The organism is Rhizobium esperanzae (genome assembly GCF_014197615.1).
Lineage (GTDB): Bacteria > Pseudomonadota > Alphaproteobacteria > Rhizobiales > Rhizobiaceae > Rhizobium > Rhizobium esperanzae_A.
The window spans coordinates 1-55,285 of sequence record NZ_JACIFY010000024.1; the positions used below are offsets into that span (position 1 = coordinate 1).

The 55,285-nt window shown below is 61.7% G+C and carries 57 protein-coding genes, 1 tRNA gene and 2 pseudogenes (1 of these 60 cut by a window edge); 41 read left to right on the top strand and 19 right to left on the bottom strand.

Annotated elements, in window-relative coordinates:
- Window positions 1–220: 220 nt before the first annotated feature.
- The gene (locus GGD57_RS25695; protein WP_348646000.1) at window positions 221–1,546 is read right to left on the bottom strand and encodes a TCR/Tet family MFS transporter; all 1,326 of its coding nucleotides are present in this window, start codon (window positions 1,544–1,546) and stop codon (window positions 221–223) included.
- A gap of 376 nt (window positions 1,547–1,922) precedes the next feature.
- Window positions 1,923–2,330 (bottom strand): hypothetical protein, encoded by a 408-nt coding sequence (locus GGD57_RS25700; protein ID WP_085736509.1) that lies wholly within the window; start codon window positions 2,328–2,330, stop codon window positions 1,923–1,925.
- A gap of 262 nt (window positions 2,331–2,592) precedes the next feature.
- Here GGD57_RS25700 and GGD57_RS25705 point away from each other — a divergent pair.
- Window positions 2,593–2,669 (top strand) — tRNA-Pro (locus tag GGD57_RS25705).
- Window positions 2,670–3,176: 507 nt separating this feature from the next.
- Window positions 3,177–3,548, top strand: coding sequence for a COG4315 family predicted lipoprotein (locus GGD57_RS25710; protein WP_184473020.1), 372 nt, complete (start codon window positions 3,177–3,179; stop codon window positions 3,546–3,548).
- A 99-nt stretch (window positions 3,549–3,647) separates the two neighbouring features.
- On the opposite strand, the gene GGD57_RS25715 is transcribed toward GGD57_RS25710, so the two are convergent.
- A complete protein-coding gene (locus GGD57_RS25715) occupies window positions 3,648–5,231 on the bottom strand; it encodes a hypothetical protein (protein ID WP_184473021.1) in 1,584 nt (527 codons plus the stop codon).
- Between the two features lie 946 nt (window positions 5,232–6,177).
- Here GGD57_RS25715 and GGD57_RS25720 point away from each other — a divergent pair.
- Entirely contained in the window at window positions 6,178–6,417 is a 240-nt protein-coding gene (locus tag GGD57_RS25720) for a DUF982 domain-containing protein (protein WP_020048866.1), read from the top strand.
- A 23-nt stretch (window positions 6,418–6,440) separates the two neighbouring features.
- Here the strand turns inward: GGD57_RS25720 and GGD57_RS25725 are convergent, their stop codons facing one another.
- The 3 genes from GGD57_RS25725 to GGD57_RS25735 all read right to left on the bottom strand — a co-directional run bounded on the left by GGD57_RS25725 (window position 6,441) and on the right by GGD57_RS25735 (window position 8,390).
- On the bottom strand, window positions 6,441–6,668 hold the full coding sequence (locus tag GGD57_RS25725; RefSeq protein WP_184473022.1) for a hypothetical protein: 228 nt from the start codon (window positions 6,666–6,668) through the stop codon (window positions 6,441–6,443).
- A gap of 11 nt (window positions 6,669–6,679) precedes the next feature.
- Window positions 6,680–6,943 carry a hypothetical protein gene (locus GGD57_RS25730; protein ID WP_184473023.1) on the bottom strand — a complete coding sequence of 88 codons (264 nt, stop codon included), beginning with the start codon at window positions 6,941–6,943 and terminating at the stop codon, window positions 6,680–6,682.
- 799 nt (window positions 6,944–7,742) lie between these two features.
- Entirely contained in the window at window positions 7,743–8,390 is a 648-nt protein-coding gene (locus tag GGD57_RS25735; RefSeq protein WP_126909018.1) for a S24 family peptidase, read from the bottom strand.
- Between the two features lie 83 nt (window positions 8,391–8,473).
- On the opposite strand from GGD57_RS25735, the gene GGD57_RS25740 reads away from it, so the two are divergent.
- The 7 genes from GGD57_RS25740 (at window position 8,474) to GGD57_RS25770 (ending at window position 10,987) form a co-directional block, all read left to right on the top strand.
- Complete coding sequence (locus GGD57_RS25740) at window positions 8,474–8,701, top strand: hypothetical protein (RefSeq protein ID WP_184473024.1); 228 nt, start codon at window positions 8,474–8,476, stop codon at window positions 8,699–8,701.
- A 128-nt stretch (window positions 8,702–8,829) separates the two neighbouring features.
- Entirely contained in the window at window positions 8,830–9,105 is a 276-nt protein-coding gene (locus tag GGD57_RS25745) for a sigma-70 family RNA polymerase sigma factor (protein WP_184473025.1), read from the top strand.
- Window positions 9,106–9,151: 46 nt separating this feature from the next.
- Window positions 9,152–9,517: a hypothetical protein gene (locus GGD57_RS25750; protein WP_184473091.1), complete on the top strand. Its 366-nt coding sequence runs from the start codon at window positions 9,152–9,154 to the stop codon at window positions 9,515–9,517.
- A complete protein-coding gene (locus GGD57_RS25755; RefSeq protein ID WP_184473026.1) occupies window positions 9,483–9,878 on the top strand; it encodes a hypothetical protein in 396 nt (131 codons plus the stop codon). The genes GGD57_RS25750 and GGD57_RS25755 overlap by 35 nt, the downstream gene beginning before the upstream one ends.
- Window positions 9,875–10,171, top strand: a complete 297-nt coding sequence (locus GGD57_RS25760) for a GcrA cell cycle regulator (protein WP_184473027.1) — start codon at window positions 9,875–9,877, stop codon at window positions 10,169–10,171. The genes GGD57_RS25755 and GGD57_RS25760 overlap by 4 nt, the downstream gene beginning before the upstream one ends.
- Window positions 10,168–10,380, top strand: coding sequence for a response regulator transcription factor (locus GGD57_RS25765; protein WP_184473028.1), 213 nt, complete (start codon window positions 10,168–10,170; stop codon window positions 10,378–10,380). The genes GGD57_RS25760 and GGD57_RS25765 overlap by 4 nt, the downstream gene beginning before the upstream one ends.
- Before the next feature lie 13 nt (window positions 10,381–10,393).
- The gene (locus GGD57_RS25770; RefSeq protein WP_184473029.1) at window positions 10,394–10,987 is read left to right on the top strand and encodes a hypothetical protein; all 594 of its coding nucleotides are present in this window, start codon (window positions 10,394–10,396) and stop codon (window positions 10,985–10,987) included.
- 198 nt (window positions 10,988–11,185) lie between these two features.
- Here GGD57_RS25770 and GGD57_RS25775 read toward each other — a convergent pair whose 3' ends face one another.
- Entirely contained in the window at window positions 11,186–12,517 is a 1,332-nt protein-coding gene (locus tag GGD57_RS25775; RefSeq protein ID WP_184473030.1) for an alkyl/aryl-sulfatase, read from the bottom strand.
- 639 nt (window positions 12,518–13,156) lie between these two features.
- On the opposite strand from GGD57_RS25775, the gene GGD57_RS25780 reads away from it, so the two are divergent.
- Window positions 13,157–14,290, top strand: a complete 1,134-nt coding sequence (locus tag GGD57_RS25780; protein WP_184473092.1) for a hypothetical protein — start codon at window positions 13,157–13,159, stop codon at window positions 14,288–14,290.
- Window positions 14,291–14,462: 172 nt separating this feature from the next.
- Here the strand turns inward: GGD57_RS25780 and GGD57_RS25785 are convergent.
- Window positions 14,463–14,932: pseudogene (locus tag GGD57_RS25785) on the bottom strand (nucleoside deaminase).
- A gap of 137 nt (window positions 14,933–15,069) precedes the next feature.
- Here GGD57_RS25785 and GGD57_RS25790 point away from each other — a divergent pair.
- Window positions 15,070–15,540: a hypothetical protein gene (locus tag GGD57_RS25790; RefSeq protein WP_184473031.1), complete on the top strand. Its 471-nt coding sequence runs from the start codon at window positions 15,070–15,072 to the stop codon at window positions 15,538–15,540.
- Between the two features lie 150 nt (window positions 15,541–15,690).
- Here the strand turns inward: GGD57_RS25790 and GGD57_RS25795 are convergent, their stop codons facing one another.
- Entirely contained in the window at window positions 15,691–16,389 is a 699-nt protein-coding gene (locus GGD57_RS25795) for a TetR/AcrR family transcriptional regulator (RefSeq protein ID WP_184473032.1), read from the bottom strand.
- Window positions 16,390–16,624: 235 nt separating this feature from the next.
- On the opposite strand from GGD57_RS25795, the gene GGD57_RS25800 reads away from it, so the two are divergent.
- Together GGD57_RS25800 and GGD57_RS25805 are read left to right on the top strand one after the other, a co-directional pair.
- Window positions 16,625–17,113: a RidA family protein gene (locus GGD57_RS25800; protein WP_184473033.1), complete on the top strand. Its 489-nt coding sequence runs from the start codon at window positions 16,625–16,627 to the stop codon at window positions 17,111–17,113.
- Between the two features lie 137 nt (window positions 17,114–17,250).
- Window positions 17,251–18,081 carry a glycosyltransferase family 25 protein gene (locus GGD57_RS25805; protein WP_184473034.1) on the top strand — a complete coding sequence of 277 codons (831 nt, stop codon included), beginning with the start codon at window positions 17,251–17,253 and terminating at the stop codon, window positions 18,079–18,081.
- Here GGD57_RS25805 and GGD57_RS25810 read toward each other — a convergent pair.
- The 3 genes from GGD57_RS25810 to GGD57_RS25820 all read right to left on the bottom strand — a co-directional run bounded on the left by GGD57_RS25810 (window position 18,078) and on the right by GGD57_RS25820 (window position 21,602).
- On the bottom strand, window positions 18,078–19,472 hold the full coding sequence (locus GGD57_RS25810; protein WP_184473035.1) for a sensor histidine kinase: 1,395 nt from the start codon (window positions 19,470–19,472) through the stop codon (window positions 18,078–18,080). The two genes, GGD57_RS25805 and GGD57_RS25810, sit on opposite strands and share 4 nt — an antisense overlap.
- 5 nt (window positions 19,473–19,477) lie before the next feature.
- A complete protein-coding gene (locus tag GGD57_RS25815) occupies window positions 19,478–20,155 on the bottom strand; it encodes a winged helix-turn-helix domain-containing protein (protein WP_184473036.1) in 678 nt (225 codons plus the stop codon).
- A gap of 109 nt (window positions 20,156–20,264) precedes the next feature.
- Window positions 20,265–21,602, bottom strand: coding sequence for a TadE/TadG family type IV pilus assembly protein (locus GGD57_RS25820; RefSeq protein WP_184473037.1), 1,338 nt, complete (start codon window positions 21,600–21,602; stop codon window positions 20,265–20,267).
- A gap of 354 nt (window positions 21,603–21,956) precedes the next feature.
- On the opposite strand from GGD57_RS25820, the gene GGD57_RS25825 reads away from it, so the two are divergent.
- Complete coding sequence (locus tag GGD57_RS25825) at window positions 21,957–22,397, top strand: hypothetical protein (RefSeq protein ID WP_184473038.1); 441 nt, start codon at window positions 21,957–21,959, stop codon at window positions 22,395–22,397.
- Window positions 22,398–22,570: 173 nt separating this feature from the next.
- Here the strand turns inward: GGD57_RS25825 and GGD57_RS25830 are convergent.
- Together GGD57_RS25830 and GGD57_RS25835 are read right to left on the bottom strand one after the other, a co-directional pair.
- Window positions 22,571–23,260: pseudogene (locus GGD57_RS25830) on the bottom strand (GSU2403 family nucleotidyltransferase fold protein); the annotation flags it as partial.
- Between the two features lie 351 nt (window positions 23,261–23,611).
- A complete protein-coding gene (locus GGD57_RS25835) occupies window positions 23,612–23,956 on the bottom strand; it encodes an ArsR/SmtB family transcription factor (RefSeq protein WP_184473039.1) in 345 nt (114 codons plus the stop codon).
- A gap of 107 nt (window positions 23,957–24,063) precedes the next feature.
- Between GGD57_RS25835 and GGD57_RS25840 the strand changes: the two genes are divergently transcribed.
- A complete protein-coding gene (locus GGD57_RS25840; protein ID WP_085858562.1) occupies window positions 24,064–24,810 on the top strand; it encodes a glucose 1-dehydrogenase in 747 nt (248 codons plus the stop codon).
- Window positions 24,811–25,084: 274 nt separating this feature from the next.
- Here the strand turns inward: GGD57_RS25840 and GGD57_RS25845 are convergent, their stop codons facing one another.
- On the bottom strand, window positions 25,085–26,791 hold the full coding sequence (locus tag GGD57_RS25845; protein ID WP_184473040.1) for an adenylate/guanylate cyclase domain-containing protein: 1,707 nt from the start codon (window positions 26,789–26,791) through the stop codon (window positions 25,085–25,087).
- Window positions 26,792–27,184: 393 nt separating this feature from the next.
- Between GGD57_RS25845 and GGD57_RS25850 the strand changes: the two genes are divergently transcribed.
- On the top strand, window positions 27,185–29,146 hold the full coding sequence (locus GGD57_RS25850) for an elongation factor G (RefSeq protein ID WP_184473041.1): 1,962 nt from the start codon (window positions 27,185–27,187) through the stop codon (window positions 29,144–29,146).
- A 40-nt stretch (window positions 29,147–29,186) separates the two neighbouring features.
- Here GGD57_RS25850 and GGD57_RS25855 read toward each other — a convergent pair whose 3' ends face one another.
- The gene (locus GGD57_RS25855; RefSeq protein WP_184473042.1) at window positions 29,187–30,125 is read right to left on the bottom strand and encodes a sialate O-acetylesterase; all 939 of its coding nucleotides are present in this window, start codon (window positions 30,123–30,125) and stop codon (window positions 29,187–29,189) included.
- Window positions 30,126–30,411: 286 nt separating this feature from the next.
- Window positions 30,412–31,224 (bottom strand): serine aminopeptidase domain-containing protein, encoded by an 813-nt coding sequence (locus GGD57_RS25860; protein WP_184473043.1) that lies wholly within the window; start codon window positions 31,222–31,224, stop codon window positions 30,412–30,414.
- Window positions 31,225–31,535: 311 nt separating this feature from the next.
- Here GGD57_RS25860 and GGD57_RS25865 point away from each other — a divergent pair, with 311 nt between their 5' ends.
- Both GGD57_RS25865 and GGD57_RS25870 read left to right on the top strand, forming a co-directional pair.
- Complete coding sequence (locus GGD57_RS25865) at window positions 31,536–31,877, top strand: hypothetical protein (protein WP_184473093.1); 342 nt, start codon at window positions 31,536–31,538, stop codon at window positions 31,875–31,877.
- A gap of 136 nt (window positions 31,878–32,013) precedes the next feature.
- Entirely contained in the window at window positions 32,014–32,553 is a 540-nt protein-coding gene (locus GGD57_RS25870; protein WP_184473044.1) for a YidB family protein, read from the top strand.
- A 139-nt stretch (window positions 32,554–32,692) separates the two neighbouring features.
- Here the strand turns inward: GGD57_RS25870 and GGD57_RS25875 are convergent, their stop codons facing one another.
- Window positions 32,693–33,538 carry a dienelactone hydrolase family protein gene (locus GGD57_RS25875; protein ID WP_184473094.1) on the bottom strand — a complete coding sequence of 282 codons (846 nt, stop codon included), beginning with the start codon at window positions 33,536–33,538 and terminating at the stop codon, window positions 32,693–32,695.
- 1,042 nt (window positions 33,539–34,580) lie between these two features.
- On the opposite strand from GGD57_RS25875, the gene GGD57_RS25880 reads away from it, so the two are divergent.
- From GGD57_RS25880 to GGD57_RS25960, 17 genes are all read left to right on the top strand, one after another.
- Window positions 34,581–34,817, top strand: a complete 237-nt coding sequence (locus tag GGD57_RS25880) for a spike base protein, RCAP_Rcc01079 family (protein ID WP_184473045.1) — start codon at window positions 34,581–34,583, stop codon at window positions 34,815–34,817.
- 18 nt (window positions 34,818–34,835) lie between these two features.
- The gene (locus GGD57_RS25885) at window positions 34,836–35,306 is read left to right on the top strand and encodes a terminase small subunit protein (RefSeq protein WP_184473046.1); all 471 of its coding nucleotides are present in this window, start codon (window positions 34,836–34,838) and stop codon (window positions 35,304–35,306) included.
- Complete coding sequence (locus GGD57_RS25890; protein WP_184473047.1) at window positions 35,272–36,843, top strand: terminase; 1,572 nt, start codon at window positions 35,272–35,274, stop codon at window positions 36,841–36,843. Before GGD57_RS25885 ends, GGD57_RS25890 begins: the two co-directional genes overlap by 35 nt.
- Window positions 36,843–38,963: a hypothetical protein gene (locus GGD57_RS25895; RefSeq protein WP_184473048.1), complete on the top strand. Its 2,121-nt coding sequence runs from the start codon at window positions 36,843–36,845 to the stop codon at window positions 38,961–38,963. The genes GGD57_RS25890 and GGD57_RS25895 overlap by 1 nt, the downstream gene beginning before the upstream one ends.
- An 18-nt stretch (window positions 38,964–38,981) precedes the next feature.
- The gene (locus GGD57_RS25900) at window positions 38,982–39,293 is read left to right on the top strand and encodes a hypothetical protein (protein ID WP_184473049.1); all 312 of its coding nucleotides are present in this window, start codon (window positions 38,982–38,984) and stop codon (window positions 39,291–39,293) included.
- 71 nt (window positions 39,294–39,364) lie between these two features.
- Window positions 39,365–40,381 (top strand): hypothetical protein, encoded by a 1,017-nt coding sequence (locus tag GGD57_RS25905; protein WP_184473050.1) that lies wholly within the window; start codon window positions 39,365–39,367, stop codon window positions 40,379–40,381.
- Between the two features lie 32 nt (window positions 40,382–40,413).
- A complete protein-coding gene (locus tag GGD57_RS25910; RefSeq protein WP_003587937.1) occupies window positions 40,414–41,388 on the top strand; it encodes a phage major capsid protein in 975 nt (324 codons plus the stop codon).
- Between the two features lie 21 nt (window positions 41,389–41,409).
- A complete protein-coding gene (locus tag GGD57_RS25915; RefSeq protein WP_184473051.1) occupies window positions 41,410–42,195 on the top strand; it encodes a hypothetical protein in 786 nt (261 codons plus the stop codon).
- Between the two features lie 250 nt (window positions 42,196–42,445).
- A complete protein-coding gene (locus GGD57_RS25920; protein ID WP_184473052.1) occupies window positions 42,446–43,009 on the top strand; it encodes a hypothetical protein in 564 nt (187 codons plus the stop codon).
- A gap of 44 nt (window positions 43,010–43,053) precedes the next feature.
- Window positions 43,054–43,761 carry a hypothetical protein gene (locus GGD57_RS25925; protein ID WP_184473053.1) on the top strand — a complete coding sequence of 236 codons (708 nt, stop codon included), beginning with the start codon at window positions 43,054–43,056 and terminating at the stop codon, window positions 43,759–43,761.
- Window positions 43,758–45,581, top strand: coding sequence for a hypothetical protein (locus GGD57_RS25930; RefSeq protein ID WP_184473054.1), 1,824 nt, complete (start codon window positions 43,758–43,760; stop codon window positions 45,579–45,581). The genes GGD57_RS25925 and GGD57_RS25930 overlap by 4 nt, the downstream gene beginning before the upstream one ends.
- Window positions 45,578–45,994 (top strand): GNAT family N-acetyltransferase, encoded by a 417-nt coding sequence (locus GGD57_RS25935; protein ID WP_184473055.1) that lies wholly within the window; start codon window positions 45,578–45,580, stop codon window positions 45,992–45,994. Before GGD57_RS25930 ends, GGD57_RS25935 begins: the two co-directional genes overlap by 4 nt.
- On the top strand, window positions 45,960–46,967 hold the full coding sequence (locus GGD57_RS25940) for a tail fiber domain-containing protein (protein WP_184473056.1): 1,008 nt from the start codon (window positions 45,960–45,962) through the stop codon (window positions 46,965–46,967). Before GGD57_RS25935 ends, GGD57_RS25940 begins: the two co-directional genes overlap by 35 nt.
- Complete coding sequence (locus GGD57_RS25945; protein WP_246713740.1) at window positions 46,964–47,287, top strand: hypothetical protein; 324 nt, start codon at window positions 46,964–46,966, stop codon at window positions 47,285–47,287. Before GGD57_RS25940 ends, GGD57_RS25945 begins: the two co-directional genes overlap by 4 nt.
- A gap of 159 nt (window positions 47,288–47,446) precedes the next feature.
- Complete coding sequence (locus GGD57_RS25950; RefSeq protein ID WP_184473057.1) at window positions 47,447–49,555, top strand: phage tail tip lysozyme; 2,109 nt, start codon at window positions 47,447–47,449, stop codon at window positions 49,553–49,555.
- 138 nt (window positions 49,556–49,693) lie between these two features.
- Window positions 49,694–51,049: a hypothetical protein gene (locus GGD57_RS25955; RefSeq protein ID WP_184473095.1), complete on the top strand. Its 1,356-nt coding sequence runs from the start codon at window positions 49,694–49,696 to the stop codon at window positions 51,047–51,049.
- Window positions 51,050–51,176: 127 nt separating this feature from the next.
- Window positions 51,177–51,734 carry an acyltransferase gene (locus GGD57_RS25960; protein ID WP_184473058.1) on the top strand — a complete coding sequence of 186 codons (558 nt, stop codon included), beginning with the start codon at window positions 51,177–51,179 and terminating at the stop codon, window positions 51,732–51,734.
- Window positions 51,735–51,861: 127 nt separating this feature from the next.
- On the opposite strand, the gene GGD57_RS25965 is transcribed toward GGD57_RS25960, so the two are convergent.
- Complete coding sequence (locus tag GGD57_RS25965) at window positions 51,862–52,860, bottom strand: acyltransferase family protein (RefSeq protein WP_184473059.1); 999 nt, start codon at window positions 52,858–52,860, stop codon at window positions 51,862–51,864.
- A 99-nt stretch (window positions 52,861–52,959) separates the two neighbouring features.
- Here GGD57_RS25965 and GGD57_RS25970 point away from each other — a divergent pair, with 99 nt between their 5' ends.
- The 5 genes in view from GGD57_RS25970 to GGD57_RS25990 are tightly spaced (at most 22 nt apart) and all read left to right on the top strand, a layout consistent with a single transcriptional unit that may run on beyond the window.
- On the top strand, window positions 52,960–53,160 hold the full coding sequence (locus tag GGD57_RS25970) for a hypothetical protein (protein ID WP_184473060.1): 201 nt from the start codon (window positions 52,960–52,962) through the stop codon (window positions 53,158–53,160).
- Window positions 53,153–53,614, top strand: a complete 462-nt coding sequence (locus GGD57_RS25975) for a lysozyme (protein ID WP_184473061.1) — start codon at window positions 53,153–53,155, stop codon at window positions 53,612–53,614. Before GGD57_RS25970 ends, GGD57_RS25975 begins: the two co-directional genes overlap by 8 nt.
- Window positions 53,614–53,976 (top strand): hypothetical protein, encoded by a 363-nt coding sequence (locus GGD57_RS25980; RefSeq protein ID WP_184473062.1) that lies wholly within the window; start codon window positions 53,614–53,616, stop codon window positions 53,974–53,976. The genes GGD57_RS25975 and GGD57_RS25980 overlap by 1 nt, the downstream gene beginning before the upstream one ends.
- A gap of 22 nt (window positions 53,977–53,998) precedes the next feature.
- On the top strand, window positions 53,999–54,208 hold the full coding sequence (locus GGD57_RS25985; RefSeq protein ID WP_184473063.1) for a hypothetical protein: 210 nt from the start codon (window positions 53,999–54,001) through the stop codon (window positions 54,206–54,208).
- A protein-coding gene (locus GGD57_RS25990; protein WP_184473064.1) for a hypothetical protein crosses the window boundary here: on the top strand, window positions 54,205–55,285 show its 5' portion. 515 nt of this gene lie beyond the right edge of the window; the window shows 1,081 of its 1,596 coding nt (coding positions 1–1,081); the start codon lies at window positions 54,205–54,207; the stop codon falls past the right edge of the window. The genes GGD57_RS25985 and GGD57_RS25990 overlap by 4 nt, the downstream gene beginning before the upstream one ends.

Here is a 55,285-nt window from a genome sequence, read left to right on the forward strand (position 1 = left end):
CCAGATAAGGCCTCTATTCGTCGCAAGATCAAGAAGGCTGGGTGGGATGATCAGTTCCTCATCTCTATCATCGCTCATATGCGATAGCCCTGCCTTGTGGGGGAGATGTCCGGCAGGACAGAGGGGGGTTCTCCGTGCCGCCAGGCAGACTAAGAGGCGTCACCCTCAACCTCTCGCATTCCTGTCTTCGGGCTTCGACCCGGACGGGCGATAACCATGCTTAGCCCGCCGGCTCCGGCGCCGGCCTCGTCAGCCGGAGGTCGAGAACGAGCGGCACGGTGAGCGCATAAACTGCGATGACCGACAGCCAGATCGCGCCCGGCCATTGCTGCCGGACGAGGAAATAGACGCTGGAGAAGCCGAGCGGTGCGATGATCGAGGCGAGGCTGACGGCCGACGCCAGCACGCCCTGGAATTGGCCCTGGCTGTTTTCATCGACCTGCCGGCTGGCGAGCGACTGCAGCGCCGGCACGCCGATGCCGCCGAGCGTGAAGACCGGCATGATCGCGAAGATCATCCAGCTCTTATCGGCAAAGGCCATGACGGCAAGCGCGGTCGAGACGCCGGCGACGCCCGTCAGGATCGCGCCGCGTTCGCCGAGCAGCCTGACCGCCGGCCCCGGCAGGAAGGCCTGGGCCAGTGCCTGGCAGAGGCCGAAGGCGCCGAGCGACAGGCCGATCGACAGCCCGTCCCAGTGGAAAGCGTCGCTGCCCCAGAGCGCCCAGCAGGTGCCGTAGGCCTCGCCGGTGGCGCTGAAGATGAAGAAGATGAGGATGACCGGCAGCAGGCTTTTGACCTCCAGCACCGAGCGCAGCGGCCTGAGCGGATTGAGGGCGGCGAGATCGATCTTCTCACGGCTGCCGGCGCGCGATTCCGGCAGGACGAAGAAGGCAAGCAGCAGGTTGGCGCCATTGAGCACGGCCGCCGCGATGAAGGGCAGCCGCAGCCCGTAATCGCCGAGCACGCCGCCGGCGACCGGCCCGACGATGAAGCCGAGCCCGAACATGGCGTTGAAAAGGCCGAAGCGGCGGGCCCGCGTCTCCTCCGGGGAAATGTCGGTGATATAGGCAGTCGCCACCGACATGTTGGCGCTGGTCAGCCCGGCGATGGCGCGGCCGAGAAACAGCGTCGCGAGATTGGGCGCGAAGGCGAGGAAGAGATAGTTGACGGCGGCGCCGGCGAGCGAAATCAGCAGCACCGGCCGGCGGCCGAGCCGATCGCTCAGCGCCCCGAGCACCGGTGCGAAGAGGAACTGCATGACCGCGTAAAGAGCGGTCAGCGCGCCGATGGAGGGGGCGACGTTTTCGGCATGGGTGACATCGCGCAACAGCGACGGCAGGATCGGGAAAATCAGGCCGATGCCGACGGCATCGAGAATGATGGCGGTGAAAATGACGATAAGGGATCTGGTCATGGTGCGTTCCGGGGTCGACGCAAGCCTGCAGCGCCCGGCGGAACGGTTCCCGCCTTCATCAAAGCGCGAAACGATTCCAGCCTTTGTGACGGCGCTATTCCCCCGGAAACACCAGGAGAATGGCTCGGGCACGCCGATGGCTCACGATGACGCCTGACACTGTCAGGACTTTGGTTTCTGGGAGGTGCTGGCCGAACCATGGCTGAAGCGCATGGATGGCGTGTACTCGACCGCCTGGACGACCATTCGTCCACCTGTTTACTCCGCCACTGAGCGGATCAAGGGAGGCAGCCGCTTTTCGCGACGGGCAATTCATACGCCGGATGGCCGCAGGCGGCAAGCCCCTTTTGCGGGAGCGAGGAGGCAGCCTCGACATGGCATGGGCAGAGGGGGGCGCGTCCCGCCACAACCTAAAAAAGCACCGTTCACCGGCCTCTCGCGAGGGCTGACCAAAACAAAACAGGCGGCACATCGGCCGCCTGTCTTCGCATCTCGGACAAACTGCCCGTTATTTCTGTTCGGGCGCCAGGAACTCGGCGCAATAGGACGGGCCGTCGACGCCCGGAATGTCGGCGACGGTGCGGATGTCGCGGATCGTGTAATCGGAGCTGGTGGTGATTTCGGCCTGGCAGCGCAGATAGGCGGTGCGGGCGGCGGAAATCTGCTTGCCGCGCTTGCCGTCGGCGCCTTCGGCGTATTTTGCCGGAATGCGCACGGTCTTGTAGCCGCCGCGCCAGGTATAGACGGTGGTGGCGCCTTGCTCGCTGTCGCTGATCGGCGGCCCGTAGGCGGCAAAGAAGATGCCGGCCGATTTGCCGACCCAGCGGGCCTCGATCGGATTGCCGGCGGAAGGAATGGTCGTGCATCCGGCAAGCCCAATTGCAAGCCCGGCCGCGGTCATCGTGCGGAATTTCATCGTGTCGTCCCTGATCTCTAGCGCATTGGCTGCGACGCCGCTTCTGCCGCGGTTTCGCCTGTCCCGTCGAGCCCTTTAGCGCGGAACCCGGCAAAAGAAAATTGCCCCTGTGGCACTTCCGGACGATTTGCTCCGGGTGTGTCTTTTTGCTGCAGCAGCCCATCGCCGGCCCTGTCATCAACCCGTCAAAAATTCCGCCGATTTTTTGGAATTTGGTGCTTGTGCAACCAGATAGGCTGTTCTATAGAAGCGCCGCTGGTCACGGAGTGTAGCGCAGTCTGGTAGCGCACCACGTTCGGGACGTGGGGGTCGAGTGTTCGAATCACTCCACTCCGACCAGCCGTAACCATCGGTAATTATTGCCGAAAATCATGGTTGCCGATGTTTCCCGAAATTTTCCATCCAATGAAATACCTGACGATACGTCTCGGCTGGTAACGATCCTGTCGTTCATGCGTAGTCGTGAAAAGCTGGTACGCAAACGAGCCTTGCGCAGCTTTCGTGAGGCTGTGAATAATTTCGTCCCACATCTTCGCCGCCTCTGAGATCGATTCGTCCATGCGCCACAGAGCTGGCTCGGATTGTCTGAACAATTTCGGGCACTTTGCTTAGTGGTTTCCGGCGCCATTTATGCCGCGAGTGGGATTGCTTGCACCTTTTGCCCCGCCAGGGAAAAAACATAGAGCTGCCAATAACCGTCATTGGCGCTTCGCGGGACGTTATAACCATTGCTGGCCTGTCGCGTTCGTCCCCGCGTGGACGGAACTGCTTTCATAGTTGGGCGTTTTTGTCAGTTAGTCGGGTACTGCTGGCATTCCGCCGGCACTGCCGAATGGGAGAAAAATCATGAGAACGATATTGATCGCGATAGGTGCGTTAACTGCTTTAGCCGGGTCTGCTTTTGCGGCCGAGCCTGCCAAGATGGTGGACACGAAAATGGGCAAGGTCCTGGCTACTGAAAAGGGCATGGTCCTTTACACCTTCGACAAAGATACAAACGGCAAATCCAACTGCGATAAGGATTGCCTGAAGAAGTGGCCGGCGTTCCACGCCGGAGCCAAGGCCAAGGCAGAAGGCGAATGGACTCTCGTCAAAGCTGCGGATGGCAAAGAGATGTGGGCCTACGAGGGCAAGCCGCTCTACACCTATGTCGAGGATAAGAAGGCCGGAGAAGCCAACGGCGATGGCGTTGGGGGTGTTTGGCACGCGGCCAAATAGCTGAACCGGCGACCGTTTGAACGGGCGGTCGTCGGATCGCCTTGAACGGCAAGCCCCAGAAGCCGCGGCCGATGCAACCTGCGGCGCTGTGCTGCGATCTCAGCCGCCGACCGTGATTTCACCATCGGCAACACGTTTGACAAATATCTTCAAACCTTCATGCCTGAGTTTCTTCCAGCCGCCGTCGGAGACCATTGATTTAGCCAGATCGGCAAACCCCTCGGTAAGGTAGGGAACCTGCGATGCCGGTCGTTTGCCGAGCGCTTGAACCAAGCAGTCGGTTCTTGGCGGGGACGAGAACGTGCTTCCGGAACGTTGCATGACGATCTCCAAATGATCTGTGCCGTCTGGAAATCGGATCGTCCCATAGCCGCACTTGGCCGCGGCATTCACTTCGGCCTTGGAGAGATTGTCTTGCAGAAGAAATGACAGCTGGCTGAAACTGTTCTCAGTGTAGTCGAACTGCCCCAGGATGATGAAGTCCAGTTCGTTCTGCCCCTTCTTGGCGCCTTTGATCTTGCCAAAGAAGTTGGAATTCACCCTGGTGTCTTTGCCTGTCTTCATGGCAAGCATTTCGCCCAGCTTGATATAGGTCCTCGGTTTTGACGAACCGTTTTCGGTGCCAGCCGCGGCGTTGCCTGAAGGCAGACTTGCGGTCTCCGGCCTGGCATAGGCGTCAGCGAAGGCTTGCAGCGTCGTCAGATTGAGCGCCTCAGGAAGCCCGCTCTCAAACTTGCGGCAAGAGAGTGCGGCCTGCCGTGTTGCCTTGTCAGGCTTGCCCTCGACATTCCCTGGCTTGCAGCCCAAAAGAACCAGTTGCTGTTGCAACGTCTTGAGCAAAACTGCTTGTTCGGCGGAATAGTCGCTGACACCGCGGGTCACACTGACATTGCGGACATCGATGCCGATACCATCCGGCTGCACCACGTCAAACTGGGACGTATGATGGTCATAGGTCTTCCATTCATTGCCCCAACCCATCATCACCGGGCCGAGAATGAAGTTGAATGATTTTGGGTCGCGGTTTGATTGCGGCTCGCACTCGTTCGATTCCCAGCAATGCGGAGCCTGGTTGGTTGCTTCACCTTCGGCGGCGTAGATCACCTTGTTGTCGCAGCTGGCCGTAACCCATCCGCTCTCATCGTTTGCCCATCGGATTTTCAGCGAGAATGTCGCCCATTTGCCGAAATCTCCCGGTTTTTGGCACTGGCGGGCGAGAAAGTTCACGCCGTTGCGCGTATCGGCTTTCAGCATGTAGATGAAATTGTGGATTGCCGGTCCTTCCCAGGACGCGAGGCGCAAATGGCTGTCCCAGCCATCGGGATAAAAGCCATTTGCGGAGTTGTTGTGCCAGCCCTTGTAGGCAAAAGTCGGATCGAGCCGGAAATCAGACTTGTATTCGACGCTTTCGCCAACCCTCATGTCTCGCATATAGCGAATCGTTGAGCGGACGTTGCCATTGCGGCAATCATTTTCGCCGCGTCCATCTCCATAGTCGACATTGGAACACTGGCGGTCGAATATCTCGAACCGGGTCACACCGTCCTTGACCTCCGGTCTGACCGATCCGTTGAATTTGTGGCGCTCGAAACCTTTGGGGAGCGGGTCGGCAGTCGCATCCGCGTGGGGCGCAAAAACCATAAGCGCGCCAACCGCCAGTCCAACTATGGGATTTTTCAGCATAACTCCCTCTCAGATTGTCTGATCGAGCGAGGCCAAAAGCGTTACGATCATAAGCGCGAGAAAAATCGGTTGGGTTCTCCGCTGTCCGTGCCCGTCTATCGTCCGGTCCGATGTCCTCCAACGATCGGCCACTCTCATGACGAGTGATCCTTCTTCGATCGGCTGACCGCAGTCATATTAGCTCTTTAGATCGCGAGTCCGGCCAGACGCCCGCAATTCATCGAGGGTCTTGTCAAGGCAATTTCCGCCTTCTGGGCTGCCTATTGCTTTGGCGTGCCCGTGCAAAGTGATGGTGCCCGCAATTCTCGCCGACCCGGCGTACGTCGCAACGCCATCCTGCGTTACGCGGGACAGTTGGAAGACGTGATAGGTGTCCTTAGTTTTGCAAACAATGACGAGTGGGAAATCTGCAAGCGGGTCCTGCGCGAAAGTTATTCCAGCGGAGGCGAACGCGACGAGAAAGCCAAAGATCAACGAGGGGATTGCGAAGGCTGGGTTCAATGGCGCGAATTTTCGATCTGACCTGGAAGTCATGGCTGATCCTTTTTAGCAAATTGAACGTCTCGGTTCTGGACCTATGCCGACGCCGCCTTCGCGTGTTCGAACGCCGGTCGTCAGCGACGATGTTGCTTCTGCCTACATCTTGAATGGCAATGAACAAGGATCATGACCGAAGCTTTGACTGAAAGGAAGTATGTTACGGTAAACACCCACCCCCATTAGTACTTAGAAAAATCTATCAAAGTGAAGCATCTTAGTATTTTTACATAGGTCTGCAGTCGGTTGAGAAGCGGGTAGATGTGCTTCTGGTCGAAAGCTTGAGAAACGGCCAGTGGGACTCCCTAAAGGGTAGTCGCCTGAACCAGATTCGCTACCCGCTTCCGAATCAACCGGAACGAGTCCCAAAGTGATTCGTTGAGTCGCGTTCCGTGTGAGATACTGGGCCATGAGCAAGCGACGACGCTTCAAACCGGTGAAGATCACCATCAATGGCAAGGTGCGGACGGTCTATAATGTCGTCCAGGCCGGCAACACTTTGCTGAACGATTGGCCCGAGCAGACGCCGGCGGCCAAGGTTGCCGAGCGGCTGGTGCTCGATGTCTTCAACGATGCCGCCGAGCCCGAGCAGGTGCGGCGAGCCTTCATCACTGCGGCCAAGGCGAGCGACATCAAGTTCAGCTCCTGAGCGGCGTTGGCAAACACCCCGGCTCACTTCCATGACACCTGCTCCTGGCGGCTGAGATCCTGATCCCTGAAGCGCGTCTCTATCCAGGCGGCCGAGATGAGGGCGGCGAGGAAGCCGAAGGCTAGGCAGGTGATCGCCTGCCTGCGCCATGACAGGAAGGTCACCGGCGCCGGGGTGAGAGGCTTTTCCGCGCATTCACCGGGTGGGCAGGCGCAGCCGGAAAAGGCCTTGATGATGCAATCGGCAGACATCGGCGTTTTCCTCAGGCGTAAAGCTGATCGTGATCGCTCATGCCCATGATCTCCCGGGCATAGCGGTAATGCGCCTCGACGGAGGCGCTCGCACCGCGCAGCCAGGACGGGCCGCGGACCGAATGTTCGGGACGGCGCAGGAAGGCGAAGCCGAGGGCGCCCATGCGCTGGGCCTCGATCGCCATATAGGCGCTGCATTCGCTGATCCCGCGCGCGCCGTTCCAGCGGGCGTCGCGCTTGCTCTCCTCGGTCTCGATATTGCGGATGTGCTGCATCGCCCTGTCCTCTGCCTGCCGGATCGGCTTGAGAAGAAAAGGTATATATAATACCCAATCACGTCAATCGTAAAAGGTATAAAAAATACCCCATAGATTGACGAGGTACGAATCATAGGCGTATGTCTGGATCCAGTGATTGGGCGACCGGGTGCAACTCCCGAGCTGACGAAGCCCAGCGGCGCGGGAAGCGAAAGTCCTTAAGTGCGCTGTCAGAAAATCAGGACGAGGGCGAAGCGAATGGCCCCTCTGGCACGTGTCCCATCCCGGCTCCGGCCTTCAGGACCCTGGCCAATGCTCTCCCGGCTTCATGGGCTTTGCTCATGGGGTAGGGGGAAGCTTTGGCCGGAACCCTCCCTCACCAGCCTTCAGGAGTGAAGACAGAGAGATAGAAATCAAAGCTATATCAAACTCTGATCCGCGAGAGAAAAAAGGCCGGTCATGCGCAATGAAATCGAAATCGCCGGCGACGTGATCGAGGCCGGCGATCACCACATTCTACGATCCGTAGGGGCGCTGCCGAGGGGCAGGTTGTTCGCAGCCATCTGCAATGCTGATGGCGATGGCGAAAATGTGCGACGGGGTCCGCTGTCTCGATGTCCCTCATGATCCTGGTCGCCGGATCGCGGGCGGGGAATCCTAGAGGCCGTACATCTCCCGCACGGCGCTGCAGGCCAGGAGAAACACCGCTGTCGTGACGATGGTAGACCAGAGCCTGCCGGCGCGTGAAGAAGGGCGGATCATGCTGTTTTCCCTGATGAAATAGATTTGATTCGCGGCATGGATGCCGAGCGCATGTCTACATTTCGATGATCGATCGGCGGACGCGGCCGACGATGGTGACGGCGCCCTGGAATTGCGGCGGCGGCACATCCTCGTAGGAAGCGGGCTGGAAGGGCGGGTCGTCGTTCGGGCGGTAGCGCTTGTAGGTGGCGGCCCCGGTTTCGTCGGCGACGACATAGAGCGCGTTCGGCGCCAGGCGCTTGTCGCGCAGATTGACGAAGATGATCGAACCCGGCGGCGAGATCTTGTTCATCGAATTGCCTTCGACCTCGAGCGCGATCCATTCGCCGTCGGGCAGATCGAGTGCGGCCACCGTCGGGAATTCCGAAAAGTCGGTGATCGGCGCCTGCTCGCTCAGCTGGCCGGCGCTGACCCAGGAGATCTTCGGCACGTCGGCGACGGCGACCGGCAGTTCATCGGGATCGAGCGCATTGCCGGTTCCGAACTGCAGCCAGTTGGGATTGACCTTGAAGGCGCGGGCATACTTCTTCGCATCGGCGATGCCGAAGCCGTTGCGGCCGGATTCGTGCGCCTTGTAGACGTTGACGTTCCAGCCGAGCCGATCGACGATCGCCTTCGGCCCGGCAAAGCCGGCGTTCTTCCTGGCCATGACCAGCCGCTTTGCGCGTTCTTCGCGCTCAAATTGTTCCTGATCTTTCAACATGATATAAATTATACCCTAAAAAAAGGTATATGTAATGCCCTATTGCGCTTGACAGTTCGGGTATTAATTGTACCCTAACGCCCATGACACAAAGCGAAATCATCCAGAACGGGCCGGGCCTTTCCGGCGAGATCCGGCGCTACGGCGCCCGCTACAGCGGTTGCCCGATCTGCGCCAAGGCGCTGTCGATCGCCGAGGTGATCGAGCGCCACTGCGAGGCCTGCGGCCGGCCGACACGCCCGAAAGAGATGCGGGAGATCTTGCCCGGCGTCTCTGCCATCACCGATCCCGACGGCGTCACCCCTCCCTGACGGCGATCGGCGGCCGGCGTCGCTGCCCTCCCTCGGCGACGCCGGCATCTTAATCCCTGCTTCTGCGGCCCAACCTGCTTCGGCGGGAATGACGAGCCGCGCTCGAAATCGAAAAGAAGGATGAAACGATGAGCATCCCCGCCAAAACAGCGCCAGCGCAGTGCGAAGACGCTCGCATGAGCGCCCTCGAGCTTTTCCGCACCGGCCGGGACTATATCGAAATCTCGGCCATCCTCGGAATGTCGGTGCCGTCGGTGGAAAGCGAGATCCACCGGCTGCGGAGCGCCGAGAAGGGCGACACCGCGGGGCAGGATCATGCCGGTGCGGAGCCCCGCCGGTTTCCCCGCCGTCCGCTCAAGCCGGGCACGCCGGTCAATTTTGCCGGCGTCCGGCGGCGGGTTTGAGGCCGGCCACCCCGGCCAGAAAGGAAAACGCATGGCGAAGCGAACAATGGCCAAGGAAACAATGGACAGGGACATCATGGACATCCTCAGCCCGGTGCTGGGGGAGGAGCTGGCGGCGGCCGTCATCGAACATCGCAAGCGCACGCTGAGGCGGCCGCTGACGGCTTACGCAGCCCGGATCCAGGCCAGGGAATATCTGCTGACCGGCGATCCGGCCGGTGCTGCCGAAATGCAGATCTTCCGCGGCTGGCAGGCGATCAAATGCGACTGGTACCTCAAGGAGAAGGCGCGGGAGGCCCAGTCGATCAACAGCAGCACGAGAAGGACGACAGTCGATGCCGCAAGAGATTTCCTCTCCGGTGAAGATCATAGCGGGGATGCTTTCGGGTTTCCCGGCATCATCAGCCACTGATCCCGACATGCAGATCCGCGCCTATCTGCTGGCCGTCGACGGCATCCCGCTGGAGGCGGTCTGGCAGGCCGCCAAACTCTTCATCTCCGGAAAGGTCAAGAACCATAACCGCGCCTTCGCCCCGAGCTGCGCCAGTTTCGCCGAGCAGTGCCGCCGTCAGCAGGCGGCAATCGAAGCACAAAGCCGCCAGCGCCCCGAGCGGCAGCAGGAGGCGCCGCAGCCGAAAGTCGCGGCCTACAAGATGCAGCTGCTGCGCGACGCGGCGAACGGCAGCCGCAACGCCCGGCGGGAACTGGCGAAGATGTTTCCCGACAACCCGATCATTGCAAAAGCCGCACGGCACGAGGAGGCATTGAGGTGAGAGGTCTATTCTGGACGGAAGACAAGATCGTCAAGGCGCAGACGCTCTGGCAGGAGGGCCTCTCGGCACGAGAGATCGCCAACCTGTTCGGATCGAAGAAGAACACCGTCATCAACATGGCGCGCCGCAACCGCGACAGGTTCCCCGCCAGGCAGGATGCCAGGCATGCGCTGCCCGAGACGTGCGAGGCGAAAGCGCCGATCCGCCATCCCGACCGGGTCACGCGGGTGACGCTGTCGGGTGCGCATGTGACGATGCCGCGCGTGCCCTGCATCGACGGGCCGGCATCATGAGCCCGGCCGTCAAAAGCAACGTCAGCCCGCGCGAAACCGAAATCATCGGCTGGATGGCGGCGGGAAAGACCGCCGCCGAGATCGGCACCATTCTCGGCATATCGCCGATCACGGTGAACACGCATATCGCCAACGCCAAGGCGAGGCTCGGCGTCTTTAGGGATACCGCACTTGTCGCCGCAGCACTTCGCAACGGCATCATTCGATAGAAGGACAATCAGCATGGGTGGCAAAGCAGCCAAGGTTAAGACACAACGGGCAAACAAGGGCGCCGGCCGGCCGCGCAAGGCCAATGTCGAGCGTTTTCCCTGCGGCAAGATCAAGCCTTTCGAAACCGAGAAGGACAATATCAGTGTCGCGATATCGGCCCGCCGCCGCATCCATGGCTTCGGCCGGACGGTGAGCGACGAGACGGTCAAAAGCCCATTCGCCGGTTATACGCTGGGGCGCATGTTCCTCGACGGCCTGATCACCGCCGAGCAGCGCCAGGCCGGCGACGACTATGCCGAGGCGATGGCCCGCTATCACAAGACCACCGGCATCCCGGCCCCGAGCCCCAGGGCACAGTCGCTCTTCGCCGTCAAAGGCCACGAAGGCGACGTGACCGACAGCCTCGCCGACCGCGCCCGCAAGGCCAGCAACCGCATGATGGCGCTGCAGGCCATCCTGCTGCGCTGCCAGGACGGCCCGCAGGTCAGAAGCACGGTCTATAACGTCACGGTGATGGACTACGAACATCTGCGCCAGATGCCGCCGCAGCAACTGTTGTGGCTGCGGCGCGGATTGACGGCGCTGCGGGGGGCGAAGGGCGGGTGATCGAGTGGGGCAGGGCTGCCAAGGCGCCTGGTGGCAAGGCTTCCGATGATCTCTTCGACCTCGAATGATCGCATTTTACGACGGAGCGAGTTTCGCCCCTTCCTCCATCCGCCTCGCTATCTGTCTCCCAAGCCCACCCCACTCTCCGTCCTCCTCGGGCTTGACCCGAGGACCCATGCTGGCCTCGATCTCATTTCCTCAGGCTGGGCTGCGAAGACCGTCAGCGTCGTCCGAACAGCGAGCCTTCAAGTTATTGGCCACTGACAGATAATAGTTTCGAGCAGTCGCGTTCATCTGGCGCTCTCCCAGCTCGCGCAGCGCCTTCATCTTGACTGTCATCGCCGCACGGTTGCCAGGCGTGAGGTCGAGCAGATAGTCCGCTTGTTCTGCGGCCCACTGAAACTCACCGGCTGCGAGCGCCGCTTCAGCACTTTCGAGCATTTTGGCGGAGCCGCCCGACATCGCCACAAGTTTTCCCGCTCGCTCTTTGGCAGGAAGGGGCCAAATGTTGGTTGGGTTGCCATCGAACCAGCCTGCATTCTGGCAGTAAATGCCACGGACCGACCACGACACGGTCCCATAAAATTCTTGTAGATAGGGATGCTGCGCCAGTTCTTCAGGAAGCTTGATTTGCTGCACCAGCTCGTCAGGGGTCATACCCTTGGCAATGCCTTCCATCGTCTTTTCGTACACGAACTTAATCGCATCCCGATAAGCCGTAAATGCGTTTCGAGCCTCGGCCGCATTCGCGATTACCCCCATGTGGCCGGGTACGATAAAATCCGGTTCGAGCGAGAGCAGCTTGTCCAGGCTTTCGATCCACTTATCGACCGGGCGCGTCGGCAGGCCGCGCAATGGAGCGATATTCGGAAAAGTCTTCAGCAAGACATCGCCGGCGATGAGCAGCTTTTTCTCTGGAAGCCATACCGAAATGTTGTCGTCCGCTTCTCCGGGTGTCGAAATCAATTGAAGTGCGATACCTGCGATAGTGATAGGTTCCTCATCACCATCGAATGTATTGGTCGGCGGCAAAAAGCCTTGGCGGGTATGGCGCGTCGTCCTGCCGTATTCCAGCTGCGTGCCGGCATTGATGAAATCTTCGGCGGGAAGATGCATGCCGAAGGCATCGCCGCCATCGCGCTGACCGCGACCCATGCTGGGTGTCGCAGAACGCAAAAGCTCGTGGCTATAAATTCCTGGGCTTTCATCACCCGCGAACACGGTCGCACCGCCCGTATGGTCGGGGTGATTATGGGTATAGATGATCGCCTTGACGGGACGAACGAGGTGAGAACCAAACGCCTCTATGATGGCCTTGGCATCGACAGGATTCGCGGCGGTATCAACGACAATCGAGCCTTCCCGGCCGGCGATCAGGGTGACGTTGCTCGCCGAGTAGCCGATGGCGACATATACCCCCTCAGTGACGTGGACGACGCGTGGCCGAAATTCCTCCGAATGGGCAATCAGCTTCTCCCTGCCGGTGAACTCGTCTTGAGAGCCGGTTTGGAGTGTAGGTTTAATCGTCATGGCATCCCGTTTCCGTCTGTCGTAACGAAGGCATCTTACTCATCGAGGGCCTGAGGTCGAGAACTTCATGGCTGATGAAGCCTTTGGCGACTGCTGGACGATTCCACGGCAGGAGGCCGCAACCGGGCTCCGCTTGTGGCCGCTCTTTGCCGGTGAGCTCACCCCACCCTCCGTCGTCCTCGGGCTTGACCGGAGGACTCACACCGGCATCCATCAGGAGCGGGCGTAGGTCCCAGGCTCAAGGCCTGGGATGACGGAGGTCGGGGCGGGTGTTCTCGCCGGACGTGGCAGGGCTAAGCCCGAATGGAACTTCACCGGTCCGCGCTACGTCAGGCAAACCGGAATGTGCCGGTCCGCCATCCAAAATTGGTGGTTCCACAAACGAGAGATTGCAGCTAAAAATTGCAACGGATGAGAAAATCCGGGAGCAGGATGCGCTACGTTTGGGTGATGATCGGGGCCGTCTGTCTCGTTTACGCCGCCTGGCATGCGGCGATGGTGCGGTCGACCACTATTCGGCTTGGGCCTGCTGGCTATCAGTTGACCTGCAACTGCCTGAGCCTGCAGTTCAGCCGCGCTGGCATGTCGCTGCTCTTGTCAATTCCACTGGTTGTGTGCGCCTTCCCGCCGAGGAGTATCATGTACAGATTGATTGTTTTTGCAGTGATCACGATCGCGGCCGGTTCCGCCTATGCGAGCGAGGTTCCGTTTTTCGCCAGTCCTGATGTGCCCGACTATACCGCAAAGATGATCACGCGTGACGCCTATGGCGCCAAAGGGGACCGCCAGCGGGTCGTCCAGCATCACAACGGCTGGACACGTGTTGAAGAGCAAGGAAACGAAGAAACGAACCTTTCTTACGGACATTTCTTCAAGAACGTGGTTCTGAGGGCGACCAGGAGGAATGGTGAAATCTCGTCATTTGAGGTCAGGCAGGTCGAACCATCTCAAGATTATGACGGCATCACGGAAGTCAGGGAAACGGATGATGTCGAGACCGTCGGCGGTGAGCAGTGTCGCTGGCGGCAGATCGTCCGGCGCATGGACAGGGACAAGACCAGTCCCAGTGAATTGACTTGCCTGACCGAGGACGGAATAGAGATCGCGACGAAAGTCCTTTTCTCCAGCGGGGAGGTCATGTCCGAGACGCGGCTGACGGATCTGCGGCGCGGGCCTGTGCCGGAAGCGGTGGTACGACCGCCTATGCAGCTTCTCGAAGCCGGGACCTGGCTCGCGCCCTTGCCACGTTACGACGATTACACCCCAAATCCCGGAGATTTCGAGGCGGAGCTGGTTAGCCACAGATCCAAGGAGAGGCTGTTGCGTCATTATCCCTGGTGGCTCCGACAGCGCGACCGTGGAGATGGATCGATCCTGATCACCGTCTGGAACGAGCTTGAAGACCAGGGGCTTCAATATTCCGCATCCAAGGGGGAACGCATGTTCGAAGCTGTCCGCTCCTCCTCGATTCTCTCGCCGAAGTTCAGGAGATTCGACGAGGTTTATGGGATGGTCGACTTGAGAGAGCAGGATCGGCTGCTCGGCGAGGACTGCGCGTGGTATGACCGGACACCGAATATGGCTGATGGTGGTCTAAGGCAATGCCTGACTTCGGACGGCATACCGCTGATTGACGCCCACTTGTCTGGCTGGGGAGACGGCGAGGGATTCAAGATAGTGACGCTGACGCGCCGGCCGGTGGGTGTGGATGAAATGCAGCCACCCCGTGATTACCTCGAGCCTGCTGCGTGGGGCTTCAGCCCTCCATACTAAAGCGCGTCGCGATCTTTCAGATTCGCTCTTAGCGCTTTAGGTCTTTGTTTTCCGCATGTCGTTATCGCAAAACCGCTGCACACTTTTGCGCCACATGCTCTAGGGATGGGGATATCATCTGCCGCCGGGCTCGGGGCCATCAGCTCGATCAGATGTGCCTTCCGGGCCGAGACTACGCCTTGCCCAAATGCTTCGGCCAGAACGCCCGATGCACCTCGGCAGCTTCGTCTTCGAGGGTGGGGCCGACCACGGTGACGGTGCGGGCGCCGGTTTGCAGCACTGCCCGGCTCGGCACGTTCAGGCCGATCCCGGCGATCTCGCCGAGCCGCGCTTCCGAGCAGGCAAACACCATGCGCCCGATCCCCGACCAGTAAATCGCCCCGGAGCACATCGCGCAGGGCTCGGTGCTGGTGTAGAGCGTGCAACCGGCGAGGAAGGCGGTGTCGTAGTGCTGCGCCGCCAGTTTGATCAGGTTCATCTCGGCGTGGTTGGTCATGTCGTGGCCGGTGAAGACGCTGTTTTCGGCGCGCAGGTGACGTCGCCGTCCTTCACCAGCACCGAGCCGAAGGGTTCGTCGCCTCGTTCCATCGCGGATTTCGAGAGGGCAATCGCCTCACGCAAAAACGGCTCGTGGTTTTCCATCAGCGCCTCCCCGAAAGCTCACAGCTAGAGCGCCACGATTTTGTCTTGAATCGGAGAGATTTCCAAGGGGCCGCAGATCCGTTTCGGCCTCACGCAATCAAGGCGGAATAGATGGGATTATTCATAAGGAAAGACCGATGCTGAGAGCGTTCCCGAATCCGCAGATGCGACTATGTGTCAAAGCAATCCTTGCTCTATTGATCATTGGTCTAAGGCCAGCCGCCGGGATGTCTCCATGCCCTCCCCAGAATGAACTGCTGGCGAAGGCGAAGACGGTGGTTGAGGCGCGGGTAAAATCGCTGTCGATTGGCGAATCCGGTTTGCTGGTGACGGAAGGGGCTCCCACACGCATGATACGGGTGGATTTGGAGATCAAAAGAGTCATCAAAGGCAAGTACCCTGGAAAGGAGGCAATCGTCTACGGCACCGTGTATCCTCCAGGGCCACTAAAGGAATTGACCATGATGGCGTTGATTGGCGGGCTCGGTGGCGACGACGCCTTCGAATGGGAGCTCGCGCGTCGAGAGATAGGTGATGGAGCGGCGTTCTTTTCGATGAGTAGCTGCAGCTATTACAAATTTCCGGCTTATAACGCTGGTCCCGACTGATCGATCTCATCCACGATTCTCTCCGTAAAGCTCCTTCCTCGCCTTGAATTTTGGCGCCAAAGAATTGGCCGACAGCTCGCACTAAGGGCGCTTAAGAAGGCGTGCCGTGCAGCCGGCGGCCGCATTGCCGATGCGGATCTCGCCCAATATTCAGGGTTTGGGCACCAGGCCGTCGAGCAGGAAGTCGAGACCCTTGCTGAAGGCGCCGTCCCAGTCATTGTCCATCAGCAGGCGAGAGCGTTCGATCGTCGGGTAGTGTTGGCTGAGATCGGTGAGGCGCTGCTGGGCGGCGGCTCTGTCGGCGTCGGAGAGGTCGAAGCTTGCCCGGGTGGTGGTGGCGCCGATCACATAGTTCCAGAGCGACCATATCGCGACGTTCAAATCCGCGTCCGCCACACCGGCGCTGGACAGGGTGCGGCTCAGCCGTTCCAGACGGGAGAGGATGTTCGGGCCGAGCGCCCGGCGCGGCAGCAGCGCCGCCGACCAGGGATGGCGCAGCATGCCGGCGCGCCAGTCTGTCAGCATATGAACGATTTGCCCGCGCCAGTCGTCAGGCGCATCCACTTGCGCCGGGCCGCGATATTCGAGCACCGAATCGAGCGCCAGATCAAGGACTTCGTCCTTGTTGCCGACGTGCCAGTAGAGGCTCATCGCGCCCGAGCCGAGGCGATCGGCCAGCCGGCGCATCTTCAATCCGTCCAGCCCTTCGCTGTCCAGCAGTTCGACCGCGGTCGCCACGATCCGTGGCAGGGACAGCGGCTGTTCACCGCGCGGCTCCCGCCCGGAGGGCGGCGAGGGCGCTTTCCGTTGAGACCGTTTGCTCTCAGCGCCACTGCCTTTGGCTGCCATGCGTTTTTCTGAAGCGCTTGGCATCACCGTGATGGATGCGAGGCGCTTTCGCCTTTTGTTTTCATGCATGTCGTGATCGCGGGACAGACGTCCCGATGGCATGCTGGTGCTGATCGGAATGTCGATTTAAGCCGACAATGCGATGAATGTCGATCCTGGCCGATTGACTCGTACGCTGTACGATGCAACTTAATCGTACAGCGTACGAGTCAATCACGCGAGCGACGAGAAAATCATGTCACGCACCATCAACCATCTGCTTATCGGAGGACTGATCATCATGGGCATTGCAATTCCCACCGCGACGACAGCCAATGAGGCCGGTCTCAAGCTGGAAATCGTCAATCCGAAAACCCTCTACGACCCCACGCCGAATGGCTACAGCACGGCAGTGATCGTGCCGCGGCAGGCGCGTCTCGCCTATATATCGGGGCAGGGCGGCCAGGACGCCACCGGCGCCTTGTCGCCCGACTTCGCCGTCCAGGTCAGGCAGGCCTACGCCAATTTGCGCACCGCCCTCGATGCGCTGGGCGCCAGGCCGGATCAGGTCGCCAAGCTGACGGTCTTCGTGGTCGATCACGATATGTCGAAGCTCAAGGTGTTGACCCGCAACGTCCAGGAGATGTTCGGCGCCGCACTGCCGGCGCAGACCCTGATCCCGGTTCCCAAGCTTGCCATCGACCCGATGCTTTTCGAAGTCGAAGCCGTCGTCATTCTGGAATAGTGGTCTGGAGTAGCGGGGGCTGTAGCTGAGGCGGCCCGCCCGCGGCACCTTACGAAAATGTATAATCCGGGCGAGGTCCCGGTGAGATTTGGGGCGCAGGCTTGGCGCAGTCATTTGCCAAGTCGAGGCCAGTTCTCATGAATATGCGTGCCACACCTGCCGCGCTTCTGCCGGCACTCCATCCGGTCAGCCTGCGGCTCGATACCTATCTGATCAATCTCGACCGGGCGCCGTTGCGCCGGTTTCGCATGGAACGGCTGCTGACGGATTTCGGCCTTGCCTTCGAGCGGGTGGCGGCGGTCGATGGCGCGGGGCTGAGCCTGCCGCATCCGGGCTTCGACGAGGCGGCCTATCTCAGCCGGCACGGCCGCCGGCCGAACCCTTTCGAGATCGGCTGTTATCTCAGCCACGTCGAATGCGCCAAACGCTTCCTCGCCGGCAATGCCGAATTCGCGCTCATTCTGGAAGACGATCTCGACTTCGATGACGATCTGACCGAGCTGCTCGAAGCCGCCCTCGAACACCACGAGCGCTGGGATATATTGCGGCTCTCCACCGTCAATTCAGGGAAAAAGCACAGGGTGGAGCCGCTGACGGCGTCGCGCTCGCTGGCCATCGCGCTGACCCGCGAGAAGGGGTCCGGCGCCTATCTCATCAACCGCAAGGCGGCAGGATGGATTACCGGCGCGCTTTTGCCCATGCGCCTGCCCTATGATCTCGCCTTCGATCTGGAGTTCGATGCAGGGCTGAACGCCTGTTTCGTCGATCCGCTGCCGGTCAGCCAGAGGGCGGATGGTCATTCTCACATCCAGCTGGGCCTTTCGGCCTACCGGCTTGGCCGCCGCCGGCCGTGGAGCGTTTTGCCCTATCGCACGGCGGCCGAACTGCGCCGGTTTACGCGCCGCTTCCGCCGTCTCGCCGCCTTGCGGATGAGCGGTCGGGACGTCTCCTCCGAGACCGGCGATTAGGAGGTCTCGGAGGGAAGCAGCGGAAAAGCGATCGAGAGGGTGAGGCCGGGGTGATTGTCGGCCATGCTGATCTCGGCCGAATGCAGGTCGGCGATCGCCTTGACGAGGCTGAGCCCGAGCCCGCTTCCGGGCGTCGTGCGGCTCTTGTCGAGCCGGTAGAGACGCCGGAAAACCTTGTCCCTTTCGCCGGCGGGAATGCCGGGGCCGGTATCGGCGACCGAGACGATGGCGCGACCGCCCCGGCAGCGGAGCGCAACCGTGATATCGGTGCCGGCAGGGCAGTGGTTGATCGCATTCTCCACCAGGTTGGCGATCATCTGCGTCAGCAGATCGCGATCGCCGCGGATGAGCGCCGGGCAGCGCTCCGTGATCCTCAGCGATTTCAGCGCATCTTCGGCGACATCGACATAGACCTCGGAAATGACGGCGAGCACGGCGTCGATATCGGTTGCCTGGAACCGTTCCTTGCGGGCGCCGGCCTCGATCTGCGAGATGCGCAGCAGCGCCTCGAAGGTGGCGTTGATCCGGTCACTCTCCTGCCTCGCCTCGTCGAGAAGGGGCGAAACGTCAGCCTGCCGGTCATTTCCCGCCACCGCGGCATCGAGCGTCAGCCGCAGCCTGTTGAGCGGCGTCTTGAGATCGTGGGCGATATCGGCGCTCACCTGCCGCATGCTCTCGACCAGTGTCTGCAGCCGCTCCAGCGCTGCGTTGATCTGGACCGCCACCGTGTCGAGATCGTCGCCATTGCCGCTGACCGGAATGCGGGCGTCGAGCGCGCCGTGCGAGACCTCGTTCATGGTCAGCGCCACCCTGTCCAGCCGCGCCTGGGCGCGAACGGCGAGAAACACACCGCCGCCGATCGCCGTCGCCACAACGATCGCGCCGGCCCATTCGAAACTGACCAGCACGATCCGCAGCATCTCGTCGACATCGTTGAAGTTTTCGGCGACCACCAGGCTGTAGGGGCCGATCGTCGACACCTGCATCCGGTAGCGTTCATGCCCCTTCAGCCCGACATCGCGCGAGGTGACGGTATAGACGCCGTTCTGGATCGGCGGCGCGGCAAAATTGCCGGCGAGTTTTTTGCCGGCATGGTCGGTCAGCGAATAAAGCCCGTCGGAGGTCGACTGGAAGCTCGCATAATTGTTCAGCGTGTTGACGAGATCTCCGGTGTCGCCGGGCTCGTAGGTCGAAACGATCAGCGAATGCATCTCGGTGAGCGACTGTTCGAGATCGCGTGAGAGGCCGAGGCTGAGCATGTGATAGATGATCGCGCCGCTCAAAAAGAAGGTGACGACGAAGAGCACGCCGAAGGTGACGGCAAGCCGGAACGGCGTGCTCCGGCGCAGGCTGGAGAACGATGCCGAAAGATGGGTGCGGCCCGAGATCATCCTGTTCAGCGCGGCGCGTGCAGGCTGTAGCCGGTGTTGCGCACCGTATGCAGCAACTGGGCCTGGAACGGCTTGTCGAGCTTGGCCCTGAGGCGGCTGATATGGGTTTCGACGACGCTGGTCTTCGGATCGAAGTGGAAATCCCAGACGCGCTCCAAGAGCATCGTCTTGGTGATCACCCGGCCTTCGCCGCGCATCAGCACCTCGAGCAGGGTGAACTCGCGCGGCTGCAGCTCGATCACCTGTCCGGCGCGGCGCGCCTCGCGCCGGATCAGATCGAGCTCGAGATCGGCAACCTTCAAGACCGTCCGCTGCTCCTGCACCGGCGGCCGGCGGCCGAGCGCATTGACGCGCGCCAGAAGCTCGGAGAAGGCAAAGGGTTTGGTGAGATAATCGTCGCCGCCCGCCTCCAGCCCCTCGACCCGATCGTCGACGCCGCCGACCGATGTCAGGAACAGCGCCGGCGCGCCGACCTTGGCAGCCCTCAGTGAACGCACGATCGCCAGCCCATCGAGGCCCGGCAGCATGCGATCGACGACGATGACGTCATAGGCCTCGCGCTGCGCCTGAAACAGCCCGTCGCGACCGTCGCCGATGACGTCGCAGACATGGCCGGCCTCGGAGAAGCCTTTGGCGACATAATCGGATGTCTTGGTATCGTCCTCGATAAGCAGGATTCGCATCGGCCCGATCGCTTTCGCCATGCCTGGAGCGATCAGATCTAACCGAGCGGGCAGCTTGGCCGCAACTTACGGATTGGTAAGGCGAGGGGGCAGTTCCCTCCGGCCCCGATCAGCTGGTTATCCGCGGGGCGCTGACGATCTTGCGGAACAGGGCCTCCATTGCCTCTTCAATGCCATCGGTGGGACTGACCGCGAAATAGAAGCCGGGGCTTGCGCATTCTTCCATTTTTCCGGCGATGCTGGTCTCGAACGGCTTCACCCAGTCCTTGTAGAAATTGTTGTCGGGCAGGGGCAGGTAGGTCGTATAGAGCACGGCGACCTTGATGCCGCGATCTTTAAGCTTCTTGCAATAGGTCGTGTCGATCGGTTCGATGCAGCGTCCGCTGTTGGCGCCTTTCGGGCTGGTGCAGCCGGCCGGCTTGTAGCTGTCGCCAACACCGTCCGCGACGAAAAAGACGATCTTCTGGCGATCGGCATTGCTGGTGCCGGTGCCGATATTGCCCTTGATTTCGTCTTCGATGCCTTTCAGCGCTTCGTCAAAGCTCGTCTGCTGGTCGTTGTAATAGTTCTGAAAGGGAATGCTCATCAGTTTGATCATATTCGTTGCGTCTGCCACGGCGCCAAGATCATAGTCGAGGTCGGAGACCTTGAAGAGCTTGGCGGCTTTGGCGTCCTGCGCGGTCTTGCCGAACGTATAGGCAGCCACCCGGAATTGGCTTGGCATGGACTGTGTGTCCTCTGCCTTGGCCATCAGGGCTTTCACGGCAGCGGCGACCACGTCGATACGGATGGTCACACCGTTGTTGCGTGCGACATTGTAATAGCTGTTCTTGTCCTCGACGCCCTTTTCCGAAACGATATGGCATGCGAAGGCGCAGTTTTTATCCTTGCCGCCATCATGGCCGTTTGCAGTGGCTTTTTTCATCGCGGCGATGTCGTCGGTGGTCGCGCCAACGCCCATCGACGGGGTATTGTCAAGCAACATGAAGAAATCCATGTAGGACGGCGTCTCAAACTGGGCGGTTGCCGCCCCGGTCACGGCGATCTCATCAAATCCCATCACCTGCATGAAGGTCGTGGGCATCGCCGCGTTGAAGGAAACGGTCGAGCTGAGCGTGCCGCCCTTTTTCTGAACGCTGATGTCGACGGTCACCGGCACGTCGCCCTGTTTTTTGGACATCTGCGAAAAGAAGATCTTCTGGGCTTCGGATTTTCCGAGCGTCAGCGACCCGTCGCCCGACATCGTGTTGGCCTGCGTCGCCGCCTGTGACGTCGGTGTGATCGATCCGACGGCTGCCGCGTCCGCAGCGGCATAAAGCTCGGTCCGCAGCGACAGGGCGTTGCCGAAATCAATGGCTGTACCGGCCGCCCCCAGCAGGGGAACGACGAGCAGCGCCGTCATGATTCCGAAATTGCCGGATCGGTCAGAGATGAAACGATGCAACATGCAAAGGCGGCCTTCCCGTGGTGGCTGTGTCACAGCCCGATCGCAATGCGGCGATGACTAGCAGCCGAACTTAAACCAAAGGCAAATACGTCTGGTTGTGTTCTAACTAAATTGCGCGGGAATTGGCGGTCGCCATTCTCAGTGCCGCGGTCGAATCCGTTTTTCAATTGGGCGAACGGCACGGGAGGCTCGCATGCCGGCAGATGGCGGCACGCTCCGGATCGGAAATCGCAGCGAGGATTGCCACAAGCGAAAGCCGCTCGACGATCTCAAGCCCGCCGGTCCCAGGAGCTCTTGACGGCAGCCGGACAGAAGAAGTCAAATCATCGGCATAATGAAGGGACGCTACACATTATGATCGATAGAATATCGCAACTGCTCGACGTTGACCAAAGCAAGGAGCTTTCCTCTCTGGAGCCAGTCTCGAAAGAGAAGCTGTCGAGCATCGCGGCTCTCTATCCCGCTATCTCTCAGCAGTATCTGGAGTTCATCCGCGTCATCGGCGTCGGCTCAACGACGAGAGGGTTCTACATCTACGAGCCGAGCCCGCATCCTTGGTTGAACAACATCCCTCGTTTCAGCTTTATCAATCTCCCAGTTATAGCGAGGTTTATGGAGCGCGCCCAAAAGGCGATTCCATTCCTGCCGATGCGGTCGCAATTGCGGACTGCGGAGCTTCCTGGCGCTATTGCCTCTGGCCATCGCGAGGAGAAGGTGTCTTTTGTCTGGATATGGCCGGCCCACAGTTCGAGCCGGAAACCGATGATTTCTTTTCTTTCGTGCTGGCCAACGTAATTTTGGATAAGGCGCTACAATAACATGGTCGGGTGGAAAGGCCGGTCCCGTCGCGATGAAACATAAGATGGAGATCGGCAACGCAAGCCTCCGCGGCTTTGTGATAGCCGCGCAGCTTAGCTTAGAAAAACTAAACAATCTTGAAAACGAGGGGTGTGGCAATGGCCGCGACATCACCTCGGGCGAGGTTCGGCTTTCAACGTCTCCAGATCGGGCATCTCCGATCCAAGAGCCTTGCCGAGCGCTTCGACGCCCTTATCAGGGAGCCTCAGGAGGCCATTGCAGAGGCCATCCTTCCACGAATCCCCTCGATCCCAGGCTTCCGCCCAAGCATCTGTCAGCTCGGAATCGTGGCGTGTCTCGACGAGGGCTTGGAAAAGCAGGGACGCCTGCGTGAGGTCTTTGTCGGCTTTTACGCGCCCCAGAATGTCGGTGAGCCTTCTGGACGATACGATGAGCTTATGGACGGCATATCGCTCGGGTGCGGGAACGAGGACGTTCACACCCTCGCGGAAGAGAAGCACCGTGCGGACAGGCTCGTAGATCAGGTAATCCAGGAAGCGCAGGTTTTCCGCGGACGCCCCGCCGAGGGCAGGCATGGGGGAGGGTTTGCCGGTATATTCATCCGATCCGCGGTTTCCCGTCAGGAATTCCACCCGATAGCCCCTGGCATTCTGAAAGGCGACAACCCTAGCCTTGTCGGCCCCATGGGGAATGGCCCGGAATTCGGGATCGACCGACTGGAGGACATCGAGAACCGGAGGCAGGCTGTCCTGGACACCTGCAGAAATAGCAAAGTCCTGCGCGAAGTCCGCGTCGCCGGTCTGCATGGCGGATGAGGGCAGGCGAACGCCGAGCATCCCCCTTTCGGCCGTGATCTCCAGTTATAAGTTTCTGCCAAAACCTTATAACCAATTGTCCTTCCAACATGCGTGGCAAGTCGCGAGTATGGATCCCAGGGTCATCAAGCCCTGGGATGACGGAGAGTGGGGTTGGCGTTCTCGCCAAACGCGCCGTCGGCGCAGCGGATAGGCATCGGGTAGCGTGAATGATGAAGTCTGGCAGCGAGATCAGAAAGGGTGATTGCATCAGGTTTGCCGAACCTCACCCTATTGCCGCAGGGCACCTCACACTCTCCGTCGTCCTCGGGCTTGCCCCGAGGACCAAGGCGAGCCACCACGGCTGCTATCGAGAGCGTTCTTGCCAAAGGGCCGTCAACCCGTCTTCAGTTGCTCGGGAAGCTGTCCGTAAGCGGTCAAAATCGCCCTGACCAGGCCGGGGAAGCGCTCGTCCAGCTCCGGGCAGCGGGTCTGATTGCGCATCTCCACCCCCTGGCGCTCGCTGCGGATCAGCCCGGATTCGCGCAGCACTTTGAAATGGTTCGACAGCGACGATTTGGGGATGACGCGGTCGCCGAGATCGGCGAGCGCTGAACAGGTGCCGCCGCAGGCGGTGCCGGCGAGCTTGGAGAAGATCGCAACGCGCTCGGGATCGGAGAGCGCATAGAGGATCGCCTCGGGCTTGATGTCCTCCAGGGCGGGGTGAAAGAGCGGTCGCATGAATTTTATATAGTGCCCCTTGAAACCGAGATCAACAGTTCCGAATTTCTGAACTACGGAACAAGGCCGCCAATTCCGGCGGCCGTCCGGATCAGAAGGAATGAGAGATGGCTAAGCTCACAGGGAAGGTCGCAGTGGTCACGGGAGCCTCCAAAGGCATCGGCGCCGCGATCGCCAAGGCGATGGCGGCCGAAGGTGCTGAAGTGGTGGTCAATTACGCCTCGAGCAAGGCGGGAGCCGACGCCGTGGTCGAGGCGATCGGGGCTGCCGGCGGCAAAGCCATCGCGGTGCAGGGCGACGTTTCCAAGGCCGAACAGGCACAGGGCGTGGTCGATGCCGCGGTCAAGGAATTCGGCAAGCTCGACGTGCTGGTCAACAACTCCGGCGTCTATGAATTCGCCCCGATCGGCGAGGTGACCGAGGAGCATTATCGCCGCATGTTCGACGTCAATGTTCTCGGCGTTCTCCTCACCACCCAGGCGGCGGCCAAGCATCTCGGCGAGGGCGGCAGCGTCATCAACATCTCCTCGGTGGTGACCAGCCTCGGGCTGCCGGCTTCCGCCGTCTACACTGGCACCAAGGGCGCCGTCGAGGGCATCAACAGCGTGCTTGCCAAGGAGCTTGGCCCGCGCAAGATCCGCGTCAACGCCATTCTGCCGGGCATGGTCGAGACCGAAGGCACCCACACGGCCGGCGTCATCGGCTCGGATCTGCAGCAGACCATGGTTGCCCAGACGCCGCTCGGCCGCATCGGCCAGCCGGACGATATTGCCGACATCGCCGTCTTCCTCGCTTCCGACGATGCCCGCTGGCTGACCGGCGAACGGCTGGTCGCCAGCGGCGGTTTCCGCTGAGACGTGAGTGAAAAGCGCGCGCTTCTCGAGCGCGCGCATACACCGATACCGGTCCACCCACCCTCCGTCGTCCTCGGGCCTGGCTCGGGGAGCCATGCCGGTCTTTTCGGCTGTGGCCATGGATTCCAGGCTCAGGGCCTGGAATGACCGAGGTTGAGGGTGCGTTTCCGCCCAACGCGCCGGCGGCGCGGCGCCTCGCTGTGACAGAGATGGCAGACATCCGCCGCCGGCGCATATCCGTTGATCAACGCTTGGGGATTGTCCCCGCCGGCTGTCACGTCTCCGGCAGGCCAGCCTTTCGGAAGCCGTCGACAAAGTGGTCTCGGACAGATGCATCGCGCAGCGGCTGGGAGCTCAGCCAATGACCGATCGTGAAATGAGGGTGGGCGATCAGGAACAATTCTGCTTCTCGCCGCGCCTCCTCACGCTGGCCCAGCTGCGCAAGCGCAGCAGCCAGGAATTTGCGCGAGTTGGTACGATACGTCTCTTTCCTGCGCAGTGTCGCGGTTGCCGCCTCATAGTCACCCGCGGCGTATTGCGCCTGCCCAAGATGACAAAGATACCAGCAGGCCGGATAGGGATTGAGCCGCAGCGCTTTTTCGATCTGCGCCAGTCCGTCGGCAATCCTGCCGTCCAGCACCGACATATCCGACATGGCGGCCCAGGTGTCGGCGTGGTTGGGGTCGAGTTCCAGGGCCTTGGCGAAGGCGGCCTCCGATTCTTCCCATCGCCGCTCATAAGCTAAAATGGTCCCCAGAACGTAACGGCAGCCGGCATCGTTGGGATCGAGGTCGACCGCCTTCTGCGCTGATGTCGCCGCCATCTTCCGGTTCGGATCTTCGGGCTCGCCGAAATGAGTCCAGGCAAGCCAACGGTTATAGGCGAGCAGACCGAGCGCCTCGGCATATGATGGCTCGAGCTTGACCGCGCGTTGGAGCAGCAAATAGGCCTCACGCTCGGTTTGCGGCGACTCTTCCGTCAGCAGGCGGGCGCGCACACACAGCTCGTACGCCTCGAAGTTCTTCGGCCGATTGCGCGGCGTCGGGATGGTCAGCCGGCCGACGAGAGCTTCGACAATCTTGGCGTTGACCTCATCCTGCAACTCGAAAACATCTTCCACCGTCCTGTCAAACCGTTCGGCCCACAAGTGTTGGCCGCCAAGCGTGTCGACCAATTGGGCATTGATGCGGACACGGCCCATCGCGCGTCTGGCGCTCCCCTCCAGGACGTAGCGGACGCCGAGCTCCTGGGCGACCAGCCGTACGTCGACCGCCTTGCCCTTGTAGCCGTAGACGGAATTGCGCGCGATGACGAACAGGCCAGCCGTGCGGGACAGGTCGGTGATCAGGTCTTCGGTCAAGCCGTCGACGAAAGGCTCGTCCGCTTCATTCCCACTCATATTCGTGAACGGCAATACAGCGATCGAGGGATTTTCCGGCAGCGGCAAGATGCTCTGCAGCGCATCCGGCCAATGCCACACGTGGACCGGGCGAGTGAGGTTCTTCAGGTAGCGTTCGCCTGCATCGAAGAACCGCTCGTCGATCTTGTCGAGGATCTCGCCGTGAACGCCGCCTGAAATGCAGATGCCTCCCGGCGCGGCCTGTCTCTCGAGGCGCGCGGCGACATTGACCCCGTCGCCGAGGACGTCTGAACCCTCGTCAATGACATCTCCGAGATTGACGCCTATACGCAAGAACAGGCGCCGGTCTGCGGAAGTCCCGACAGCAGCGGTGGCCCGTTGCATTTCCAACGCTGCTGCGACCGCTTCCACCGCGCTGCCGAATTCGATCAGGAAGCCGTCGCCCATGACCTTGAAGATGCGCCCTTTGTGGCGCATCACAGCCGGCTCGATAACGCCGGAACGGAGTTCCCTGAGGTTCTCCAGCGTGGCGACTTCATCAGCCTCCATCAGGCGTGAATATCCCACCACATCGGCAACGACGATGGCAGCAAGGCGGCGCTGAAGAGAATGATCCGTCATGTGAGGACAAGCCTAACGACCAAATTAGCAAGTTATTGTTCAACCGCGGGTGAGTCAACAAAGGTAAGAGGGAATGCCCAGGCGACGAGCTTGACCCGAGGACCCACGCCGGCGTCATCGGCTGTGGCCATGGATTCAGGCTCAAGGCCTGGAATGACGGAGGTTGGGGGTGCGTTTGCGCCCAACGCTGGCGGCGCAGCGCCTGACAAATCCTGCAGGATGGATCGTTTTGGATGTGTTTGCAGCCCCTGCGGTCAGCCCCGCTGGCAATTCGAGAACAGCTCCTGCGTCCGTCAAAGAGTTTCTCGAACTGAACACCTCTGGCGCCTTGCAGCGGTTCAGGGCATCCTATGATGGCCGAAAATTGTGTTCATGGCAGTTGGAGGAATGCCGATGCGCTGCTTTACCGTGCTTGGACCTTCGCAGACCGGAAAATCGACAGTCGTGGAAAAGCTCGGCTCCCTGGAGGGGGCGCCGAGAAAATCCAAGTCCCCGTATGGATTGAACCTCACGGAATTCACCTTTGGAAACGAGGCGTGGTGTGCACTGGACGCGCCAGGACCCAACGAAGCGTTGGCGCATGCACAGCACGCGCTTCTTGCCAGCGACGCCTGCATCCTGTGCGTTTCACCGGCACCGGAGGAGGCTGTGCTGGCCGCGCCCTATCTGCGGATCGTCGAAGCCTCGGGGACGCCGTGCATCCTCTTCGTCAACCGAATGGACGAACCGAGAGGGCGGTTGAGGGATGTGATCGCCGCGCTTCAAGACTACGCCAGCCACACGCTTTTGCTGCGCCAGATCCCGATCCGCGAGGGAGACAGGATCATAGGCAGTTGCGATCTGATTTCGGAACGGGCGTGGCGCTACCGGGAAGGCCAGACTTCGGCGCTCATCGCAATCCCCGAAAGCGCTGCCGAGCGCGAGCACGAAGCGCGCAGCGAGCTCCTGGAACACCTGTCCGAATTCGATGACTGGCTTCTCGAGGAACTGGTCGAAGATCGCGAGCCGCCCAGCGACGCCCTCTATGCCATTTCATCGCGGGTTCTGAGCGAAAACAGGATCATTCCGGTCCTCATCGGCGCCGCAAGTCACGGCAACGGCATGATGCGGCTGATGAAGGCGCTGCGCCACGAGGCGCCGCCGGCAGGGATTCTCAGACAGCGCCTGGCTCGTGCGGGCAGTATCGATGAAAACAAGCTGACCGCCGTCAGCTTCCATGCCTATCATCGTCAGAATATCGGCAAGACGGTGCTGGTGCGTGCGTTTGGCGAGGGACTGCGGCAAGGCGCATTGCTGGGCGGCTCCGGCCTCGGCGCCGTGCAGGATCCCGCAAACGGGCGGTCCAGCTCGGCGATCACGCCCGCACCGGGCGATGTCTTCGCAACGGTCAAGTCCGACCACTTGCCCGTCCCGTCGCTGTTGACATCAGGCGCGCCGATCGCCCCGCCCGAATGGACCGAGCCACCGACGCCGATGCTTGAAAGGATCCTGGTTCCGGGCAGCGATCGCGATGAAAACAAGCTCTCCGAAACGCTGGCAAAACTTTCCGAGACGGATCGCGGTCTTGTCGTTTTGCAGGAGGAGGGCACGGGCGCCCAGCTCGTCCGTGCCCAGGGGCCGGTACATCTGCGCGATCTCTGCCGAACCCTGTCCGACGTCTTCCACATCGATGTCACCGATCGAACGCCCAGCCCGATCTACCGCGAGACAATCGCCAAGCCCTCCGAGGTTCACTACCGGCATCGCAAACAGACCGGCGGTGCCGGGCAATTCGCGGATGTGAAGCTGAGCATTCGTCCCAACGAGCGCGGCCGGGGCTTCACCTTCAGCGAAACCGTCAAGGGTGGCGTCGTTCCGCGCAACTACATCCCTGCCGTCGAAGCCGGCGCGCGCGAAGCGATGGAGAAAGGGCCGCTCGGCTTCCAGGTCATCGATGTCGGCGTCACGCTGTTCGATGGGCAGTACCATGCCGTCGACAGTTCGGAACACGCCTTCAGGACTGCGTCGAAAATGGGAGTGCGACAGGCGCTTTCCGAAGGGGCGGCGGTTTTGATGCAACCGGTCTTCCGCAGCGAAATTCACATTCCGTCGATCTATTCCGGCAGCCTGGTCCAGATCGTCTCCGCTCTCAAGGGTCAGGTTCTCGGCTTCGACCGGGATGAAACCGCCAAGGGATGGGACATCTTCCGGGCACTTGTTCCGGGCGGCGCACTCGACGATCTGGCGCGGGCGCTGCGCTCGGCAACGCAGGGCATTGGTTACTTTTCCAAGACCTTCGATCACTTCGAGGAGCTATACGGCAAGGAAGCGGACGCCATCGTGAGGGCACGCGAGGAATCAGGCGTCGCACACTGAAACGTGTTTCCGCCCAACGCGCCGCCGCGGCAGGGGAAGACTATCGCGAGGTTTCCAGGCGGCGATCGCCCTGCAGCAGGTTCAGCCAGGCGCGCGACACTTTCTCCGCGCCCGAGCCCCCGATATGGCAATCGTCGTAGCGGTCATCTCCGTCGAGCAGCGCGTCGGAATTGACGCCCTCCCGGATACCGTGGCCGCTTTTTGACAGGGCCAGTTGCGCCTGTACGATCGGATTGTCCGGAATATGCTCCTTGAAGCCGCCGTTGCTCGGCTCGAGGCATTTCGATGCGATCGAAATATAAACGGGAGCTTCGACGCCGTGCTGACGCAAGGTGTCGACCATCGACATGAAACGTTCCTGATAGGCCTGCGCAGTGGTGCCCAAAACCAGGTCCGCTTCTCCCTGCACCCAGAGGACGCTCGTTATGCGGTAACCGGAATCCTGAAGCTTTTTCAGTGTATCGACCAGCACGGGATTGATGTCACCGCCCGTCGCCCATCGTGCGACCGGAGATCCGGAATAGGCGAGCGGCGCGAGCACGACGCTGTCATTTTGCCCCGATGCGATCAAATCATTGCCAAGCAGCGTCCAGTACTCTCCCTTGGTATCGGTCGATCCGAGAAGTGGCGACGCCGCGATGAAGCACTTGCCGTCAAAGGCATTGACGAGGTGAGCGCCATAATTCGACCGGTGCCGTTGTCCACCGTCATTGGCTGCGTTCGATTGGCCGAGAATGAGCAGCACAGCAGTTCGATCGGTTTGAACCGGGCAGGTCACAGGCGTTTTTGTCTCATCCCCGATCAATCGTTCCTTGTCGTCGAACGTATAACGGCTTGGAGCCGCTGCCTTCTGTCCGCCAACCATTTTTTTCAGCGTCGAAAGCTGTGGCCAGGGAAAGATCTCATGTCTCGCGCTCAGGCCGCCGAGAAAGTAGGTAGCAATCATGGCGATCAGGCCGACTGCGAGCGTTTTGCGCATGTCGTCACCTCTTGATCATCATCCGATGACGAATCGAGGCTGGCCCAGCCGCGAAGCTTCCTCTGCACCAGCCATATCTGCTTGCTCAGGCGGGATCGTTCAGGAAGAATGCGTCGTGAAGATCCAGGCCCGTCGCTGCTTTCAACTATAGCCCGGACCAGTGATTACAATCATCCTGTTGGGTGAGAGGTCGCAGATTGGCGGCGAGGACACCGCGGAAGCGGAGCGCCGGTGACAGCCGGAGCCTGACGATTGCGGAGGGCGTGATGATCGTTCTGGAAGGGGCTTACGGCCCGTTTCCTTGCAGCGCTTCCACGAAACGGATCACATCACCGATCATGCTGTCGTTCCACATATCGTTATGACCCGCGCCGTCATAAATCACCATCCGCTTGGGCTCGGGTGCGATACGGTACAATGCCTGGCCTGAAGAAAGCGGGATGCTGTCGTCAAGCCGGCCGTGGAGGAACAACTTCGGTTGTCTGACTTTGGCGATGTTGAGGTCCGAGCGAAAGGGATCCTTGAGCAGAGCCTCGACCGGCAGGAACGGATAATGCGTCTGCGCAACCGACAGAACCGACAGGTACGGAGACACCAGGATAACGCCCGCGGCCGGCCTGTTCCCGGCCGTATTCACCGCAACGCCGGTGCCAAGCGACCGGCCGAGAACAACGATCCGGCTTCCGGTGTGGGCCGAAAGCCAGTCGAACGCGGCGATGCCGTCCGTCAGCAGCCCCTGCTCGCTGGGCGAGCCGGTCGAGCCGGGATAGCCGCGATAGGAAATCGCCAGCAATCCGATCCTCCGCGTGGCCAGCGCCTGTGCGAGAAACCCGTAATTGTCGACGCGGTCGCCGTTTCCGAAAAAGAGGAGCACGCAGGGCTTGTCGCTGTCGCCCTGGCTGTACAGTCCCTGAAGCATCTCTCCGTCGGGCGTCTTGACATGGACCGTCTCGCCCCAGCTCGCATGCTCCGGAACCGGTGTGGCGCCGGCTCCGGGATAAAGCAGGGTTCGCTGAGAAAAATAGACGAGGCCCACGAGCGCCATGTAGGCGATGACCGCCATCAGCGGCAGGATCAGCAAGTACCTTATAGCGCTCACGACAGAATGTACCGCCGGTTTGAAGTGCCCAGAACTCGTTGCAGCAACCGCGGACCGTTGCGGCGTGGTGTGCTCGGCGTAGCGGCAATATATGCACGAAGCTTTCCAGGAGAGAAGAGGGGCGATTGCTGCGGCCTTGTTGCGCCCGCCTCGTCCTTCGAGGCTCCGGCCTTCGGCCTGCGCGCCTGAGGATGAGGCTCTCTTGGGCTCTTGCGGCGGCTTTGCCCGGGGAGCCTGCGGCAGGCCGCCAAGGAACAAATTCCGCATGGCGAGGTTGGGATTGCGATAAGCAAAAACCATCGGAGGAACTCATTCGGAAATCTCTTCAGTTCATCCTGGTCGGCCTGGCGGCCATGACCGGCTTGACGGTTTCGCCGACGATCGCGGCGGCGCAGGATCTGGAATTCCGGATCGGCCCCGGCGGCGCCGGCGTTTACGACCGGGATCGCGACCGTTACCGTTATGACGGATACGACCGCCGCCGGCCGCGCGGTTGCGATCCGGAAGATGCGCTCGATATTGCCCGCGGCGAAGGACTTCGCCGGGCGCAGATCGTCCGCATGTCGCCGCGCAGCATCGTCGTCCAGGGGATGACACGCCGTGGACCGGAGCGGATGTTCTTTGCCAACCGGCGCGGCTGCCCGGAAATCTGATCGGCGGATAAGCGGCGGGGTGAAGGGCAGGGCCGTTGAGGGCCTGGCGCGGAACCTTTGGCCGTTCCGGGCATTGCTGCCGATGCAGCGCTCCGCTTGGCTCGGCTGCGCGTTAACACCACGGGAGGATTTCATCATGATGAGCGGTCAATTGAAGGCGCTTCTCGCCGTTCTTGCCGTTGCCGGCTACCAGAACAGAGACAAGATCGGGGAACTCCTGCGCGGCATCCAGAACCCGCAGGCCAACCCGCAGCAGGGGCCTGAAGGTCAGCAGCCGGGCGGGCTTGGTGGTATCCTCGGCGGTCTCGCGGGCTCCGGCGGTTTGGGAGGACTGCTCGGCGGGCTGACCTCCGGCAGCATCGTCAGCGGCGGTCTCGGCGATCTCCTCAAGACCTTTCAGCAGAACGGCCATGGCGACACGATCGACTCATGGGTCAAGCCCGGGCAGAATGCCGAGATCAATGACGGCCAACTGGCCGAAGCCCTCGGCCCCGATGTTTTGAACGAGATCGCCAGAAATACCGGCCTCTCGCATGAGGAAATCCTCGGGCGACTGAGCCGCGATCTGCCGAAGGCCGTCGACGATCTGACCCCGCAGGGGAAGGTGCCCACGGCGGAAGAGGCGTTTTTATCTTCGGCGAGCCAGGCGACATCCGGGCGGCCGAGCGGCTTGTAGCCGAGCATTATATGCTCCAGCGATAAGGGCGTGCGACCCGGCGGGCATGGATTCCAGGCTCAAGGCCTGGAATGACGGAGGTTGGGGAGGCGGTTACGCCAAACCCGGCCTGCGCTCGATTTCCGCAGATTACCGGGCTTCAGTTCGCGAGGTAGTTTCGAAGAAAGGCGTGAACGCTGCGGATCGACTTTTCCGCGGCGTCTGGATTGTATTTTTCGATATGGCCCAGCACCCTTCGTCCCACCTTGAATTCCGGGGCATCGAAATCGTGGTAAGTGCCCTTGTAGATATCGAGCTCGATCGGCGGGCCGTTGTCGCTGAGCCGAGCAAGTCTCTTGCGGCAACGTTCAGTCGGGCTCCAATTGTCTCGATCGCCGGTCATGATAAGGGTTGGCACCGTCGCGTCGCCCTGATTTGCGTCACAGGCGGGGTAATAGGCAACCGCCGCCCTGAATTTGCGCTCCATCAGCTGTTCGTTGCCCTCGATTTTCGTGGCGTCCAGCGTCACCGTGCCGCCGGCCGAAAAGCCCATCAGCGCGACGCGCCCGATATCGACAAAACCTTGTTCCGACAGGAAATTCAAAGCGCCATAGGCGTCGAAGACGCGATCGGGGAGAGGGCTTTGACACGTGTCCTGAATGTTGCGGGTGGTGAAGCTGTCGACCACCAGCACGGCGTAACCCCATCGGACCAGCCGCTGCGGCCAAAGGTCTTTGACGCTCAGACGCAGGCCGTCGCAGCCATGCAGGATGACGACGGCCGGGAAGGGGCCGTCACCTTGCGGGCGGGATAGATATCCGAGCAATGGCGTGCCCGGCGGTTGGGAGAGAATTTCGCCTTGTTCGGCAGCCTTGCGGATTCGAAAGGCGCTGAGCTTGACGGGCACGCTTTCGAACCGCACCAATTCGTCGGCATCGGCCGGGTTTCCCGTGAGCGTGACGCCGAGAAACGCGGCAAGGCAAAGAAAGAGTCTCGCGGTTTTCACGCAACGCCTCCACCGTTGACCGAAGCCTGGTGATTGTACGCCGGAGCTGAACGGCTGGCAAAGGAGGGCGGGGCGTTCTGCTGCCGGGTGGGGAAGCTGGCGTGACCGACGATCGCGGTGGGAGGCTCTTGATCGTCCTGCCATTGTGGATTTGCCACGGAACTCACCTCTTGCTCCGTGTTCCCAGGGCTTGCCCCTGGGATCCATGCCCGCTGCTGGTGGAGGCAAAGTGGATTCCAGGCTCAAGGCCTGGAATGACGGAGGTTGAGGGGAACGTCCGCATATCGCGGCCGGCGCGGAAATCGATCGAATTTGGCGCTTGATCACCCCCCGGCGGATCACTTAAGACTGCCGTAAATCCAAGCTGCGAATTTTGAATCCGGAGGTGATGTCGATCAAGTCGGCGGCGCCCTTCGAACGTATGCGCTTTCGCCAAGGCTTGCGAACAGGGGCTTGCGAACCGTTCAGCGTCTGAGTTGCCCCCCGAAGATTTGCCAGGAAGCTTACCCCTTGCTCCGTCTTCCCAGGGCTTGACCCTGGGATCCATGCCCGCTGCTGGTGGAGGCAGGTGGATTCCAGGCTCAAGGCCTGGAATGACGGAGGTTCGGGGGAACTTCCGCATATTGCTGCCGGCTCGGAAATCGATCTGAGTTAGTGCTTGATCACCCCCCGGCGGATCACTTAAGACTACCGTAAATCCAAGCTGCGAAATTTGAATCCAGAGGTGATGTCGATCAAGTCGGCGCCGCCCTTCGAACGCATGCGCTGTTTGCCAATGCTTGCGAACAGGGGCTTGCGAACACGGGCTTGCGGACGGTCAGCGTCCGAGCTGCCATCTCAGATTTGCCATAGCGCTCACCCCTTGCTCCGTCTTCCCAGGGCTTGACCCTGGGATCCATGCCCGCTGCTGGTGGAGGCCAAGGTGGATCCTCGGGTCAAGCCCTGGGAGGACGGAGCAAGAGTTGAGCGCTGTGGCAAATCTACTGAAGCAGTATCGTGCGGCCGCATCGGCAGCGCATCCACCATCACAAGGAGAACTGCAATGGACCCTTCGATTGCTCCGGCCTCGCGGGCCGCCGTTGTGACGCCGAATGATACGGCGATTGTCGGGGCGCGTGCGCTCTATATCGGTACCGCTGGCGATGTGGCGATTGCGCTGCGGCGCGACGTGGATCCGGTCGTCTTCAGAAACGTGCCGGCCGGGACGATCCTGCCGGTGCATGCGGCGATCGTGGCGTTGACCGGGACCACGGCGTCCAACATCATCGCACTGTTCTGAGCTTCAGACGCAATCCCCATGGGCAGACCGACCAAGTTCACCCAGGCGCTGGCGGAAAAGATCTGCGAGCGCATCGCCGACCGGGAAAGCCTGCGGTCGATCTGCCGGGATGAGGATATGCCGGCGAAATCGACGGTGCTCTCCTGGCTTGCCGATGAAAGCAAGGCGGCGTTTCGGGCGCGTTATGCGCTGGCCCGCGAGATCCTCGCCGACGGTTTCGTCGACGAGCTGGTCGAGATTGCCGACGACCGCAGCAATGACTGGATCGAAAAGAAGAATGCTGCCGGCGAAACCACCGGCTGGCAGGAAAATGGCGAGGCGATCCGGCGCTCGCAGCTGCGCATTGCCACGCGGCAATGGGTCGCCGAGAAGCTGAAGCCGAAGAAATACGGCGCCAAGGTCGAGCCCGAACAGGGCGTCACCGGCGAAGTCTCGCAATTGCTGGAAGATATCAATGGCAAAACCCGCGGACTTCCAAACGGCGGTTGACCAGTTTTCCGACTGGCGCTGGCGGCTGAACAATCTCTACTGGATCACCGACAAGGGTGGGAAGCGCGTCAGGTTCGAGATGAATTGGACGCAGACGACGTTCTTCGAGCAGATGCATTATCTGAACGTGCTTTTGAAGGCCCGCCAGCTCGGTCTGACCACCTTCATCCAGATCTTCATGCTCGATGCCTGCGTCTTCAACCGGGATATCAGGGCGGGCACCATCGCCCATACGCTCGGCGACGTGCAGACGATCTTCCGGGACAAGATCAAATATCCCTATGACAATCTGCCCGAAGGCATTCGCAATGCCGTGCCCGTCGTCAGGACCAACCAGAGCGAACTGCTGCTCGCCAACAATTCGAGCATCCGCGTCGGCACCTCGCTGCGCTCGGGAACGCTGCAATATCTGCATATTTCCGAATATGGAAAGCTCTGCGCCAAATATCCCGAGAAGGCGAGGGAGGTCCGCACCGGCGCCTTGAACACGGTGCAGGCCGGCCAACTGGTCTTCGTCGAAAGCACGGCGGAGGGCCAGGAAGGGCATTTCTATTCGCTCTGCGAGGATGGCCAGGTCAAGCAGCGCCAGGCGGCGAAGCTGACCGAGCTGGACTTCAAGTTTCATTTCTTCCCCTGGTGGAAGGAGCCGCAATATTCGATCGCTGCCGATGGCGTCATCCTCAGCGATGCTTTCGTCAAATATTTCCGCCAGCTCGGCGAACAGGGGATCACGCTGACCGACGGGCAGAAGGCCTGGTACGTCAAGAAGGCCGAAACCCAGCTCGGCGACATGAAGCGCGAATATCCCTCGACGCCTGCCGAAGCCTTCGAAGCGAGCGTCGAGGGCGCCTATTACGCCGATCAGATGGCGGTGGCCGATGCCGAGGAGCGCATCGGGGTTTTCCCGCATGTCGTGGGTTATCCGGTTCACACCATCTCGGATATCGGCATGGACGATGCCAACAGCGTCTGGCTGTTTCAGGTGCTGCCCGGCCGTGTCAGGATGATCGGTTATTTCGAGCATACCGGCACCGGCATGGACGGCATGCTCGACGAACTGGCGCGGCGCAGTAGCGAACACGGCTATGTCTACGGCGTGCACAACATGCCGCATGACATCAAGGTCAGGGAATGGACGCGCGGCGGCATGACCCGCATCGAGATCATGCTGAAAGAGGTGAGAGCCCGCGGCCTCGGCACGGTGCGCAAGGTCGAACGCGCCTATGTCCACGACCGCATCAACGGCACGCGGCGCATTCTGGCAAAGGTCGAGTTCGACCAGGCCGGCTGCATCGAGGGCATCAAGTGCCTGAGGAACTACCGCAAGGATTGGGACGAGGATCTCGGCGTCTTCCGCGACGAGCCGCTGCACAACTGGGCCTCGCACGGCGCCGACGCGTTCGGCGGCCTGGCGATCATCTTCACCGGTCTGGCACCCGAACCTCTGAAGCCCGCCCCGAAGCCGCTGACGACCTTCCAGACGATGACATTCCACGAATTTGCCGATTCCACCCCGAAACAGAGCGAGCGTGTTTGATGGAAGACGAAACAACGGCTCCAGAGGGCGGAGAGCATTGGGACCCGGCAAAGGTCGGCGCCCACTGGCAGCAGGAACTCGAGCGCGCCCAGCGCTATTTCAAGTCCTGGCATGACCGCTGCGTCAAGATCGAGAAGATCTATCTCGACCAGCAGTCGGACCAGACGAGCGCGGCCAAGCGCCGGTTTCCGATGCTCTGGGCCAATACCTCGGTGCTGCAGCCGGCCGTTTATGCCCGCGTGCCGCAGCCGGTGGTCGAGCGCCGCTTCAAGGATGCCCAGCCGGTGGCGCGCATCGCCTCGGAACTCGTCGAACGCAACCTCGCCTATACAGGCGACGAGGCCGATCTCGATTCCATCATGCGGGCGGTGCGCGACGATTTCCTGCTCTGCGCCCGCGGCACGGTGTGGCTGCGCTACGAGGCCGATTTCGAGCCGCTCGACATGGGCGTCGAACCCTCGAACCCGCCGGCAGCCGAAGGTTTTGGCGCAGGCCTGCCCGGCGGCATCGGCGGCGAGACCGGCGCCATGGGCGGCCCTCAGCCTGAGGTGATCGCCGACGAGCGGGTCTGCATCGATTATGTCCACTGGTCGGATTTCCTGCATTCGCCGGCCCGCCGCTGGAAGGATGTCACCTGGGTGGCGCGGCGCGTGCCGATGACCGACGAGGAGATGGAGAAGCGCTTCGGCCGTGAGGCTATGGCCTCGGGTGCGGCCGAGGCTGCCGGCAGCCGCAAGGGCGAAAGCCAGGCCGAGCGCGCCGAAAACGAGGGCAAGACCCATATCTGGGAGATCTGGTGCAAGAGCGAGAACTATACCGTCTGGATCGCCGACGGCGCGCCGGTGGCGCTCGAAGTTTCCGAGCCGCCGCTGGATCTCACCCATTTCTGGCCGTGCCCGCGCCCGGCCTACGGCACCATGTCGACGAGCTCGCTGATCCCGGTTCCCGATTATGTCTATTATCAGCAGCAGTGCGACGAGATCGATCTCCTGACCAAGCGCATCAACAAGCTGACCGATCAGCTGCGGCTGAAGATCTTCTATCCCTCCGGCGACGGCGCGATCTCGCCGGCGATCGAGAAAGCGATGCGGCCCGAGAACGACATGGTCATGGTGCCGATCCCGGAATGGGCCGCCTTCACCGACAAGGGCGGCTCGAAGGCGATCGTGACGCTGCCGATCGACGAGGTGCAGAAGGTGATCGTCGCCTGCATGGCGGCGCGCAAGCAACTGATCGAGGATGTCTACCAGATCACCGGCATATCGGACATCGTGCGCGGCGACACCCAGGCGTCGGAAACGGCGACGGCGCAGCGGATCAAGAGCCAGTGGGGTTCGATCCGCATCCGCGACCGCCAGGCGGAGCTGGCGCGCTTTGCCCGCGACATCATCCGCCTTGCCGGCGAAATCATCTGCGACCAGTTCCAGCCGGAAACGCTGATGCTGGTGAGCGGCATCAAGCTTCCCACCATGGCCGAGAAACAGCAGGTGCAAATGCAGATGCAGCAGATGCAGATGGCGGCGCAGCAGGCGACTATCCGGGCGCAGCAGACCGGCCAGCCGGCCCCGCAGCCGCCCGAAATGCCGCCGCAACTGCAGCAGATGATGGGGCAGCCGACGATCGACGAGGTGGTGCAGCTCTTGCGCAATGACAGTATTCGCGGCTTCCAGATCGAAATCGAAACGGATTCGACGATCGAGCCCGATGAGGATGCCGAAAAGCAGCGCCGCATGGAATTCGTCCAGATGGTCGGCGGCTTCATGCAGCAGGCCGGCGCCATGGCGCAGCAGAGCCCGATGCTGGTGCCTGTCATGGTCGAGACGCTGCTCTTTGCCGCCCGCGGCTTCCGGGCCGGCCGTCAGCTCGAAAGCACGCTGGAGCAGGTGGGCGCCCAGCTCTCGCAGGCCGCCAGCGCCCCCAAGCCGGAGCCGCAGCCGGCACCCGGCGAGATGATCAAGCTGAAGACCGCTCAGGTGAAGGCCGGCGCGGAACAGCGCAAGGCCGAGCTTGGCGTGGCGCAAGCCGAGATCGAGCATCGCGCCACGGTGGAAAAGGCGCGCGGCGAGATGGCGGCGCAGGCGATCGATCAGATGCGCTCGGCGCAATCCCTCTACCAATAAGCGGCCGGGAGCAAAAACATGAGAGAACGCTATTGCCGCGTCTGCGGCGGCTGGCACCAGCTCGACCGCTGGCCGCACAGCTGCATGCCGGCGCAAAATACGGCGCAGTCGGATCTGCCGGCGCCGCATTTCGTCAGCGACAGCATCGATATCCGGTCGATGCATGACGGCCGGCATTACACCTCGAAAGCCAAGTTGCGTTCCGAATACCGCGCGGCCGGCGTGGAAGAAATCGGCAACGAGAAGCCCCGGCCGATCGAAAGACCGAAGACGGATCGCAACGAGATCCGCAAGGAGCTGCGGCGGGTTTACGCCGAATACAACGCCTGACGCATGTCGCCGGACAACGACATGCACAACGCCTGAACCGGGCATCAATCCCCGACATAGGAAATTTCCCAATGGATATGGAAGACCTCAACGAGGCCGGCAACGGCAGCGAAGATTTTGGTGCGTTCGACGACAAGCCCGTCAGCATCCGCGACAGCCTGAAGGCGGCGATCGACACCGTCGAAGGCACCGGACCGGGCGATACCGCCGGCCAGCCGCGCGACGGCGAAAATGGCCGCTTCCTGGCCAAGGGGCAGGAGCAGGCCGGCGCCCAGCAGGGGCCGCAGGCTGAGAGTCGCGGGCAGGGCGTCGAACAGCCTGCCGCCGGCGGCAGCCGGGTGCCGCCCGGCTGGTCGGCGGAAGCCAAGGCGCAATTCACCAGCCTTCCCGGCGAAGTGCAGGCGGCGATCGCCAAGCGCGAACAGGAGGTCGATAACGGCTTCCGCGTGCTGCAGGATTACAGGGGCCTCGAGGAATTCACGCCGCTGATCCGCCAGGCCGGCATGACCCATGCCGATGTCATGCGCCGGGCGATCGACTGGGAAAAGGCGCTGATCCGCGATCCCGTCAACACCGTTCTTCACGTCGCCAAGGTGGCCGGGGTCAATCTTCACGCCCTGGTCAACGGTCAGACGGGGGAGGCCCTGCAGCGCAATGCGCAGCAGGTGCAGCCGCAGCCTCGATCCATCAATGTCGAGGCCACGGTCGAACATGTTCTGCGGAAAAGGGACACCGAAACTCAAGTCGATGCCTTCCTTTCCGACCCGGCAAACGCGCATGCCGAAGATGTGCTTGACGACATGGTCGCCCTTATCAACGCCGGGCGGGCATCATCGCTTCAGGACGCCTACGACGCCGCTTGCTGGATGCGCCCGGACATTCGCCGCCAGTTGATCAGCCAGACTGCGCAGCCGGTCCACCAACACCAAGCCCAGAGGGCCGCAGCGGCAGATCAAGCCCGCCGCGCCTCGCGATCCATCTCTGGTTCTTCCGCCCCGGGCCCGACCCGCGACGCGGCAAGAGGCCAGCCCACCTCCATCCGGGACTCGCTGCGCGACGCCATGCGTTTTTCGCGCGGTCAGGTCTGATCAAAGGCCAATTCTGATCAAAGGAATGATCGATGCCCATCTCGCCCAATCTCTCTGAAATCGTCACCACGACGCTGCGCAACCGCAGCGGCACGGTCGCCGACGACGTGACGAAGAACAACGGTCTTCTCACCCGTCTCAACAGCCGCGGCCGCAAGAAGCCCATCTCCGGCGGCCGCACCATCGTCCAGGAACTGCAGTACCAGGAAAATTCCACCTTCAAGCGCTATTCCGGCTACGACATCCTGAACGTCCAGCCCTCCGACGTCATCACCGCCGCCGAATATGACCTGAAGCAGGCCGCAGTCGCCGTCTCCATGTCCGGCCTCGAACAGCTGCAGAATTCCGGCGAGGATGCGATCCTCGACCTGCTCGAGCAGCGCATCGAGAATGCCGAAACGACGCTGAAGAACAACATCGCGCTCGATTGCTATTCCGACGGCACGGCCGATGGCGGGCGGCAGATCGGCGGCCTGCAGCTGCTGATCTCGACCTCTCCGACATCGGGCACCGTCGGCGGCATCTCGCGCGCCACCTGGGGTTTCTGGCGCAACCAGAAATTCTCGGCCTCGGCCGATGGCGGTGCGGCCGCCACCAACGCCAACATCCAGAGCTACATGAACCGGCTCTATATGTCCTGCGTGCGCGGCTCCGACGCGCCCGATCTCGTCGTTGCCGACAACAACTTCTTCCGCCTCTACTGGGAATCGCTGCAGGCGATCCAGCGCATCACCTCGGCCGACAAGGGCATGGCCGGCTTCCAGTCGCTGCAATATATGGGCGCCGACGTGATTTTCGACGGCGGCTTCGGCGGCGGTGCGCCTCTGAACCAGATGTTCTTCCTCAACACCAAGTACCTGTTCTACCGCCCGCACCGCGACCGCGACATGGCGCCGATCGGTGACGAGCGCATGAACACCAACCAGGATGCCTTCGTGCAGCTCATGGGCTTCGCCGGCAACCTCACCATGAACAACGCCTTCCTGCAGGGCGTGCTGTTCGCCTGATCGAACGAAAGGAACAAGCAAATGTCGATCGCAACCATCCAGTCCGATCGTCTTGGCGCGAACCCGTTCGTCGTCGAAGGCCCGATCGTCTCCGGCTCCGGTATTCCCGGGCCGAACTTCGCCCTCGGCGCTATCGCCGGCGGCGATCGTGAATCCGAATGGGTCTATTGCCAGCTGGTGCTCGCCTCGCAGACGACGCTTCAGCCCGGCCAGTGGTTCCAGTGGACCCGGGATTATGTCGCCTCGCTGCTGACCACGGCGGCTGCCGTCGTCGGCCAGCGCTGCGGCGTCTTTTCCGGTGCCGCCCAGCCGCCGACCGCGACCGGCGGCCCGGTCGGTGCCGTCACCCTTGCGGCCGGCACCTATTACATCTGGCTGCAGCGCAACGGCCAGGCGCCGTCGCAGGTGGCGACCGCAACGGCGGCCCTCGTCGTTGCCGAAACCACCGCCACCGCAGGCCAGGCAAGTGCGCCTGCCTCGGCGACGACAACCACCAAGGCGATCGCCAACGTCAACTTTGCGGCCGCCAACCAGACCTTCACGGCAACCACCGTCAACGGCTCCAACCTGCTGACCAGCCTTTCCGGCCTCAATGCCGGTTCCGGCCCGTTCATCGGTGCGGCGGTTGCCGGCACCGGCATATCGGGCGGCACGACGATCTCGGGCATCACCTACAACCCGAACGGCGTCGTCCAGAGCATCACGCTCTCGGCCAATGCCACCGCTAACGGCACGGGCATCACCATCACGGCGACGGGCGTGCTCGAAGCGACGCTGATGCGGCCGTTTTTGTCGAAGGTGAACTAAAAGCCCAAGCGTGCCGGCCTTTCTATATGTGGCGTGCCCCTCATCCGCCTGCCGGCACCTTCTCCCCGTAAACGGGGAGAAGGGAACATGCCGCAACCTCTCCGTTCCCCGCAAACCCATCGCAGGGCACGTCCCCTCTCCCCGCGAGCGGGGAGAGGGTTAGGGTGAGGGGCACGTCACCGGCACGACGTCACATCAGGCGCATCCCTACCCATCCACATCTCCCCGCCATCAACAGCGAGCAAGCACCATGCCCGACAATACCGGAATTTATGCCTCCTTCAGCCTCGAGCCGGTCGAGCAGACCTTTCTGACCGAGAAGGAGGGCCGGCCGATTTTTGCCGATAAGGAATTCGTCCGCATCTTCATCGCAGGTGACAAGCATACCGAAGTCTACCGCGAGGTGACCGACAACGACAAACAGCGTTTTGCCGACGCCTATAAGCGCTTCAAGGAAGGGGCCGAGGCCCGCGAGCAGCTGACCGGCACGCCGCTTTCGCAATGGCCTTATCTGAAGCCCAGCCAGATCAAGGAGATGGAGGCGGTCAACATCTATACCGTCGAGCAGCTCGCCGCCCTTTCCGACACCGCCAAGCAGAAGATCGGCATGGGCGCCAACGAACTTGTCGCCGCCGCCCGGGCCTATCTCGCAACCGCCGAGAACTCCAGCGCCGCTTCCGCCTTTGCCGCCGAAAACGAGCGGCTGAAGGGCGAGGTCACCCGCCTGCAGGAGCAGATGAAGGAGATGGCCTTGCGTTTCGAGGCGATCGAAAAGGACGGCGAAGGCAAGGGCCGCAGCCGGCAGGCTGCCTGACGACGCGCTGAACCAACATCCTGCCTTGAACGGAGATCTCCCGCATGTCGCTCTTGACCATCATTCAGAACGTCTGCGCCGAGATCGACCTCGATCCGCCGGCGGCTGTCATGTCCTCGGCGGATCCGCAGATCATGCAGCTGCGCATCCTTTCCACCCGCGCCGGCCGCGACCTGATGCGCGAGCATGACTGGTCGGCGCTCTCGGTGGACAGGCAGTTCACCGCGACGGGTGTCAACCCCGAGCCGGCCGAGCCGCCCGCCGACTGGGACCGTTTTGCCGCCAATGCGAAGATCTGGAATGCCGCGCGCCTTTGGCAGCTGAACGGCCCGGTGGAACCGCAGACCTGGCAGCGCCAGACCATCCTGAACGCAAATCCGGTGCCGCAGATCTGGCGCATGGCCGGCGGCAAGCTCGACATCTACCCGAACGCCGCGGGCGAGACGATCCGATATGAATATATCTCCGGCTTCTGGGTGGCGGTGAACGGCGGGGCGAGTTTTGCCGGCAATTGGGCCAACGACACCGATACCGCCCGTTTCCCCGAAGACCTTCTCGAACTCTCGCTGATTTGGCGCTGGAAGCGGGCCAAGGGCCTCGATTACGGCGAGGAGATCGCCAGCTTCGAGCGCTCCAAGGAAGCCGCCATCGGCGCCGATCGCGCCGCAGCACCCGTCGACCTCTCGCTGCCGGCGAGGGGGCAGGCGCCTCAGAATTATTGGCCCGGCACGATCACGGTTGCAAATCCATGACCCGCAGACCTGTTCCCCCCAACGGCCGCACCGGCCGCGTTTCGCCGGGCAAAGACTGGACCGCGCCGATCGGCGGCTGGCGAACCGATGTCGAGATGGCGGATATGCCTGCCGACGCGGCCTTCCAGCTTGACAATTTCTTTCCCGAGGCCAACCGGGTTCGCGCCCGCTACGGCTTCCTTCCCTTCGCCACCGGTCTTGGCGGCGACGTGCAGACGGTGATTGCCTATTCCGGCGTCGGCAACAGGCTGTTTGCCGCCGCCGGAGACAAGATCTTCGACGTGACGGTCGGCGGGGCCGCCGGTGCGCCCGTCGTCTCGGGCCTCTCCAGCGCCCACTGGTCGGTGCAGCAATATACCAACCCGGCCGGCCAGGAATTCCTGCGCCTGGTCAACGGCCTCGACACGCCGCTGCTCTTCAACGGCGCCTCCTGGACCAACAATTTTCTCACCGGCACCGCAACGCTTGCCACCCAGAACGTCGCCGTCCGCAACACGGCCTATACGCTGAGCTTCTTCGGCACCGGCTCGGTGGCGCTTTCCGGCGCCTTCACCGGCACGCTGAACGGCACCGGCGTCAACAACCGGGTGTCGCTCACCTTCACGCCGGCGGCCGGCACGCTTGTTGTCACCGTGACGGGCTCGGTCACCAATGCGCAGCTGGAAAAAGGCGCGGCCGCCACAGCTTACGTTGCCTCGACGATGATCACAGGCATACCCGACGCCTCGCTGCTGATCGCGGTGACGGCCTATCGCTCGCGCCTGTGGTTCATCGAGAAGAACTCGACCAATGTCTGGTATCTCGCCACCGATGCCGTCAGCGGGGCGGCAACGGTTCTGCCGGTCGGCGGCAATATGAAATATGGCGGCACGCTGGTTGCGATCAACGTCTGGACGATTCCGGTTTCCACCGGCCTGCAGCAATGCCTGGTGCTGATCTCCTCGGAAGGCGAGGTGATCGTCTTCCAGGGCTCCGATCCGGCAAATGCCGCCAATTGGAGCCTGATCGGCACCTTCAAGCTCGGCCGGCCGCTTGGGCTCGATCGCTGTCTGCTGTCGGTCGGCGCCGATCTCGCCATCATGACGACCGACGGCATCGTGCCGATCACCAAGGCGGTACAGCTCGACCGCGGCGCCACCAGCCTCGGCGCGATCACCGCCAGGATCGGCCCGACATGGCGCGAGACGGTGGCCGCCACCGGCACGACCTCAGGGGAGTGGCAGCTTTCGAGCTTCCCGGCCAGGCAGATGGCGATCGTCAACCTGCCATCGTCTTTCGGCCCCTATCAATATGTGATGAACACCGAGACCGGGGCCTGGTGCCGCTTCGTCGGCATGCCGGCCTCCTGCTGGGCGACATGGCAGGACCGGCTGTTCTTCGGGGCGGCCGACGGCACGGTCTACGAGGCGGAGGTCGGCGCCAACGACAACGGCGTGGCGATCGACGCGCTGATGGTCGGCGCCTGGAGCCGCTATGGCGACGGGCTCTCGACCAAGCTTTCGAAGCTGATCGGCGTGACGGCGCAGATCGGCGTGTCCACGGTGATGTATGCCGGCATCTCCGTCGACTACCAGACGAAGATCCCGACAGCGCTTCTCTCCTCGGTCGAAAACAATGCGGCGGCGAAATGGGGAACGGCGATCTGGGGCGTGTCGAAATTCCCCGGCATTTCGCTGGTGCGCAAATTCGCCTCCGCCGGCGGGGCGGGCTCGGCGCTGGCACCGACGATCCGCGCGCTGATCTCCGGCTCATCCGGTTCCGTCTCCGAGGCCGCCGTTGTCGGCGGCTCGGTGCTTTACGAAAAGGGCGCGCCGATTTGATCGTCTCCCAACCCAGCGAGGAGATCGCCGCCTGGGTGGGCAGCAGGATCGGCGTCGCCTTCCACCCGCCTTACACCACACTCGCCCATATCGACCGCGGCCGGATCATCGCCGGCTTCGTCTTCAACGTCTGGACCGAACATGACGTCGAGGTTTCGCTCGCCGCCGACCGGCTGTCGCTGACGCTGATGCGATCGGTCTTCCGTTATGTCGTGCATCAGCTCGGCTGCCGCCGCGCAACCGCCAGGACACGTGCCGATAATGCCGAGGCCCAGCGGCTTCTCATGCGGCTCGGCGCCCGTCTGGAAGGCCGCCAGCAGGCCTATTTCGGCGACTGCGACGCGCTGCTTTACGCAATCATGAAGGAGGATTTTCCCTATGGTCTCCACGCCGAAGGCCCCGAAGGCACCTGATCCAAAGCAGACCGCAGCGGCGCAGACGGCCACCAACGTCGACACCGCCATTGCCAACTCCGGCCTGAGCTATGTCAACCAGTACACGCCTGACGGCGCGCTGGAATACAAGACTACCGGCTATCAGACGATGACCGACCAGAACGGGAAGACATACCAGATCCCGATCCGGTCGGCCTATCAGACCTATTCGCCCGAGAACCAGGCGATCTACGACCAGACGCAGCAGACGCAGCTCGGCCTTGCCAGGCTCGCCAACGACCAGACCAATAAAATATCCGGCGTGCTCGGCACCAATGTCGATCTCAGTTCGGGCAATGTCGACAAATACGTCAACGACCATTGGCAGTCCGGCTTCAATAACCAGTGGGACCGCGACCAGGCGAGCCTCGATCAGAGCCTGGCCGACAAGGGCATCTCGATGGGCTCGGCCGCCTACGACAACGCCATGCGCGATTTTTCCACCCGCAAGCAGGCCGCCTCCGACCAGTATCTGGGCGACATGTATTCGAACGCCCAGAACGCCATCCTGACCGAGCGCAACCAGCCGCTGAACGAGATTTCGGCGCTGATGTCGGGCTCGCAGGTGCATCAGCCAAGCTATGTCAATTCGCCGACGACGCAGCTGCCGACGGTCGATCAGGCCGGGCTGATCAATGAGAACTACAATCAGAAGATGGGTCAGTACAATCAGCAGCTCGCCCAGTCGAACGCCGCTATGGGCGGCCTGTTCGGCCTCGGCGGCTCGCTGCTGGGCGGCTGGGCGATGAAATCCGACCGGCGGCTGAAGGAAGACATCAGACGGGTCGGCAGCCTGGATAACGGCCTGCCGGTCTACGCATTCCGCTACAAGGAGGGCGGCCCGATGCAGATCGGCCTGATGTCCGACGATGTGCGCAAGCTCCATCCGGAAGCCGTACTCGAAGCTGCCGACGGCTTCGACCGCGTCGATTACGAAAGGGCCGTCGCATGATCCCAACCATCTCAGGCGGCAATACCGGCAGGACACAGGGCGACATCGACGACCAGCGCAAGCGGCTGGCCTACGCCATGCTGCAGCAGGGCATGGATACGAGCCCGGTGCAATCGCCGTGGGAAGGGGTCGCGCGGCTTGCCGAGAGTGGGCTCGGCGGCTTGGCGGTTCGCCAACAGCGGCAGGCGCAGCAGGCAGGCGCCGGGTCAAGGTGCCGTCGCTCCGACAGGCCTGCCATCCGCACCAGCGCCGGCCTCTCCCGGCTTCCTGTCGCTGTTCTTCGGTGGCGGACCGACGCGCCGGACTGGCGGCTGAATTAAGACATCTGCCGCGTCGGCGGAGGATAACGGCCTGCCGGTCGATCCCTACCGATACAAGGAGGCGGTCCGATCCGGATCGGCCTCGTGTTCAACAATGTGTAAAAAATCCATCCAGACAGACGGTTTCGACCGCGTCTTCTACGAAAGGGCAGTGGAGCAATGTCACTAGCGTCATTCATTTTCGGCGGCGATACCGGCAAGACACAGGGCGACATCAGCGACCGGCGCAAGCAGCTGGCCGATGCCATGCTGCAGCAGGGCATGGATTCAGGCCCCGTGCAATCCCCCTGGCAAGGGGCTGCGCGTCTCGTCCAGGCCCTCCTGGGTGGGCTGGCGATCCGCCAGCAGGAGCAGCAGACAAGCGGCGACGGCAGCGTGGCGCCGGCCGGCGACCCGGGCGACTATCCCTTCGCGCCGCTGCCTGACAACGGGCCTATTCCGCCGGAAAGACCCAGTCTCGATCCGCTGACGACGACGGACGATCGCGGCGGACAGCCCATGGCCCCGGCCGCCCAGCCCGGCGCCGGTCTCTTCGCGCCGCTGCCCGACAACGGGCCCATTCCGACGCCGAAGCCCTATCGCGACCCGATGGTCACGACGGATTATCGCCGGGAACAGCCCATGGCGGCCGGTCAGCCGCCGCAGTTTCCGTTGGAACACTTTGGCGATCCCGTCGCGTCGCCTGCCAATCCGCCCATTCCGACGCCGCGGCCCTATCGTGATCCGATGGTCACGACCGACGATCGCCGCGAGCAGCCGATGGCGACCGATCAGCCGGGCGACGATGCCTTCGCTCCGCTGCCTGACAACGGACCCATTCCTTCGCTGAGACCTAGCTATCGCGACCCGCAGGTGACGACGGACGAACGCCGCCAACAGCCCGCGGTGCCTGCTCCTGGCGGCGGCGCCGCCGGATCCGCAAACGACGGGGCAGAGCTTCAAACGATTCTGTCCGATCCCGTTCGTAGCGCCAAGCTGCCGGCCGGCATGCGCAACAACAATCCCGCCAATCTCAAATATGTCGGGCAGCATGGGCCAGGAATCATTGGCCCTTCCGAGAACACCGACCAGGGCGATCCGCAAGTCGTCTATGCCACGCCGGAAGCGGGCATGCGGCACAATGTCTGGCAGATCATGAGGAAGTATCGAAAAGGCATGCTGACCCCGAATCAGATGATCGCCGGAGCCAGCGGATGGACGCCTAAATCTTTCACGGCGGCCGCCAACATTGCGCAATTGATGGGCATCGGCCCTGACGACGATCTCCAATTGACCGACCCGGCAATGGCAAAGAAGTTTGTTCGCGCCCTCATCACTCAGGAGCAGGGAACATCGGGCGCTCTTTATCCGGACAGCATGATTGAAGCGGCAATCGCAGCACAGTCCAAGGGCGTTGCGCATGCCGTGCCGACCCAACCGGCCAAGGAGCCCGTTCCCACGCCGAGGCCGGAATATCCCGATCCGCAGATGACGACGGACGAGCGCCGCCAGCAGCCCGCGACGGCGCCCCAACTGCCCGGCGACGATCCCTTCGTTCTGCCCGATAAAGTGCCCGTTCCCACACCGAAACCCGGCCGCCACGATCGGCAGGCGGTAAGGGGCGCGCCCAGCCAGCAACCCGCCGACGCCGATGTCTTCCACGGCTTCATGGACACGGTGAAGAACGGTTACAAGACGAAGAATGGCTCGGTCATCCAGGTCACCAACCCCTACGGCCTGGCGGCCATCGCCTCGACGGGCCAGTCCGAAAGCCAGTTCTCGACCAAGAGAGCCAACAGTTCCTGGTCCGATCCGAGCGCGAGCGGAAAGAAGGGCACTTCGGGCGGCATCATGTCGTGGCGCAATACCCGCCTGCAAGCGCTCTACGACTTTGCGGCTCAAAAGGGTGAAAAGGTGGGTGCGATCAGCCCGCAGACGCAGGCCGAATTCTTCCTGCAGGAGAATCCCCATCTGATCGCTAGGCTGAACGCCGCTAAATCGCTCGAGGAAGCGCAATCCCTCATGAACCGAGCCTGGGCTTTTAAAGGCTACAATGAGCGTGGAAACCCGGAGGTCAGCAACCGGCTCGCCAGAGCCAGGAGCTTTATGCCGCAGTACCAGACGGAGGACACCGCCGATCCCTCCGCTCAGCCCGGCAATCCATCGAATCCTCCGCCGAGACAGGGCTCTCGCAACCCGCAGGAAACGATGAAGCGAGGTCGGAAACAACCGGCGGCGGACGCGCTCGTACACGCACTCCTTGGACGGCAGCAAAGTGGCCTGTGGTAGCCCGTCCAGGCTTTCGAGGGCAGCAATTCGTGAAAGCTCGGCGCCGGGCGCTGACCATGGCGCCCGCGGGTGGCGGACCAACGACTGCACAACACAAGGTCTCGCAATTCGTGGGGCCTTTTCCTTTGGAGAAGCTCAATGCCTAGAAACCCATCCACCGGCGTCTATTCCAAACCCGCCGGCACGACACCTTCCGTCGGCCAGGTCATCGACCCGGCGCCGTGGAACGCGCTGACCACCGATCTCGGCAACGAAATCACCAATTCGCTGCCGCGCGACGGTTCGGCGCCGATGATCGCGCCTCTCAAGGCCGCAGGCGGAACCGTGTCCGCGCCGGGCATCGGCTTTGCCTCGACCCCGCAGACCGGCCTCTATCTGAAAGGCGGCGGCCTGCTCGGCTTTGCCCAGAACGGCGTTGATGTCTCGTTCGATCACGCTCTGGTCTATGCGGCCAAGTCGGGCGATTACACCGCGCTTGCATCGGACGACAACGCGGTTCATCGATTCACCGCGGCCGCGACACTCACCCTGAGCGCAGCGGCGACGCTCGGCGCAAACTGGCACTATTGCGTCATCGCCGATGGCGGGGACGTGACGATCGATCCGAACGGCTCGGAGACGATCGATGGCGCGGCCACGCTCGTCCTCAAGGATGGCTATAGCATCAACATCATATGCTCCGGTGCGGCTTTCTTCACCAACAAGCTCTTCGCCAGGATCCAGAATAAAGCCGACAGCGCGGCGGTCGGTGATTTCGTCGTCGGGCTCATCCTTTCCAACAACGGCGGCAGCCCGAACACCCATATCGATTTCACCGCCGGCTCGGCCAGATCAGGGTCGAATTTCGTTTCCAGCGCAGCGTCGTTCACCAAGAGGGTAACGGGAACATTTGCGGCCGGAACGGGCGCGGGCGGCCTCGACGCCGGCGCGGTCGCGGCAAATGCGACATACTTCGCCTATGCCTTGCGCAAGGACGCAGACCTGTCTTTCGACGTTGTTCTCTCGACATCGGCAACGATCGGCGGCATCACCACGACACTGCTCGCCGGCTATACCGTCGTAAAATGCATCGGCGTCGTACTGACCGATGGAGGTTCGAACATTCGCCAGTTCGTCATGTATCCGCGTGACGAATATACGTTCGCCGCGCCGGTAAAGGATGCTGTCAATGCCGCTATCTCTACGACCTCAACGCTTCTGGCGCTAACAGTGCCAAATGGGGTTAAGGTCAAGGCGAAGCTGCGCTTTGAAGTCACATCGAGCGCGACGACCAATGCTCTACTGATTCACGATCCGGCGCAGGGTATTCTTGTTGCTGGCATCGCTGCCGATGGCGGTAACGCAGGCGCTGTCCAAGTTGCGGGCAACTATGCCGTAGGGGGGCAAGATGTCTGGACGAATACGAGCAAGCAAGTCCGACAAGTCGCTGGCGCTGGCGGCAATATCTGGGTTTGGACCGATGGGTTTTATTTCCCATGCGGGAGGAATGCATGATGCCATTTCTCCCAGCCGAGCGACAGTGCAATGAACGGTGTGCTGGAGCTTGCGGCGAGAGTATGCATCGCAGTCTCTGGCAATTATTGACGTCGTGAGCTAATGACCTCCGAACTCGGAGGAAATTATGGCAGCTGATAAAGCATCGTACCGGAATCGCGGAGGAGTTCTGCAGCGTCTCGTTACCGCGTACAAGCGATTTCGTTACTTCAGCCGCGCCGGTTCGAACCTGGTTGTCAAGCGTAGCGCCGAGTTTCGAATGGTGAACCATGCGGTTCTTGAAGTCGGTAGCAATGTGACGATTCAAGATCATTCGTTCTTTCAACTCACGATGCCTGAGCCGAAGGTGTTTATTGGAAACAATACGGTCATCGGGCGACGGAACATCATCACTGCCAAAAATCGCATCTCCATAGGCAACGACGTGCTGATCGGTTCAGATGTCCAGATCATCGATCATGGGCACGGCATGCGGCGCGATACGCCCATCAGACTTCAGAAGGCCGAAATCGGTTTTGTCCAAATTGGTGACGATGTCTGGATTGGCGCGGGTGCCAAAATATTGATGAACGTCACGATAGGGACTGGCGCGGTGATTGGAGCAAATTCTGTCGTTACAGTCGATATTCCCGACTATGCAATCGCTGTCGGCTCGCCGGCGAAAGTCGTTAAATACCGCGTTTAATTAGATTTGATAGCACGTGGCGTAGTAGTAGGGCGGTGCCGCCTCAAGCATTAGGAACCTCGCCAATGATAAACCCCAGGGGTAGCGCGATCGCTGCCGCTGCATCGGTCTCCAGCACTTTGAGGGGCTACGCGCCGTCGCTTATCGCGATCCGATCACGTTCTTCCAAGCGGCGTCTGGCCCCTAACTGCTCCATCTTTGCTTTGGCACGACGCGCGGCGGCATGGCACGGCTTCTCGATCTGTCGGTAGAATGGGTAGACGAGCGCCAGCGATAGGGCGCAAACGACCACAGGCGTCGTCGCGAACCATTCAATCGCTGCGGCCGCGATCACGTGGACGAGGTAAATTGAAAAGCAGGCGCCACCGATGGCCTCCAAGGCATTGATGGGGCCTCTTTCAGAGGCGTTCCTGATCTCGGCCAAAATCCAACAACCAGCCAGTGCCGAGAATGGCACCATGGTGAGGTAAAAACCGGCGGCGGTGTTCATCGTCGCCCAGTAAAGAGCGGAAGCAGTTGCGGCAGTCGCGACACGCCAGCCCCAAACACTGCCAGGAAGTTTCAGGCGGTGGAGATTTTCGGCGAGATAGCAGCCAAGCAGCCAGGCAGGTAGCCCGACGACCCAATTGAGCTGCGGCCCGTATTTCATAGCGTTCCCGTATTGGTCCGAGCCGAGGCCAATTGCGACACCGTAAGAGGCGATGGCCGAAACGGCGATAAGAACCGGCCATCCGATCCGGCGCGATATCGGTAAGATCAACGGGTAGAGGCAGTAGTAGACGGCTTCGCAGACGACAGACCAGAGGATATAGCCATCGACCGGGTTGTAAGCCCTTATCCCTATCGCTTGAGCCATGGTGAATGCCACGGCGGCTGGCGGCACGATCCGAATAAAGCGGCCGGCAAGAAATGGTCCTACCTGAAGCAGTCGCGTCCGATACGGGTAATGGATGCAGAAGCCAGAGACCACAAAGAAGGCAATTACCGCCGGATGGCCCGTGAATATGTATTTCGAAAGTCCGGGCATTGAGGGGCCCAGAAGGTGTGCGAATACAACAGACAGGGCAGCAACCGCTCTGACGGTATCGATACCTTCGACTTTGACCGAATTTTGAAGTGAACGCATACGGCCAAGTAACCTCGGCGCGAAGACTTTATCAAGAGACAACCAATAGTGTACTTGTTGGTACTCTAATAAAGGCGCCGATCCTGAGGCAAAAATCCCATGAAATTGATCCGCAACAAGCGCCGCGTGCTCACGTGGTCGCTGTCGATGTGGTGCGTCTATTTGGCAGGCTTGTTTGAGCTGCTGCCGTATGTCGTGCCGTACCTCGATGACTTCATCCCGAAATGGCTATCGATTGGCATCCTTCTGATGTCCCCGATTGCGCGCATCATCCATCAGGAGACTCTCAGAGATGAATAGGCTTAAGAAGGGTAGTGCCGCCGCAGCCATGGCTGTGGCGCTGGTCGGGTCGTTCGAGGGATTGCGGCAGAATGCCTATCCCGATCCAGCCACCAGGGGGCAGCCCTGGACGATCTGTTATGGCAGCACCCATGGCGTCAAGCCCGGGGACCGCAAGACGGTGGAGGAATGCAAGGCGCTCCTGGCGCTGGAGCTTACCACCTATGCGCGCGGCGTCGAAAGCTGTGTGCGCGTGCCGCTGCCGGATGCCCGCTTCGTGGCGCTGACCTCGTTTGCCTATAATGTCGGCGTCAAGGCGGCCTGCGGCTCGAGCGCAGTGAGGCTCATCAACCAGGGCAGGACGGCCGAGGGCTGCGAGGCGCTGTTGAAGTGGAACCGCGCGGCCGGCATCGTCTTTCCCGGGCTGACCCGGCGCCGGCAGAAAGAGCGGCAATTCTGCCTGGAGGGCATCTGATGCTCTCCGTTCTCGACACGCTCAAGATGGGCGCCGGCATCGCCGCCGGGCTGGTGCTCTATCACCTCTATGCCGTTTCGATCGGCTATCCCTCGGCGGCCCGGCAGGCCCGCGCCGGCTATGTCATGCTGGCCGAGAAGGCTGCGGCCGAGGCGCGGGCGGCCGAGATGGAGCGCCAGCGCAATGCGGCCTCGCTCGCCACCGAAGAGAATCGCAAGCGCCTTCTGGCCGCGGAGGTGGCTGAGCAGGCGGCCAGAGACACACTCGAAACAGAGATCCAATCCTATGAACGTCAGCTTTCGGAAAAGAACCGCGCTTGCGCTGTCACTGCTGCTGATCGTCAGTGGCTGCTCCGCCACTGAGCGGCTGAACAGAGCCTCAGCGATGAAGGGGCAGGCGGCGGCCGGCATCACGCTGCCGCCCTTGCCCGAGGATCTGCGCCGGCAGGAAGCGCATGCGCCCGTCGCCGAAGGCGAGCCCATCATCGCTATCCTCGCCCGCGAGCGACAGGCACTCGACCGCGCCAATGCCCGCCAGGGGCGCAGCGCGCAATTTTATGACGACCTCACCAGCAGATATGGAGCGCGCCGATGACGCTTGCACTCGCTATGGGACTTGGTCCTTCATTCGCGACCGCCATGGCCGATGGCCATCCGGATTGGGTGCCGGACCCGAACCGCTATATGCCCTTCTCGATGGGTTGGCGCTGGCCGGCCGGCTTCGTGATGGCGGCTGGCGCCGGGCTCGGCGCGGTCGGCGGAATTCTCGCTATGGCGAATGGGCCGTGGGACATCACGTCGCCGCGCTTCCATTTTTCGGGTTGGGCATGCACGGAGGGCGGCAACGCGCCGCAGGAGATTGTCTATCCGACGGCGGCGTTCGATATCGGCTGCGACATCTCGACTGACCGCATCAACTGGGTTCCCTTCGACTTCGCCGGCAGTGCAAGCTTCAATATGCCCGCGCAGAACCAGGGGACATGGGCTACGGCGAATATCACGCTTCCGAAGGACGCGATCTTTTATCTGCGTCCGAAGCTGCTGATCGCCGAGGGGCAGTCCTATATCGGCAACTACCGCATCCAGAAACATCGCAATGAGAAGATGTGGGGAGCGGCGGACTGGACCGCCCTGCAGGCATTGATGGACGCGGACGCACCGAACACCGCCGCGCTCGACCAGTTCTATAATACGGTCGGCAACGCCAGCAACAGCCAGCTCCTGCTCTATGGCCCCGATCTGATGGTCGGGCTCGGCTGGGATGGCCGGCCGATCCCGATCATTCTCAATGACAGCCTTGTGGAGCGCCAGGAGATAGCTGCCTCAGCGGACGCTCGCAGGAACCTTGGCCTGTGGCGTCGATGGCTGGATGAGCCCGATCAGAAGCAGGGCAGGCTCGTTGGCCTGATCATGGGCGTGCCAGGATCAAAGGCGGCGAACGAGTTGGCGGGCTCCGGCGGCACGATCGCGACAAGGCGATGGGCAATCATCGACGAGGTGAAAACGCTGAATGGCGGCAAGAACTGCTGGACGGGCGTTGCCGCGATCGAGGATGGGTCGAACGACAACAGCGCGACCCTGTCGACCTGGCAGAACGCCATCTACTCCTTGACCTCCACGCGATTTCTCGGCCGCTATCCCGGCACCAAAATGCTCGCAGTTGCGATGCCGG

Excerpts from the sequence above, each read along its gene's own strand:
- GGD57_RS25975 (WP_184473061.1), top strand. The coding sequence starts at position 53,153 with ATGAATAGGCTTAAGAAGGGTAGTGCCGCCGCAGCCATGGCTGTGGCG.
- GGD57_RS25710 (WP_184473020.1), top strand. The coding sequence starts at position 3,177 with ATGAGAACGATATTGATCGCGATAGGTGCGTTAACTGCTTTAGCCGGG.
- GGD57_RS25815 (WP_184473036.1), bottom strand. The coding sequence starts at position 20,155 with ATGCGAATCCTGCTTATCGAGGACGATACCAAGACATCCGATTATGTC.
- GGD57_RS25820 (WP_184473037.1), bottom strand. The coding sequence starts at position 21,602 with ATGTTGCATCGTTTCATCTCTGACCGATCCGGCAATTTCGGAATCATG.
- GGD57_RS25730 (WP_184473023.1), bottom strand. The coding sequence starts at position 6,943 with ATGCAGCACATCCGCAATATCGAGACCGAGGAGAGCAAGCGCGACGCC.
- GGD57_RS25940 (WP_184473056.1), top strand. The coding sequence starts at position 45,960 with ATGGTCTCCACGCCGAAGGCCCCGAAGGCACCTGATCCAAAGCAGACC.
- GGD57_RS25850 (WP_184473041.1), top strand. The coding sequence starts at position 27,185 with ATGCGCTGCTTTACCGTGCTTGGACCTTCGCAGACCGGAAAATCGACA.
- GGD57_RS25920 (WP_184473052.1), top strand. The coding sequence starts at position 42,446 with ATGCCCGACAATACCGGAATTTATGCCTCCTTCAGCCTCGAGCCGGTC.
- GGD57_RS25890 (WP_184473047.1), top strand. The coding sequence starts at position 35,272 with ATGGCAAAACCCGCGGACTTCCAAACGGCGGTTGACCAGTTTTCCGAC.
- GGD57_RS25965 (WP_184473059.1), bottom strand. The coding sequence starts at position 52,860 with ATGCGTTCACTTCAAAATTCGGTCAAAGTCGAAGGTATCGATACCGTC.
- GGD57_RS25825 (WP_184473038.1), top strand. The coding sequence starts at position 21,957 with ATGATCGATAGAATATCGCAACTGCTCGACGTTGACCAAAGCAAGGAG.
- GGD57_RS25970 (WP_184473060.1), top strand. The coding sequence starts at position 52,960 with ATGAAATTGATCCGCAACAAGCGCCGCGTGCTCACGTGGTCGCTGTCG.
- GGD57_RS25960 (WP_184473058.1), top strand. The coding sequence starts at position 51,177 with ATGGCAGCTGATAAAGCATCGTACCGGAATCGCGGAGGAGTTCTGCAG.
- GGD57_RS25985 (WP_184473063.1), top strand. The coding sequence starts at position 53,999 with ATGAAGGGGCAGGCGGCGGCCGGCATCACGCTGCCGCCCTTGCCCGAG.
- GGD57_RS25880 (WP_184473045.1), top strand. The coding sequence starts at position 34,581 with ATGGACCCTTCGATTGCTCCGGCCTCGCGGGCCGCCGTTGTGACGCCG.
- GGD57_RS25805 (WP_184473034.1), top strand. The coding sequence starts at position 17,251 with ATGAATATGCGTGCCACACCTGCCGCGCTTCTGCCGGCACTCCATCCG.
- GGD57_RS25915 (WP_184473051.1), top strand. The coding sequence starts at position 41,410 with ATGTCGATCGCAACCATCCAGTCCGATCGTCTTGGCGCGAACCCGTTC.
- GGD57_RS25790 (WP_184473031.1), top strand. The coding sequence starts at position 15,070 with ATGCTGAGAGCGTTCCCGAATCCGCAGATGCGACTATGTGTCAAAGCA.
- GGD57_RS25895 (WP_184473048.1), top strand. The coding sequence starts at position 36,843 with ATGGAAGACGAAACAACGGCTCCAGAGGGCGGAGAGCATTGGGACCCG.
- GGD57_RS25800 (WP_184473033.1), top strand. The coding sequence starts at position 16,625 with ATGTCACGCACCATCAACCATCTGCTTATCGGAGGACTGATCATCATG.
- GGD57_RS25795 (WP_184473032.1), bottom strand. The coding sequence starts at position 16,389 with ATGGCAGCCAAAGGCAGTGGCGCTGAGAGCAAACGGTCTCAACGGAAA.
- GGD57_RS25900 (WP_184473049.1), top strand. The coding sequence starts at position 38,982 with ATGAGAGAACGCTATTGCCGCGTCTGCGGCGGCTGGCACCAGCTCGAC.
- GGD57_RS25735 (WP_126909018.1), bottom strand. The coding sequence starts at position 8,390 with ATGTTGAAAGATCAGGAACAATTTGAGCGCGAAGAACGCGCAAAGCGG.
- GGD57_RS25885 (WP_184473046.1), top strand. The coding sequence starts at position 34,836 with ATGGGCAGACCGACCAAGTTCACCCAGGCGCTGGCGGAAAAGATCTGC.
- GGD57_RS25910 (WP_003587937.1), top strand. The coding sequence starts at position 40,414 with ATGCCCATCTCGCCCAATCTCTCTGAAATCGTCACCACGACGCTGCGC.
- GGD57_RS25765 (WP_184473028.1), top strand. The coding sequence starts at position 10,168 with ATGAGCCCGGCCGTCAAAAGCAACGTCAGCCCGCGCGAAACCGAAATC.
- GGD57_RS25810 (WP_184473035.1), bottom strand. The coding sequence starts at position 19,472 with ATGATCTCGGGCCGCACCCATCTTTCGGCATCGTTCTCCAGCCTGCGC.
- GGD57_RS25740 (WP_184473024.1), top strand. The coding sequence starts at position 8,474 with ATGACACAAAGCGAAATCATCCAGAACGGGCCGGGCCTTTCCGGCGAG.
- GGD57_RS25720 (WP_020048866.1), top strand. The coding sequence starts at position 6,178 with ATGAGCAAGCGACGACGCTTCAAACCGGTGAAGATCACCATCAATGGC.
- GGD57_RS25870 (WP_184473044.1), top strand. The coding sequence starts at position 32,014 with ATGATGAGCGGTCAATTGAAGGCGCTTCTCGCCGTTCTTGCCGTTGCC.
- GGD57_RS25840 (WP_085858562.1), top strand. The coding sequence starts at position 24,064 with ATGGCTAAGCTCACAGGGAAGGTCGCAGTGGTCACGGGAGCCTCCAAA.
- GGD57_RS25745 (WP_184473025.1), top strand. The coding sequence starts at position 8,830 with ATGAGCATCCCCGCCAAAACAGCGCCAGCGCAGTGCGAAGACGCTCGC.
- GGD57_RS25950 (WP_184473057.1), top strand. The coding sequence starts at position 47,447 with ATGTCACTAGCGTCATTCATTTTCGGCGGCGATACCGGCAAGACACAG.
- GGD57_RS25945 (WP_246713740.1), top strand. The coding sequence starts at position 46,964 with ATGATCCCAACCATCTCAGGCGGCAATACCGGCAGGACACAGGGCGAC.
- GGD57_RS25955 (WP_184473095.1), top strand. The coding sequence starts at position 49,694 with ATGCCTAGAAACCCATCCACCGGCGTCTATTCCAAACCCGCCGGCACG.
- GGD57_RS25775 (WP_184473030.1), bottom strand. The coding sequence starts at position 12,517 with ATGACGATTAAACCTACACTCCAAACCGGCTCTCAAGACGAGTTCACC.
- GGD57_RS25750 (WP_184473091.1), top strand. The coding sequence starts at position 9,152 with ATGGCCAAGGAAACAATGGACAGGGACATCATGGACATCCTCAGCCCG.
- GGD57_RS25780 (WP_184473092.1), top strand. The coding sequence starts at position 13,157 with ATGTACAGATTGATTGTTTTTGCAGTGATCACGATCGCGGCCGGTTCC.
- GGD57_RS25905 (WP_184473050.1), top strand. The coding sequence starts at position 39,365 with ATGGATATGGAAGACCTCAACGAGGCCGGCAACGGCAGCGAAGATTTT.
- GGD57_RS25835 (WP_184473039.1), bottom strand. The coding sequence starts at position 23,956 with ATGCGACCGCTCTTTCACCCCGCCCTGGAGGACATCAAGCCCGAGGCG.
- GGD57_RS25930 (WP_184473054.1), top strand. The coding sequence starts at position 43,758 with ATGACCCGCAGACCTGTTCCCCCCAACGGCCGCACCGGCCGCGTTTCG.
- GGD57_RS25715 (WP_184473021.1), bottom strand. The coding sequence starts at position 5,231 with ATGCTGAAAAATCCCATAGTTGGACTGGCGGTTGGCGCGCTTATGGTT.
- GGD57_RS25700 (WP_085736509.1), bottom strand. The coding sequence starts at position 2,330 with ATGAAATTCCGCACGATGACCGCGGCCGGGCTTGCAATTGGGCTTGCC.
- GGD57_RS25770 (WP_184473029.1), top strand. The coding sequence starts at position 10,394 with ATGGGTGGCAAAGCAGCCAAGGTTAAGACACAACGGGCAAACAAGGGC.
- GGD57_RS25755 (WP_184473026.1), top strand. The coding sequence starts at position 9,483 with ATGCTTTCGGGTTTCCCGGCATCATCAGCCACTGATCCCGACATGCAG.
- GGD57_RS25725 (WP_184473022.1), bottom strand. The coding sequence starts at position 6,668 with ATGTCTGCCGATTGCATCATCAAGGCCTTTTCCGGCTGCGCCTGCCCA.
- GGD57_RS25845 (WP_184473040.1), bottom strand. The coding sequence starts at position 26,791 with ATGACGGATCATTCTCTTCAGCGCCGCCTTGCTGCCATCGTCGTTGCC.
- GGD57_RS25925 (WP_184473053.1), top strand. The coding sequence starts at position 43,054 with ATGTCGCTCTTGACCATCATTCAGAACGTCTGCGCCGAGATCGACCTC.
- GGD57_RS25855 (WP_184473042.1), bottom strand. The coding sequence starts at position 30,125 with ATGCGCAAAACGCTCGCAGTCGGCCTGATCGCCATGATTGCTACCTAC.
- GGD57_RS25980 (WP_184473062.1), top strand. The coding sequence starts at position 53,614 with ATGCTCTCCGTTCTCGACACGCTCAAGATGGGCGCCGGCATCGCCGCC.